The sequence below is a fragment of the Occallatibacter sp. genome (assembly GCF_035317045.1).
Classification (GTDB): Bacteria; Acidobacteriota; Terriglobia; order Terriglobales; family Acidobacteriaceae; genus Telmatobacter.
Genome location: NZ_DATHHT010000039.1, coordinates 1 through 57,671 on the forward strand (window position 1 = coordinate 1; position 57,671 = coordinate 57,671).

The 57,671-nt window shown below is 59.6% G+C and carries 45 protein-coding genes (1 of these 45 running past the window's edge); 19 read left to right on the plus strand and 26 right to left on the minus strand.

Features of this window, described 5'->3' with window-relative positions; translation table 11 throughout:
- Positions 1 to 353: 353 nt before the first annotated feature.
- Positions 354 to 1,304, minus strand: a complete 951-nt coding sequence (locus VK574_RS18410) for an AraC family transcriptional regulator (protein WP_472801334.1) — start codon at positions 1,302 to 1,304, stop codon at positions 354 to 356.
- A 180-nt stretch (positions 1,305 to 1,484) separates the two neighbouring features.
- Between VK574_RS18410 and VK574_RS18415 the strand changes: the two genes are divergently transcribed.
- The 5 genes from VK574_RS18415 (at position 1,485) to VK574_RS18435 (ending at position 8,791) form a co-directional block, all read left to right on the plus strand.
- Positions 1,485 to 2,480: an aldo/keto reductase gene (locus VK574_RS18415; protein ID WP_472801335.1), complete on the plus strand. Its 996-nt coding sequence runs from the start codon at positions 1,485 to 1,487 to the stop codon at positions 2,478 to 2,480.
- Between the two features lie 25 nt (positions 2,481 to 2,505).
- Positions 2,506 to 2,988, plus strand: a complete 483-nt coding sequence (locus tag VK574_RS18420) for a lipocalin-like domain-containing protein (protein WP_472801336.1) — start codon at positions 2,506 to 2,508, stop codon at positions 2,986 to 2,988.
- A 42-nt stretch (positions 2,989 to 3,030) separates the two neighbouring features.
- Complete coding sequence (locus tag VK574_RS18425) at positions 3,031 to 3,405, plus strand: DUF2255 family protein (protein WP_472801337.1); 375 nt, start codon at positions 3,031 to 3,033, stop codon at positions 3,403 to 3,405.
- A gap of 423 nt (positions 3,406 to 3,828) precedes the next feature.
- A complete protein-coding gene (locus tag VK574_RS18430) occupies positions 3,829 to 7,299 on the plus strand; it encodes an outer membrane beta-barrel protein (protein ID WP_472801338.1) in 3,471 nt (1,156 codons plus the stop codon).
- Positions 7,300 to 7,438: 139 nt separating this feature from the next.
- Entirely contained in the window at positions 7,439 to 8,791 is a 1,353-nt protein-coding gene (locus VK574_RS18435; protein ID WP_472801339.1) for a serine hydrolase domain-containing protein, read from the plus strand.
- Between the two features lie 19 nt (positions 8,792 to 8,810).
- Here VK574_RS18435 and VK574_RS18440 read toward each other — a convergent pair whose 3' ends face one another.
- Positions 8,811 to 10,166, minus strand: a complete 1,356-nt coding sequence (locus VK574_RS18440; protein ID WP_472801340.1) for an amidohydrolase — start codon at positions 10,164 to 10,166, stop codon at positions 8,811 to 8,813.
- 165 nt (positions 10,167 to 10,331) lie between these two features.
- On the opposite strand from VK574_RS18440, the gene VK574_RS18445 reads away from it, so the two are divergent.
- The 6 genes from VK574_RS18445 to VK574_RS18470 are packed head-to-tail and all read left to right on the plus strand — an operon-like array spanning position 10,332 to position 22,131.
- Complete coding sequence (locus VK574_RS18445) at positions 10,332 to 10,673, plus strand: PadR family transcriptional regulator (RefSeq protein WP_472801341.1); 342 nt, start codon at positions 10,332 to 10,334, stop codon at positions 10,671 to 10,673.
- 10 nt (positions 10,674 to 10,683) lie between these two features.
- The gene (locus VK574_RS18450) at positions 10,684 to 13,353 is read left to right on the plus strand and encodes an ADOP family duplicated permease (RefSeq protein ID WP_472801342.1); all 2,670 of its coding nucleotides are present in this window, start codon (positions 10,684 to 10,686) and stop codon (positions 13,351 to 13,353) included.
- Between the two features lie 8 nt (positions 13,354 to 13,361).
- The gene (locus VK574_RS18455; RefSeq protein WP_472801343.1) at positions 13,362 to 16,022 is read left to right on the plus strand and encodes an ADOP family duplicated permease; all 2,661 of its coding nucleotides are present in this window, start codon (positions 13,362 to 13,364) and stop codon (positions 16,020 to 16,022) included.
- An 11-nt stretch (positions 16,023 to 16,033) separates the two neighbouring features.
- Positions 16,034 to 18,694: an ADOP family duplicated permease gene (locus tag VK574_RS18460; protein ID WP_472801344.1), complete on the plus strand. Its 2,661-nt coding sequence runs from the start codon at positions 16,034 to 16,036 to the stop codon at positions 18,692 to 18,694.
- Positions 18,695 to 18,702: 8 nt separating this feature from the next.
- Complete coding sequence (locus tag VK574_RS18465; RefSeq protein WP_472801345.1) at positions 18,703 to 21,336, plus strand: ADOP family duplicated permease; 2,634 nt, start codon at positions 18,703 to 18,705, stop codon at positions 21,334 to 21,336.
- A 54-nt stretch (positions 21,337 to 21,390) separates the two neighbouring features.
- The gene (locus tag VK574_RS18470) at positions 21,391 to 22,131 is read left to right on the plus strand and encodes a methyltransferase family protein (protein WP_472801346.1); all 741 of its coding nucleotides are present in this window, start codon (positions 21,391 to 21,393) and stop codon (positions 22,129 to 22,131) included.
- Here VK574_RS18470 and VK574_RS18475 read toward each other — a convergent pair.
- The 7 genes from VK574_RS18475 to VK574_RS18505 all read right to left on the minus strand — a co-directional run bounded on the left by VK574_RS18475 (position 22,109) and on the right by VK574_RS18505 (position 27,819).
- Complete coding sequence (locus VK574_RS18475; protein ID WP_472801347.1) at positions 22,109 to 22,528, minus strand: DUF4260 domain-containing protein; 420 nt, start codon at positions 22,526 to 22,528, stop codon at positions 22,109 to 22,111. The two genes, VK574_RS18470 and VK574_RS18475, sit on opposite strands and share 23 nt — an antisense overlap.
- A 151-nt stretch (positions 22,529 to 22,679) precedes the next feature.
- On the minus strand, positions 22,680 to 22,976 hold the full coding sequence (locus VK574_RS18480; protein WP_472801348.1) for an HU family DNA-binding protein: 297 nt from the start codon (positions 22,974 to 22,976) through the stop codon (positions 22,680 to 22,682).
- A 378-nt stretch (positions 22,977 to 23,354) separates the two neighbouring features.
- Positions 23,355 to 24,062: a DUF2461 domain-containing protein gene (locus VK574_RS18485; protein WP_472801349.1), complete on the minus strand. Its 708-nt coding sequence runs from the start codon at positions 24,060 to 24,062 to the stop codon at positions 23,355 to 23,357.
- 161 nt (positions 24,063 to 24,223) lie between these two features.
- A complete protein-coding gene (locus VK574_RS18490; RefSeq protein WP_472801350.1) occupies positions 24,224 to 25,150 on the minus strand; it encodes a hypothetical protein in 927 nt (308 codons plus the stop codon).
- Positions 25,151 to 25,331: 181 nt separating this feature from the next.
- Positions 25,332 to 25,922, minus strand: coding sequence for a Holliday junction branch migration protein RuvA (ruvA, locus tag VK574_RS18495; protein ID WP_472801351.1), 591 nt, complete (start codon positions 25,920 to 25,922; stop codon positions 25,332 to 25,334).
- Between the two features lie 72 nt (positions 25,923 to 25,994).
- Positions 25,995 to 27,212, minus strand: coding sequence for a glycine C-acetyltransferase (locus VK574_RS18500; RefSeq protein WP_472801352.1), 1,218 nt, complete (start codon positions 27,210 to 27,212; stop codon positions 25,995 to 25,997).
- Positions 27,213 to 27,282: 70 nt separating this feature from the next.
- The gene (locus VK574_RS18505; RefSeq protein WP_472801353.1) at positions 27,283 to 27,819 is read right to left on the minus strand and encodes a TlpA family protein disulfide reductase; all 537 of its coding nucleotides are present in this window, start codon (positions 27,817 to 27,819) and stop codon (positions 27,283 to 27,285) included.
- 208 nt (positions 27,820 to 28,027) lie between these two features.
- Between VK574_RS18505 and VK574_RS18510 the strand changes: the two genes are divergently transcribed.
- A complete protein-coding gene (locus VK574_RS18510; RefSeq protein ID WP_472801354.1) occupies positions 28,028 to 29,116 on the plus strand; it encodes a hypothetical protein in 1,089 nt (362 codons plus the stop codon).
- A gap of 142 nt (positions 29,117 to 29,258) precedes the next feature.
- Here VK574_RS18510 and VK574_RS18515 read toward each other — a convergent pair whose 3' ends face one another.
- The 5 genes from VK574_RS18515 to VK574_RS18535 form a co-directional block, all read right to left on the minus strand.
- Positions 29,259 to 30,221 carry an Ig-like domain-containing protein gene (locus VK574_RS18515; protein ID WP_472801355.1) on the minus strand — a complete coding sequence of 321 codons (963 nt, stop codon included), beginning with the start codon at positions 30,219 to 30,221 and terminating at the stop codon, positions 29,259 to 29,261.
- A gap of 206 nt (positions 30,222 to 30,427) precedes the next feature.
- Positions 30,428 to 33,070, minus strand: coding sequence for an ADOP family duplicated permease (locus tag VK574_RS18520; protein ID WP_472801356.1), 2,643 nt, complete (start codon positions 33,068 to 33,070; stop codon positions 30,428 to 30,430).
- A 13-nt stretch (positions 33,071 to 33,083) separates the two neighbouring features.
- Positions 33,084 to 35,753 carry an ADOP family duplicated permease gene (locus tag VK574_RS18525; protein ID WP_472801357.1) on the minus strand — a complete coding sequence of 890 codons (2,670 nt, stop codon included), beginning with the start codon at positions 35,751 to 35,753 and terminating at the stop codon, positions 33,084 to 33,086.
- Positions 35,754 to 35,767: 14 nt separating this feature from the next.
- Positions 35,768 to 38,401 (minus strand): ADOP family duplicated permease, encoded by a 2,634-nt coding sequence (locus tag VK574_RS18530; RefSeq protein WP_472801358.1) that lies wholly within the window; start codon positions 38,399 to 38,401, stop codon positions 35,768 to 35,770.
- A 23-nt stretch (positions 38,402 to 38,424) separates the two neighbouring features.
- Positions 38,425 to 38,751: a PadR family transcriptional regulator gene (locus tag VK574_RS18535; RefSeq protein ID WP_472801359.1), complete on the minus strand. Its 327-nt coding sequence runs from the start codon at positions 38,749 to 38,751 to the stop codon at positions 38,425 to 38,427.
- A gap of 144 nt (positions 38,752 to 38,895) precedes the next feature.
- Here VK574_RS18535 and VK574_RS18540 point away from each other — a divergent pair, with 144 nt between their 5' ends.
- From VK574_RS18540 to VK574_RS18555, 4 genes are all read left to right on the plus strand, one after another.
- Positions 38,896 to 41,427 carry an alpha-glucuronidase family glycosyl hydrolase gene (locus VK574_RS18540; RefSeq protein ID WP_472801360.1) on the plus strand — a complete coding sequence of 844 codons (2,532 nt, stop codon included), beginning with the start codon at positions 38,896 to 38,898 and terminating at the stop codon, positions 41,425 to 41,427.
- 6 nt (positions 41,428 to 41,433) lie between these two features.
- The gene (locus VK574_RS18545; protein ID WP_472801361.1) at positions 41,434 to 41,787 is read left to right on the plus strand and encodes an EthD family reductase; all 354 of its coding nucleotides are present in this window, start codon (positions 41,434 to 41,436) and stop codon (positions 41,785 to 41,787) included.
- Between the two features lie 125 nt (positions 41,788 to 41,912).
- The gene (locus VK574_RS18550) at positions 41,913 to 43,202 is read left to right on the plus strand and encodes an MGH1-like glycoside hydrolase domain-containing protein (RefSeq protein ID WP_472801362.1); all 1,290 of its coding nucleotides are present in this window, start codon (positions 41,913 to 41,915) and stop codon (positions 43,200 to 43,202) included.
- A 111-nt stretch (positions 43,203 to 43,313) separates the two neighbouring features.
- On the plus strand, positions 43,314 to 44,636 hold the full coding sequence (locus VK574_RS18555) for a M24 family metallopeptidase (protein ID WP_472801363.1): 1,323 nt from the start codon (positions 43,314 to 43,316) through the stop codon (positions 44,634 to 44,636).
- Between the two features lie 11 nt (positions 44,637 to 44,647).
- Here the strand turns inward: VK574_RS18555 and VK574_RS18560 are convergent, their stop codons facing one another.
- The 3 genes from VK574_RS18560 to VK574_RS18570 form a co-directional block, all read right to left on the minus strand.
- Positions 44,648 to 45,190 carry a GNAT family N-acetyltransferase gene (locus VK574_RS18560; RefSeq protein WP_472801364.1) on the minus strand — a complete coding sequence of 181 codons (543 nt, stop codon included), beginning with the start codon at positions 45,188 to 45,190 and terminating at the stop codon, positions 44,648 to 44,650.
- Between the two features lie 44 nt (positions 45,191 to 45,234).
- The gene (locus VK574_RS18565) at positions 45,235 to 45,600 is read right to left on the minus strand and encodes a rhodanese-like domain-containing protein (protein WP_472801365.1); all 366 of its coding nucleotides are present in this window, start codon (positions 45,598 to 45,600) and stop codon (positions 45,235 to 45,237) included.
- 117 nt (positions 45,601 to 45,717) lie between these two features.
- On the minus strand, positions 45,718 to 47,934 hold the full coding sequence (locus VK574_RS18570) for a molybdopterin-containing oxidoreductase family protein (RefSeq protein WP_472801366.1): 2,217 nt from the start codon (positions 47,932 to 47,934) through the stop codon (positions 45,718 to 45,720).
- A gap of 49 nt (positions 47,935 to 47,983) precedes the next feature.
- Between VK574_RS18570 and VK574_RS18575 the strand changes: the two genes are divergently transcribed.
- Together VK574_RS18575 and VK574_RS18580 are read left to right on the plus strand one after the other, a co-directional pair.
- On the plus strand, positions 47,984 to 48,463 hold the full coding sequence (locus VK574_RS18575; RefSeq protein WP_472801367.1) for a YybH family protein: 480 nt from the start codon (positions 47,984 to 47,986) through the stop codon (positions 48,461 to 48,463).
- Between the two features lie 173 nt (positions 48,464 to 48,636).
- On the plus strand, positions 48,637 to 49,128 hold the full coding sequence (locus tag VK574_RS18580; RefSeq protein ID WP_472801368.1) for a DUF5818 domain-containing protein: 492 nt from the start codon (positions 48,637 to 48,639) through the stop codon (positions 49,126 to 49,128).
- 294 nt (positions 49,129 to 49,422) lie between these two features.
- Here VK574_RS18580 and VK574_RS18585 read toward each other — a convergent pair whose 3' ends face one another.
- Positions 49,423 to 49,776 (minus strand): response regulator, encoded by a 354-nt coding sequence (locus VK574_RS18585; protein WP_472801369.1) that lies wholly within the window; start codon positions 49,774 to 49,776, stop codon positions 49,423 to 49,425.
- A gap of 113 nt (positions 49,777 to 49,889) precedes the next feature.
- A complete protein-coding gene (locus VK574_RS18590) occupies positions 49,890 to 50,246 on the minus strand; it encodes a hypothetical protein (protein WP_472801370.1) in 357 nt (118 codons plus the stop codon).
- On the opposite strand from VK574_RS18590, the gene VK574_RS18595 reads away from it, so the two are divergent.
- Complete coding sequence (locus VK574_RS18595) at positions 50,245 to 50,583, plus strand: histidine triad nucleotide-binding protein (protein WP_472801371.1); 339 nt, start codon at positions 50,245 to 50,247, stop codon at positions 50,581 to 50,583. The genes VK574_RS18590 and VK574_RS18595 overlap by 2 nt on opposite strands.
- 115 nt (positions 50,584 to 50,698) lie before the next feature.
- Here VK574_RS18595 and VK574_RS18600 read toward each other — a convergent pair whose 3' ends face one another.
- From VK574_RS18600 to VK574_RS18630, 7 genes are all read right to left on the minus strand, one after another.
- On the minus strand, positions 50,699 to 51,613 hold the full coding sequence (locus VK574_RS18600; protein WP_472801372.1) for a response regulator: 915 nt from the start codon (positions 51,611 to 51,613) through the stop codon (positions 50,699 to 50,701).
- Between the two features lie 1,123 nt (positions 51,614 to 52,736).
- A complete protein-coding gene (gene mutM, locus VK574_RS18605; protein WP_472801373.1) occupies positions 52,737 to 53,600 on the minus strand; it encodes a bifunctional DNA-formamidopyrimidine glycosylase/DNA-(apurinic or apyrimidinic site) lyase in 864 nt (287 codons plus the stop codon).
- 70 nt (positions 53,601 to 53,670) lie between these two features.
- On the minus strand, positions 53,671 to 54,078 hold the full coding sequence (locus VK574_RS18610) for a nuclear transport factor 2 family protein (RefSeq protein ID WP_472801374.1): 408 nt from the start codon (positions 54,076 to 54,078) through the stop codon (positions 53,671 to 53,673).
- A gap of 351 nt (positions 54,079 to 54,429) precedes the next feature.
- Positions 54,430 to 54,717 carry a putative quinol monooxygenase gene (locus VK574_RS18615; RefSeq protein ID WP_472801375.1) on the minus strand — a complete coding sequence of 96 codons (288 nt, stop codon included), beginning with the start codon at positions 54,715 to 54,717 and terminating at the stop codon, positions 54,430 to 54,432.
- A gap of 50 nt (positions 54,718 to 54,767) precedes the next feature.
- Entirely contained in the window at positions 54,768 to 56,084 is a 1,317-nt protein-coding gene (locus VK574_RS18620) for an adenylosuccinate synthase (RefSeq protein WP_472801376.1), read from the minus strand.
- 179 nt (positions 56,085 to 56,263) lie between these two features.
- A complete protein-coding gene (locus VK574_RS18625; protein WP_472801377.1) occupies positions 56,264 to 57,385 on the minus strand; it encodes a hypothetical protein in 1,122 nt (373 codons plus the stop codon).
- Positions 57,386 to 57,555: 170 nt separating this feature from the next.
- On the minus strand, positions 57,556 to 57,671 hold the final stretch of the coding sequence (locus VK574_RS18630) for a hypothetical protein (protein WP_472801378.1). Its footprint extends 199 nt past the window's final position; the window shows 116 of its 315 coding nt (coding positions 200–315); the start codon falls outside the window, past its right edge; it ends in the stop codon at positions 57,556 to 57,558.

Sequence of the window (57,671 nt, forward strand, 5' to 3'; positions counted from 1 at the left end):
GTGAAAGCGTGCCAGCTAAAAATATTTGGATAACTCCTGTTCCATTTGGTAGTGGCAACTACGTTGATTAAAAGCGCTAGCCCTGTCACGGCAACTAAAATAATAGTTGCAATCGTAATGTGTGTCAAGGTTGTTATTGCCAGAATTTGCCGTTTGTTTTGTTGAGATTAGGCCTGAATGGTGGGATGGGGGACTTGACATGAAAAATCACAAGACTAGAAGCAGGCTCTTCGCTCACCACCCCCAAACTGAAAGGCGTTTGGGGCCTCGTTCACTCAGCATGACAGCAGCTCATGACGGGGAAGGTTCGCCCAGAATGACACTGCCGCTTATGAGCAGCGGGCGATCAAGAGTCAGGCTGCGTCGATTGCAGCTAGCCTGGAGTCTCGCAGGGACTTGACATCGCGCATGGGGGGCTGGCCGAAGAAGCGGCTGTACTCCCGGTTGAACTGGCTGACACTTTCATAGCCAACTTCGTAGGCCGCGCTGGAGGCGTCAATCCGGTCCATGAGCATGCGCTGCCGGGCAGTCTGCAACCGCAGCTGCTTCTGATATTGCAGCGGGCTCATGGCGGTTAACGCACGGAACTGGTGGTGAAGGGTGGAAACACCCATGCGAGCAACTTCCGCAAGTTCCTCCATGCGCAGCGGCTTGGCGAAGTTGGACCGAAGCCAGGCGATGGCTCTTGCCGTTCTGTGGCTCAGATCGCCCGTTGTTGCGATGGCACGGAGGCGTTCGCCTTGTGGGGTGCGGAGAATGCGGTAGACGATTTCGCGCTGGATCAAGTGGCTTAGAAATGGAATGTCCTCGGGTGTTTCAAGAAGATCGATGAGCCGGGTGCAAGCATCGAGGAGGCCGACCGTGGTTTCGCCCACGGCAATTCCGCGCGAACGAACGGTTGTCCTGGGTTCAGGAAGATCCTCTCGACTGATGACTTCGCGCACCGTCTGCATGTCGAGCCTAAGAAACATGGAAAGCAAGGGGACCTGCCGGGAGGCTTCGACGATCTGGCCAACCGCGGGAACATCGATGGACGAAAGCAAAAAAGATGACTCGTCGCAGTGGTACTCGATTCCTCCGAGGTTGACGCACTTTTTGCCTTGCACGAAAACGGAGACGCTGGGCTCGTAAGTGGCATGAATGCAGGGAGTCGGCTCGTCGCGCCGATAGAGAGCCAGACCGGGAACGGCGGTTGGATTCTCTCCCACCAATTTTGCGCGCGTGGCAATCCTGCGAGCCAAGCCTTTTCGCATTTCGATCGCCGACCGGTAGTGGTCTCCATTGTTCTCAGCCAGTCTCATCATCGTGCGCTGCAAGCCCTCCATTTCCAGCCTAACGCCGAAGGATGTCAATCATGCACAAAATTGAAGCTGAAGACAGGATCAGGCAAAGAATGAGCAGGATCGGGAAAGCGCCGGATCGCCACTTTAGCTAATTTTGAAGAGAGCTAACGGCAAGGAAATTTGAAGCAGAGGACGGAAACAATGCAAATGAGAAAGCTTGGCAAAGGCAATCTGGAAGTTTCGGCAATCGGGTTCGGCTGCATGGGAATGAGCTCGGGATACGGGCCGCCCAAAGACAAGCAGGAGATGATCGCGCTGCTGCATGCCGCAGTGGAACGAGGAGTGACTTTCTTCGACACGGCCGAAGTGTATGGTCCGCTGAAGAATGAGGAACTTGTGGGCGAAGCACTCGCGCCCTTTCGCGGGAAGGTTGTGATTGCGACGAAGTTCGGGTGGGAAGCCAACACAAGCGACGGAGGCAAGTGGAACGCGCTGAATAGCCTGCCGGAACACATCAAGCAGGCGGCGGAGGAATCGCTGAAACGGCTCAAAGTGGACGTGATCGATCTCTACTATCAGCATCGCGTCGATCTGAACGTCCCGATCGAAGATGTCGCCGGCGCGGTGAAGGATCTGATTGCGGAAGGCAAGGTGAAGCACTTTGGCATGTCAGAGGCGAGCGCGAAGACGATCCGCCGCGCCCATGCAGTGCAACCCGTTACCGCGCTGCAAAGCGAGTACTCGCTTTTCTGGCGGGAGCCGGAGGAGACGGTGATGCCCACCCTTGAAGAATTGGGGATCGGATTCGTTCCATTCAGCCCGCTTGGCAAGGGATTCTTGACGGGCAAGATCGATGCAGAGACCAAGTTTGACAGCACGGATTTCCGCAACACGGTGCCGAGGTTGAGCGCGGAGAATCGCAAGGCGAACCAGGCGCTGGTGGACCTGTTGAGCTCGTTTGCCGCACAAAGAAAGGCGACTCCGGCGCAGATCGCGCTGGCATGGCTGCTGGCGAAGAAGCCATGGATCGTTCCGATTCCGGGAACGACGAAACTAGCTCGGCTTGAAGAGAATCTGGGCGCGGCGAATGTCGAACTGAGTGCTGACGATGTGCGCACGCTTGAGGAGGCCTCGGCAAAGATCAAGATTGAAGGCGCTCGCTATTCGCCGTTCCATCAGCAACTGGTAGGGCGATGAGCGGAGCGGGCAGGAGGGACGCGGGATGAAGATTCTGCGCTACGGAGCATTTTGTGCAGTGATGGCCATTGCGGGTCTGGGCCTTGCTCAATCTGCGAAGAAGACGGCAAGGGCGCAAAACGGAGACCGGGAGAAGCTGATCGGCGCGTGGCATTTGGGGCACATCGATGCGCCGGGTCCGGATGGGAAGGAAAGTACGATCCCTCAGCCGAAAGGCATGCTGATCTACACGCGTGATGGGCATATGTCGGTGCAACTGATGTATCCGAAGTCGGCAAACGTTCCATCGAGCGAATATGTGCGGGATGGGTACGAGGCATCCTTCGGGAGCTACGACATCGATGAAGCGACGCACATGCTGACTCATCACGTGCAGGGATCGGTTACGGGGGAAATGCTGTCGGGAAAGGACCTGCCTCGCGTTTACCACTTCACCGCGGATGGGAAGTTGATTATCCGGCCGGCGCGGCCCGATGAACACTGGTCTGTAGCTTGGGAGCACTACTAACCCCGACGAATGCGTGCAGCTGACGTAATGGGAGAAGAACCTATGAGTGGATGGATCAAAGCGGAATTGAACAAAATCGCAAAGGCTGATGATCTGCACATCGCGCCCTTCGGCGAAGACGGCAAGACTTACGGTACACCGACGTGGATCTGGTCGGTCGCGGCGGGTGACGCGCTCTACGTTCGTGGATACAACGGGCAACAATCGCGATGGTACAAGGCGGCCGTTCGGCAGAAGGCGGGACGGATTATTGCAGCGGGGATGACGAAGGAGGTAGCGTTTGAGGCGGTAGACGATGACGGCGTCAACGATCAAATCGACGAGGCTTATCGTGCGAAGTATCGTGGCAGCGCATATCTGAACCCGATGATCGCGAGGGGGGCGCGCTCGGCAACGGTGAGGATTGTGCCTGCCTAGTGTGGCGAGGTTAAGGTTTCGGCTGGCAAAAGGCAAAAGCAGATTCTTCGCTCACCACCCCCAAACCGAAATCCGCTTGGGGATCCCGTTCCCTGAGAGTGACACCGCCAATTGTGGTTTCGACCCGGCCCTACAGGGCAGAAGGGTCGATTGCGAGGACGCAATCCCAGGGTTTCACCCTCGGCTATTCTCGGACGTCCCTACGGGACTGGAAGTTAGGGCTGGCGCGGACATCGTTAACCCGGCGCAGATTCCCGATAGCCAGCCTGCATTCAATGCGGGGACCATTCTGGCATGAAATGGCCCGGACCCTCTACAAAAAGGTTTTAGCAACGATTTTAAAGATATAATTCTTGCGAGTTTCCGCAGGGGATATCCGGAACGGATAACCCTGCGGAACGTATGATTTTCCAGGGTAGATCAGTGAAGCCAAACACGTCGTACCGAGTCGCCCGCGGAAGCCGGGGCGCAACGCTGAAGTTCTTTTGCTCTTTCGCTCTTATCGCTCTTATCGGGCCGAGCATTGCAGCGCGTGAAGCGGCCGCGCAGACGGCAGGACCAACCGCGGCGCAGGCTGCATGGAGCGGGGTGCTGCGCAATGCAGGCGGGGCGCCGATTGCCGATGCGCGCGTGAAGCTGGCGTCGGACGAGAGCAAGGCTGAGGGTCGCACAGGGGCAGACGGACGATTCCTTCTGCCGCTGTTGCCCACGGGCAACTATCACCTGACAGTTGCCGCGAAGGGCAGCATCGTGGAGTGTCCGCAGCCGGTGGACCTGACTGCCAATACTCCCGAGGCGCTGATTACGCTGTCGAGCCGTGGCGAGCTTACAGTGGCCAGGCTCCAAAACAAGGAGCAGGCGGGCACGGGCGGCGAGGAGCTCTCGAGCCAGGCGGTAAGTGAGCTGCCGCTGAACAAGCGGGACTTCAGCACGCTGCTGCTGCTGGCGGCCGGGACGATGACGGACGCCAACGGGGCCACGAACTTTACGGCGCAATTCGCTATCAACGGACAGCGGGGCGTGGAAGCCACGTTTGCGATGGACGGCTCGGATGTGAGCGATCCGGAGATGGGCGGGGCGACGTTTTCAAACTTCAACGTGGATGCGGTAGAGAGCATCGATTCGAGTTCGGGGTGGTTGCCTGCGGAGATCGGGCGCGGCGCGGCGGGGTTTACCAACATCCACACACGCTCGGGTGCAAGCGGATTTCATGGATCGTTCTTCGAGTTTGTGCGCAACTCGGCGTTCGACGCACGCAACTACTTTGACAATCCGACGCCGGCATATCCGGGGCGCATTCCGCCGTTCCGTCGCAACGAGTTCGGCTTTACGAATGGCGGACCGGTTTACATTCCGCATGTGTATGACGGACGCAAGCGGACCTTCTATTTCACGCAGTACCAGGGATTTCGGCAGGTGCTGGGGACGACGCAGGTGATGCCGGTTCCTTCGGCGGCGCAACGGCCGACGGCGGGCAGCAATATCGTGAACGACACGGTTACGTTTCCCGATGGAAGCACGGATACGCTGTCGGTTCCGGTGGACCCGGCGATTGCCGCGATTCTGGCGCGCTATCCGCTGCCAAACCTGGCGACCGGGCCGTACGGGGCCAATACGTACGCAACGGCGTCGAAGGTGGTGACGAATGCGAACCAGTTTTCGCTGCGGATCGATCACAGGTTTTCAGCAAAGGATCAATTCCTCGCGCGGTTCAACCTGGACGATCTGACGGGTCCGACGACGAATCCTGACCAGACGGCGATCGATCCGGCATTCGGAGTGCAGTACATCGATCACCAGCGCAACGTGGTGGGCATGTATACGCGGACGATTTCTCCGCGGCTGGCTCTGGAGTCGCTGATCAGCATTACGCGGACGACGCCGGGGTTTCCGACGCCGGACCATACGGACCCCGCAGTGAAGTTCAACGACGGGCTCTTCGAGGCGTTCAACGGAGCGGCGGGTTCGGTGATGCAGGCGTACGGCAACCTGTTTCAGGGGCGGCAGACCGTGGCGTACACGCGTGGAAGGCATGCCATGCGCGCGGGGTTTGAAGCGCGCATCAATCGGGATACGACGTACTTTGGAACCAGCGCGAATGGCGAATATGATTTTGGCGGCGGCAAAGCGTACGCGATCGATGCGATTGCCTCGGCGAGCGGGAATCACAACTTAGATCCGGGCGACCCGCTGCCGGATACGCTTTCGAGTTTTCTGACGGGCAGCCCGTTTGTTTATACGGTTGCGATTGCGCCGCCGTATTTTTCGAACGGCGAGCATATCGGTCCCGCGGCGATCAGCAGAAACAACTTCAGCGCGTGGGTGCAGGATACGTGGAAGGTGACGCCGCGGTTCACGCTGGATTACGGCGTCAGGTGGGATCTGTACACGCCGATCACGGAGCGGGCGCGGCGCACGGGCGGATTTGTCGCGATCGACGGCACGATGCAGTATGTGATCAATCCGCAGCCGGGGTACGCGACGGACTATCACGCGTTTGAGCCGCGCGTGCAGGGGTCGTGGCAGGTGACGAGCAAGATTTCGGCACACGCGGGCGGCTCAATGATGACGATTCAGCCGAATATCTGGCAGGACAATTTTCTTACCGGGTCGACGCCGTTTGTGATTTATCCGCGCCTGCTGTCGGCTTCGAGTGCGCCGATCCATTACGGTTTTCAATTGACGCCGTCGCAGCTTCCGCGCACGTATACGCCTTCCGGCGTGGATATATTTGCATCTGGCAAAAGCACGACGGTGGCACCGAACACCATCATGGATGTGGACCGGTATGAGAAAGATGTCGCGGCGCTGACGCCCAACGGTGTGGTGAGCGCGCTGAACCTGAGCGGGATCGATCGCGCGTTTGATAATGCGACTTTGTTTACGTGGACGGCAGGGGTGGAGCGCAGGTTTGGCAACCTGACGGCCGATGCGAGCTACGTGGGAACGGATACGGAGAAACTGCCGCAGATCAGCTATCCCAATGGATACCCGGGAGCCGATCCGGCATTTGCGCCTTATACACAATTCGACAGCGCGGGCGATGTGATCGGGGGATTCGGGGTGATGAATGTGATCACCGCCACAGCGCACTCGACGTATCACGCGCTGCAGACGTCGCTCTCGGGGACAGTTGGCCACGGAGGGCCGGGTATCCAGGCGAGTTATACGTGGAGCAAAGCGATCGACGACGCGAGCCAGGTGGTAGGGGGCACGGGAGGCACGGGCTCCGTGTCCATTCCGTTCCCGCAAAACCCGTTTGATACGCACGCGGAGAAGGGGCCGTCGTCTTTCGATGTGACGCACGGCTTTGGGTTGAGCCTGGCGCAGGATTTGCATTTGGAGAGCGCGGGATTTCTGAGCGCGATCAGCCGGAAAGCTACGGATGGATGGGAATTGTTGAGTATTTCGAGCATCAGCTCGGGATCGCCGTTCACTGTGTATTCGGGAATTCAGCAGACGGGAGTGGGATCGAACGGCGTCGACCGGCCGGATCAGATTGCGAAGCCGAAACTTTCGACGGCGCGCAAGGACCGGCAGGACTACTTCGGAGAAGGTGCGAACAACGCAGCGGATTTCTTTTCGATTCCGATTCACGTGGCCGGGGGCACGGGACCGAACCAAGGTGTCTTCGGGACACTGGGGCGGAATACGTTTCGCGGTCCTGCGTTTTACAACTTCGACTTTGCGCTCATCAAGGACACGCCGTTAAGGACCAGTAGCAACGGAGCGGAACGAATGGCACTGCAATTTCGCGCGGAGTTCTTCAACCTCTTCAATATTGTGACGATGGGCACGCCGGCGAATGTGATTACCGGATCGGGGTTCGGCGAAATCAGCAAGACAGCGGGGAATTCGCGGCAGATTCAGTTCTCGCTGAAACTGATCTACTAGCGCGATTCAAGTGGCCAGATTTTACAGGGCCCCGCGACATTCTGCTATAAAGGACAGGCAATCCCACCCGCATCCATGATGCCGCACACAGTTATGTTCTGCGGCGACGCATCAAGATGCGCGTATCCCGGGAGGATCCATGAGACATATTCCTTCTGCCGCACTTCGCGCGGTTGCCCTTTCCGCATTGGTAGCCGTCAGCATGAGTGCGGGCGTGGCCCAGGCGCAACAGAGTGCAGAGCCCACTGCGCGCCCCGCTTTCGATATGACTGTGGTGAAGCCTGAAAGAGTTGGTTTCTCGCCGGAAGGGCTGGAGCGCCTGCACCAGTTCATGCAGCAGGCCGTCGATCAGAAACAGGTCGCGGGCATTGTGACGATCCTGGCGCGGCACGGCAAAGTCGTCGATTACAGTGTTTACGGATATCGCGATATGGCCGCCGCAGCGCCGATGACGAAGGACGTGATCTTTCGCGACTTTTCGATGACGAAGCCCGTAACCGGCGTGGCCATGATGATCCTGTACCAGCAGGGCAAGTGGCTGCCGAGCGACCCGATCGCGAAGTTCATTCCGGAGTTCGCACACCTCAAGGTCTACAAAGGAGTGGACTCCGCAGGGAATGTGATCCTCACGGATCCCGATCATCAGCCGACGATGCGGGAACTGATGAGCCACACGGCCGGATTCACGTATGGCTTCTTTGGCGATACGCCGGTGGACAAGATGTACCGCGATGCAAACCTGCTGGGCTCTGCAAACCTGCAAGCGTTCATCGAGAAGCTGGCGAAGATTCCGCTGCTCTATCAGCCGGGGCAGGGCTGGACCTACAGCATGTCGATGGATGTCGAGGGATACATTGTCGAGAAGCTCTCGGGCAAATCCTTGCCCGATTTTTTCCGCGAAAACATCTTTGCCCCGCTGGGCATGCGCGATGCAGGCTTCTTTGTTCCTGCAGACAAACGCGGACGATTTACAGTGCTCTATCGCACCGGTCCCAATGGAGAACTGGTTGCCGATTCGAGCGCGAGCCGGCGGACTGGGGACTACGATGTGCAGCCACCCATGCCCTCGGGCGGCGGCGGCATGGTTTCCACGGCTGAAGATTACTTCCGCTTTGCGAGCATGCTATTGAATGAAGGCGAACTGGATGGCAAACGGATCATTGCGCCGGCAACGGTGAAGATGATGACCACGAACCATGTGCCGGTGGAGTTGCTGAATGGCAGATTCGGCATCGGCGCTGCAATGATGCGGCCCGGCTTTGGATACGGGTACAATGGCGCGGTCGAGTTTAATCCCGCAGAAGCAAACCTGCCCGACGGCAAAGGGACATACCAGTGGGACGGCGCGGCCGGCACGTGGTTCTGGGTCGATCCCACGAATGACATTGTTTTTGTTGGCATGATCCAGCGGATGCTTGGGCCGGCGAGCCCGCCGCTTGAATACGGTAGCCGGCAGGTCGTGTATGGAGCACTGGCGGATCCGGCGAAATAGGCAACTGCGGCGCCGAAGATTATTCCTTCAGCAGGTCGAGCGCCATGGCGGTCATCGCGGTGACGCCGGTTTTGATGGTCGGCGCGTAAGCTGGCGCAAACAGCGAGGAGTGCTGGGCCGGCAGTGGCACACCGGTTTCAATCGCGCGTGCCAGTTTGACCGGATCGGCCGCGCCAAGCCGGAACATCATTGCTGGAATCTTTCCATCGAGCGAAAACAATCCGACATCCTCCGAGCCCATCACCGAATCTGCAGCATCGACATGATCTGCGCCGAGCGCACCTATCGCGACTTTGCGCATGCGCTCGGTCAACGCGGGATCATTGGATTCGACGGGCGCAATCTCGGTCCGGCTCACCGTCACCACCGGCATCCGGTCCTGAGGAACGCCATAGCCTGTAGCGATGCCCTCGGCGGTGCGGCGGACGTCGATAATGATCTGATCTCGAACCTTATCGGAATAGGTCCGCAGCGTAAGACCCATCGCGACTTCATCAGGAATGATGTTGCGCTTTGCACCGCCATGAATCATACCCACAGTAAGCACTGCAGGCTGCTGCGGATCGATCTGGCGGGCGACGATACTTTGTGCGAGCACAACAAACTCCGCTGCCATCAACACGGGGTCCTTGCTCAGTTGGGGTGCGGAACCGTGCGCTCCAACACCGCGCATGGTTACGTCGATGCTGGTTGAGCTGGCGAGCATCGGCCCGCTCTTGAAAGCGACGTTTCCGGCGGCATGGACTGAGTCGTCATGTTCAGCAAGCACAAAATCCGGCCGCCCAAAGCGCTCATACAACCCGTCAGCCAGCATTGCCCGCGCGCCATCGATGGTTTCTTCCGAGGGCTGCCCGATCAGCATCAGCGCTCCATGCCATTGGCTCTTGCGCTCCATCATTTCTCGCGCCACGCCTAGCATCACAGTCATGTGGATGTCGTGACCGCATGCATGCATGACGCCAACGTCCTGACCCTGCGCATTGGTCGATCGCACTATCGATGCGTAATCAAGCCCGGTCTGCTCTACAACCGGCAACGCATCCATATCCGTGCGGATCAGCAGACGAGGACCTGTGCCGTTCTGCAGCATGGCCACCACGCCATAGGCCTGTGAACCATCGGGGTACTTCCCTACGCGCTCGGTGACGGTGTAGCCCAGTTTGCGAAGTTCGCCCGCAAACAATGCCGATGTCTTTTCTTCATGGTGCGAGAGTTCGGGATTGCGATGGAAGTGTTTGTAGGTCTCTGTAAGCGCCGGCAGTCGCTGCTCGGCAGATGCTGCCAGGCTTGATGGGGCAGTCTGCCCCATCGCCGGCAGCGCCGCCATGGTGATTGCAACAAGTGTGACAACACGCCGATTGATCGCTCTAGTCATCGGTCTAATCATCGTTCCGGGCCTCCACGAGAATCTTCGGCCAGCCTAACATGCAGAATCGGCGAGATTCACGCCCGAGTTGGAAGGAAATGGCCGCACCCTCCTATTGCATTCCCATAGAAACGGGCGTACAGTGCTCCTATTGCTTGACCAGAGGAGCACGGGATGGGCGACAAGACCGATGTATGGCAGGGCACGCTGGCCCTGATGATTTTGAAGACGCTGCAGACGATGGGCCCACAGCATGGTTATGGGCTGGCGCGGCGCATCGAGCAGACCAGCGGCGATCTGCTGCAATTGAATTACGGAACGCTGTATCCGGCACTCCTGAAACTAGAGCAGGAGGGATATGTGCGGTCTGAGTGGGGAACCTCAGATAACAATCGCAAAGCAAAGTTTTACGAGCTCACCAAGGCCGGTCACAAACAGGTGCGGAAGGCTGCTGCGGAGTGGGAGCAGACGACTGAGATTCTCTCCCGGTTTCTAACCCCCGCTGAAGGAGCGTAGCGGAGAGCGCATGACAACTACGCGAGCGAGAATTCGTGCATTCTGGCATCGTCTAAGCGCCACGCTGCTCCGCGCCAAGGGCGCACGGGAGTTCGATGCGGAACTCGAAGCGCACGTTGCGATGGATACGGAAGCCGGCATCAAGGCGGGTCTCTATGCGGGGGAGGCGCGGCGTAGGGCGCTGTTGCACCTGGGCGGCGCAGAGCAGACACGCCAGGCTTATCGCGAGCGGCGCGGTTTTTTGTGGATCGAAAACTTCTGGCAGGATCTTCGCTACGGCGTGCGCACACTGCATCGAGCCCCAGGCTTCACGGTGACGGCTGTGCTTACGCTGGGGCTCGGCATTGGAGCGTGCACAGCGATCTTCAGTCTCGTGAATGCGGTGCTCATCCGGTCGCTGCCTTATGGAGATCCCCAGCGGCTTGTCTACCTGTTTACGCCGAATCCGAATTGGAAGGTACCGCCGGAGGTGATCTGCCCGGGCTATGGTGACTTCTACGAAATCAAACGCGAGAGCAAGTCGTTCGCAGATATGACGGCCTACGAGCAGGCGCTTTTCAAGCTCACCACCCAGGGATCGACGCAGCCCATCGGAGCAGCACGCGTAGACGAAAGCTTCTTTTCAACGCTTCAATCCACGCCGGAACTGGGTCGAACGATCAACGCAGACGACAATCAGCCGAGCCATTCCCACGTTGCGGTTATCAGCCATTCGCTCTGGAAATCGATGTTCGGGACGAATCCCGACGTGCTGAAGCGCACGCTCGAAATCAACGGCGCAAGCTATCAGGTTATCGGCGTGATGCCGCGCGGGTTTGAGTACCCGTTCAACTCGGATCTGCCATACGGAAACCCGCACATTCTTTCCACACGAATCTGGGTGCCACTTGCTTTGACGTCCAAAGAGAAGGCAGATCGTGGCATCGATGACAATGTGGTCGTCGCGCGGCTGCGCGCAGGCGTATCCCTCGAGCGGGCGCAATCTGAATTTGGCACGATGATGGCTCGTTTCGACCGCTTATATCCCACCCAATTCGGCGATTGGGGTGCGCTCGTGAAGAGCTTCACTGGCCTTTCCATCGGACCAGTGCGTCCGCTGATGAATCTGCTTCTGGGTGCCGTAGCCCTCGTGCTTCTGATCAGCTGCGGAAACGCAGCCAACCTGCTGCTGGCGCGTGCGGCCGAGCGGGCCCGCGAACTGGGCGTGCGCGCTGCTCTGGGGGCGGGCCGCAACCGAATGGTTCGCCAGCTGCTAACCGAATCGATGCTGATCGGCATCGGCGGTTGCGGGGTCGGGATGATACTTGCGCTTCTCTTTCTACGGTTGCTGCCGCATCTTGATCCCGGCAACATTCCGCGGCTCAATGAAGCGTCTCTCGACGGGCGTGTGCTGCTGGTTGCAATCCTAGCGTCGCTGCTGACAAGCATGATTGCCGGCCTGTCGCCTGCTGCGAGCGCTTCGCGCATGCAACTTACGGACTTTCTGAAATCGAACAACGCACCCGGAAGAGCAGCGGGACACAGCCGTTTGCAGAGCGCGTTGATCGTCGCGCAAACCGCTATGGTGGTTATGCTGCTGGCAGGCGCCGGCCTGCTGATGCGCAGCTACATCAATGTCATCTCGGTGGATACGGGCTTTTCGCAGTCGACCTTGACCATGAACCTCTCGCTCGGCAACGACGACGGCCAGCCACAGACGAGCCGCACTGCATACTTCAGGGGGCTGATCGCAAAGATCAGCAATCTTCCGGGAGTAATTGCGGCCGGCCCGGTCAGCGACCTGCCTTTGGCCAAAAGCGAAAGCCTTGGAACCTTTTGGGTGGATGGCTTTGCCAACCAGAAAGACCAGGTAGTGGAATCGCGATCGATCACACCCAAGTATTTTGACGCAATGCAGATCCCTCTCCTTGCAGGACGATACTTCACAGAAAGCGATGATACCGGTCCAGCACATCCCGTCATCATCAACGAGCAGTTTGCGCGGACTTATTTCGCCAATCGCGATCCGATCGGCGGGCAGATCAGCGGGGATGAAACGCGGGTACAGCGGAGCACGGTGATTGGCGTTGTTGCCGACGTACGGCACACAAGCCTCGAAGAAGATCCGCAGCCGCAGATCTACGCTCCGACATACGATCCGCGCGAACGTTCGCTGGCCGTTCGGTCGTCTCTTCAACCCTCGGCGATGGCCAATGAGATTCGCCTGGCATTGAAGACGAGCGATCCCGACGTTGCGTTCTCGGATATTCAAACGATGGGTGACCTGGTCTCGATCGCGAGTGCGAGGCGACGATTCCAGACGTCGCTGCTCACGGCATTCGCGGTGATCGCGTTGTTCCTGGCGCTGGTAGGCCTTTACGGACTGATGGCCTTCTCGGTGAATCGCCGCACGCGCGAAGTGGGCATCCGCATGGCGCTCGGAGCCGAGCGAGTGGACGTGTTGTTACTGATTCTAAGGAACGCTGCGTTCCTGGTTGGCGCAGGCCTGGTTACCGGACTGGCAGGCGCATGGGCCTCGACACGTCTGCTCAAATCGTTTCTCTTCGGCGTCAGCGATCACGATCCGCTGACGGTAATCTCTATTTCTCTGTTGCTGCTGGTGTGCGGCCTGATTGCCGCGTTGTTTCCGGCGCGCCGGGCCGCATCAATCGATCCGATGCAGGCACTACGTACCGAATAGGAGAACAAATGCGAAAGCTTCGAGCAATTTGGAAACGCATTGCCGGCCTGGTCTATTCCGAGCGTGGCGATCACGAGTTTTCTGATGAACTCGAGGCCCATATCGCGATGCACGTGGAAGATGGCGTTCGTTCCGGACTTAGCCCCGCCGAAGCACGTCGTCGTGCGCTCATTCAACTCGGCGGCGCAGAGCAGGTGCGTCAGTCGCGCCGCGACCGCCGCACGCTGCCGATGCTTGAGAGCCTTGCGCGCGATATTCGCTATGCTGTCCGCACGCTTGCCAAGCACCCGGCTGTGACTGCGATTGCGGTTCTTTCTATCGGTCTTGGAATTGGGGCCAACGCCACCATCTTCTCCATGGTGAGCCGATTCGTTCTTCGTCCAGCGCCGGTAGGCGATCCGTCGGCCCTGCTGGCTCTCCATATCGCGGAGCGAGGCGAGCAGTGCTGCAATTCCTTTCCGCTTCCGATCTACCATGATGTTCAGGACCAGGCGAAATCGTTCTCAGGTGTTGCCGCATACTATGAGCTGATTCCCGCGTCTCTAAGCGGGGGCAGTGAGCCCGAGCGCGTCTGGGGACAAGGGGTCTCATCGAATTTCTTCGATGTGCTTGAACTCCCAATGGTGCTGGGGCGGGGCTTTTCGAGCGGCGAGGATAAGCAGCCCGCAGTCGTAATCAGCGCGCGGCTATGGCAACGGCGCTTTGCGAGCGATCACCAGATCATCGGTAAGACCATTACGTTGTCGGGACGGTCCTTCACGGTTGTCGGCATTGCACCGGCATCGTTTCATAGCGTCGACCAGATTCTCGACACGCAATTCTGGGTTCCGCTTGGCATCGCGGCAGAGCTTGTGCCCAACCTGCCGCCGGCGGACTCGCGCGAGTTTCACTGGCTGGCGGTGGTTGCACGCCTGAAGCCGGGCATCTCTCGCACGCAAGCCGCGGCGGAGCTGGACACGCTGGCAAAGCGGTTCGCTCTTGCCTATCCCAAGACCGATAAGGGCAACGCCTTCGTCTTGGAGCAAGCGGGTTCATTGCCACCGCGGGAAAGAACCGCCGCTCTCACATTTCTTGCAGCGCTGTCGATTGTTGTTCTTCTGCTGCTCGCGATTGCAGGCGCAAATGTGGCGAATCTGTTTTTTGCGCAGGCCTCAGCACGTCAACGCGAAATGGCGGTGCGTATTGCACTGGGCGCAACGCGTGCGCGGCTGCGGGGGCAACTGCTGATCGAAAGTACGTTGATTGGGCTGGCGGGCGGGGTACTTGGCGCGCTCTTCTCGTTTGTTTCTACGCAATCGCTCTCTGCCCTTCGTCTTTCTGCACCTGTGCCTCTCGATCTGCACGTTGCTGTCGATTGGCGGACGTTGGTGTACACCTTCGCGATCAGCTTCTGCTGCGGGGTTCTGCTGGGTCTGGCTCCCGCCTGGGCGGCCGCTCGACCCGCGCTGGCCAATGCGCTGAAAGGCGAAGAGGCTCTCACGCGCCCGGGCCGGCGACTCAGCTTGCGGAACATTCTGGTCGTAACACAGGTTGCGATGTCTCTTGTGCTGCTGTTGGTTACTGGACTGTTTCTGCGCAGCCTGCAGAGTGCGGTAAACATTGACATCGGTTTCCATCCACAAGGACTGCTGCTACTCTCGGTCGATCCGCGTCTTAACGGCTATTCGACCCCACAGATCAGCCAATTTCTCGCCGCACTTCGACGCCGCGTTGCGGCTTTGCCGGGGGTCGATTCCGCGGTAACGACGGATGTTGCGCTTCTCTCCGGTGGGAACCGCAGTGATGGTTTTACGGTTGCGGGTCACGCCGGTAAGGATGCTAACTTCGCAAACGCCGAACTCTACATGACTACGCCCGGCTACTTCGATGCGCTGGGAACGCCGCGACTGGCTGGCCGCGACTTTGGCAGTGACACCGCCGATAGTCCGAGAGTCGCCATCGTGAACAAGGCATTCGTCGACAAGCTGTTTCCTGGCGAGAATCCGATTGGCCAGCACGTGAACGGCGGCCATTGGACCTACGAAATAGTCGGCGTAGTCGGCAATGCAAAGTCGCGTACGATCGGCGAAGACACGCGACCGCTTCTCTATCGCTCACTCGACCAGAGCATCACGGATGATCCTTCTCTCATGGGCTATACGCTTGTGGTTCACACGCGCGGAAATCCTGCCGCGCTTGCCGAACCGGTGCGCCGGCAGGTCTTTGCGCTCGATCCCAGTATCGCGATCTACAACGAAGAGACCATGGAAGAGCATGTGCGCACAGCCTACCTGTTGCCGCGTCTCGCCGCCACTCTCTTTGGCGTCTTCGGCTGCATAGGACTTGTGCTGGCTTCTGTTGGGCTCTACGGGGTGATGAGCTACGCCGTCAGCCGCCGGACGCGCGAGATCGGCATTCGCATGGCCCTGGGTGCGCGTCCCGGTGTTGTAGAGCGGCTGGTGGTTCGGCAGGGTATGGTGCTTACCGTGATTGCCATGGCGTTTGGCTGGCCTGCTGCCTGGATGCTGTCGAAACTGGCTACCGGCTTTCTCTACGGCGTTCAGCCGCACGACTCGCTGACATTTATTACTGTGCCGATCGTACTTGCTGCGATTGCGTTGATTGCCTGCTGGATTCCGGCGCGCCGGGCCGCTTCAATCGATCCCATGCAGGCACTGCGTACCGAATAGGAGGAATTGTCTTGAAACAGCTGCGAGCACTTCTGTTAAGACTGCGCGGCGTCTTTGTTCGCAGCAAGGCAGTGGAATTTGATGCGGAGCTCGAGAGCCACATTGCGATGGACGTTGACGCAGCTACACGCGAGGGGGTGAGCCGTGAGGAAGCGCGGCGCCAGGCGATGCTTCGTCTTCGCGGTGCGGAGCAGACCCGCCAGGCGTATCGCGATCGCGCAACGTTACCGCTGGTCGAGAGCATTATGCAGGATGCGCGGTTTGCCATGCGACAGATGCGGCGCGCACCGGGCTTCACCATTACAGCGGTGCTTACACTGGCGCTGGGGATCGGCGCCAATACCGTAATCTACACGCTGATTGACTCAATCCTTCTGCAACCGCTTCCCTATGCGCACCAGGACCGGCTCGTGCGCATTGTAGGAACGAACTCGCCGACGTTTCCCAAGGGCTGGATTCGCGAACTGGGTTCGCATGCGACGGCGCTGAAATCGGTTGCGGGATATGGACCGGATGCCGAATCGAACATCTCGGAATCGGATGTGCCGGATCGCGTGTTTGGTGCAAAGGTGACGGTGAATGCTCTCGACACGCTGGGGATTCATCCCGAACTGGGCAGTTTCTTTTCGGCTGGTGATGCGTTTGAGGGACAGGATCACGATGTGGTGCTCAGCTATGGGTACTGGCGGCAGCATTTTGGCGGCGACACATCGGCGATTGGACGCGAGATGCGGATCGACGGCATTTCGAGGCGGATTATCGGAGTAATGCCGGCGGGCGTTCACTTTCCTTACGCGGACACGCAGTTTGTGATTCCAGTGTCGTTTCGCGGCAGTGACGTGTTCGATCCGTGGAGCGTCTTTGATCTGCGGGGATTTGGACGGCTGGCTGACGGGGCTACTCCGGCGCAGGCGCAAGCCGAGTTGCGCAGACTGCATACAGTGCTGCTGCCGATATTTCCCTTCCGGATGCCGGACATCTGGGCTTCGGATATGACAGCCGTGCCGCTTCTTGAATCACAGACCGGGTCGATGCGGCCGCGACTCCTGCTACTGTTCGGTGCGGTGGGCCTGATTCTGCTGATCGCATGTGCGAATGTCGCAAACCTTACGCTTGCCCGGGCAATGGTACGGGAGCGCGAGCTTGCAGTGCGCAGCGCAATGGGAGCTTCGGGGAGACGGCTCATTCAGCAGCTTCTTTCAGAGAGCGTGGTGATTGGAGTGACGGCCGGCATCGTCGGGATGGGTGCGGGCTTCGCGAGCCTGCGCCTGTTTGTGCACCTGCTGCCAGCGGATACACCGCGCATTCAGGATGTCTCGCTGCATGCTGGGGACGTGATCTTCACGCTGTGCGCGTCGATCGTGGCGGGGCTGATCTTCGGACTGATTCCGTCGATCAAGATGGCGTCGATGAACCTGCTGGGTACGCTGCGAGTTGGTGGGAGAGCCTTGCTGGGGAGCGGCTCACGGTTTGGGATTTCCATGCTATTGGTTGTGGCGCAGATCGGGCTCACAGTGCTGGTGATCACGGCGGCCGGGCTGGTGCTGCACAGCCTCTACCGCCTGACGCAGGTCGATCCGGGATTTCGGACGGACCACACTGTGACGGCCGAGGTTTCTCTCGACGCTTCAGCCTGCCAGCAGAAAGGACGCTGCGCATCGTTCTTCACGGCCATGCTCGATCGCATGCAGAGCATTCCCGGTGTGGAAGGTGCTACCTTCGTCGACTCGCTTCCCATGACTGGACGCGAGGATAACTATGTGTACGACGCGGAGAATCATCCACGCGATGCTCGAGAAGGCGCGCGGCTCGCTACAGGGCGCATCATTTCGCCAGGCTATTTCAGCACACTAAACCTGCACCTGGTGCGCGGGCGGCTGCTCGATGCCGAGGACTCGGCGGGAACCACGCACGCGGTGGTGGTGAACGAGCACATCGCGCAACACCTGTGGCCCAACCAGGATCCGATCGGCAAACACCTGGAGGATGTTGTGGACGAACCAACGCCTGCGGTGTGGAGTCAGGAGAAGGCGTCGATCGTGGTAGGCGTAGTTCGCAATGCGCGGGAGGGAAGCCTGGAGGAGGGATTCCGCGACGAGGTTTATCTGCCCATGACCACGGAGCGGGCGCAGCCGGTGATGTTTGCCGTGTTGCGTACGCGCAGCAGCGCTGCCGAGGCGGCATCCGGCTTGCGCGGCGCGGTGGCAGGCATCGACTCGCTGGTGCCTGTCACGCGGGTTCGCACGCTGGACGACCTGGTTTCAACCTCGGTGGCGGCGCCACGGGCGCTGGCCGTGCTGCTGCTCGGATTTGGAGCACTCGCCATTATCATCGGCGCAGTGGGCGTATACAGCCTTATCTCGTACATCGTGAGCTGGCGGACTCGCGAGATCGGGCTGCGGCTGGCATTGGGCGCACAGCGTTGGCAGATTGTGCTGAGCGTGGTGCGGCAGAGTCTCATTCTCGCTGCTGCCGGTTGCGCCATCGGACTTGCAAGCGCCCTGGCGCTGAGCCGCACACTGCACAGCTTTCTATTTGAAGTAAGCGCGCTCGATCCCATGACGTTCTGCCTTGTTCCTTTATTGATGGCGATCGTCGCGCTCATCGCCGCGTGGATCCCCGCGCGCCGCGCCGCTGCCGTCGATCCCATGGAAGCGCTGCGAGCAGATTAGGAGGCCAGATGCGAAAACTGCGAGCGTTGTGGATCAGGCTTTGCACTCTATTCTTCCCGCGCCGGATTAGCGGCGAGTTTGACGCGGAACTGCAGAGCCACATTGAACAACATGTTGACGAAGCGGTTCAATCAGGTCTGAACGAGTCGGAAGCACGCCGACGAGCGCTGTTGAGCCTTGGAGGCGCCGAACAGGCCCGCCAAGCCTACCGCGATCGGGCGACGCTGCCGTGGCTGGAGAGCGTGCTGCGCGACGTCCGCTATGCACTGCGCGGTTTTCGTCGAAATCCATTGTTTGCAATCACGGCGATTCTGACGCTGGCGCTTGGGATCGGCACGACGGTTGCGGTCTTCAGTGTGGTTGATCGCATCTTGTTTCGGCCGCTGCCTTATGCGCACGATGATCGGTTGGTGTCAGTGGGGTTAACCGCTCCCATTATTCCGCAGGAGTTCGTGTTGGGCGGTTGGTACTACGAATGGCGCGATCATCAAACACCCTTTACCGCGCTGACCTCTGAAGCTGGAGTGAATGCGTGCGATTTGACGGAACACAATCCGGCACATCTAAGTTGCGCCAGCGTGGATGCCAATTTTCTACCCTGCCTCGGTGTCTCGCCCATCCTCGGCCGCAATTTCCTGCCTGAGGAAGACAGGCCGGATGGTCCGAAGGTCGCGTTGATTTCTTACGGCTTGTGGATCAGCCATTTCAATCGCGATCCCGGCGTTGTAAACCGGCTGATCGATATTGATGGCAGCCAGGCGCGGGTGATTGGCGTGCTGCCCAGCGACTTTGAGATGCCCGCATTAGAGCAAGCCGACCTGGTGGTGCCGCAAGCGGTCAATGAAAGTAAGGTGGAGCCAGACCGAGTGATGTTTGCTTTCGCGCGGCTCAAGCCAGGCATCACTGTGACGCAAGCAGCGGAGCAACTGCAGCCCGAGTTCAACTACGCTCTCAGCCAGGCACCGGCCCGTTTTCGCAGTGAGGTTCACTTGCGCGTGCGCTCGGTACGGGAGCGGCAAATGCAGGATGCTCGCCAGGCGGCGTGGATCTTGCTTGGAGCCGTGCTGGCCGTGTTGCTGATTGCCTGCGCCAATGTGGCAAGCCTGCTGTTGACGCGTGCCACTGCACGCGAGCGCGAATTGGCCGTGCGCTCGGCGCTGGGCGCGAGTCGACAACGCTTGATTCGGCAGGCACTGGTCGAGTCAGTAATCCTCTCGGCATCGGGAGCCGTGACAGGCTGCGCCCTGGCCAAAGGACTGTTGTATGTGTTTGTCGCTATCGCGCCATCGGGGCTGCCGTTTCTCCACCGCGCCCAGTTGGATGCGCGCATTCTAGGCTTCACTGTGGCGATTGCGGTGGTGTGCGGGATGGTGTTTGGAATCATTCCGGCTCTGCACGGGCCGCGCTCTATTGCTCTGGCAGCGCGAGCGCTGCCGGCGGGTGCACGGGCCGTGATGCGAAAGATACTGGTCGCTGGTCAGATTGCCGTCAGTGTGATCCTGCTCGCCGGAGCTGCGTTGCTGGTGCGCAGCTTCACCAGCTTGCAGATGCAGCCACTCGGTTTGCAGACATCAGGCGTGCTGACAACGAGGATTTCTTTGAACCGCTACACATTCACCACGCCGCAGGCGCGAATGCAGTTCTTTCTGCAGGTGGAAGCGGCTCTGCGCAGGCTGCCGGGCGCGGCAGCCGTGGGGCTAAGTGACACAGTACCGCCGGGCGGCTATCATCGCGATCACATCTACAACATCATGGAGGTTGCAGGGCGTCCTGCCATGACAGGCGGAACGGGCGGCATGGTGGCATGGCGCTGGGTAACCCCCGATTACTTCAAAGTCCTCGATATACCAATTGTGCGCGGACAGAATTTCACTGAAGGACAGCGCACATCAAGCGAACACTTCATGATCATCAGCAGTTCACTGGCCTCGCGATTGTTTCCCGGGCAAGATCCCCTGGGCCAGCGCGTTAAACCGGTTCCGGGCGGGCCGTGGTTCATAGTCCAGGGGGTGGCAGCGAACGTCAAAAACTCCGGACTTAGCGACGAGGATGAACCGGAGTATTACCAGCTTTGGCGTGCTGAAGCGGAGGACTGGCAGCAACCGCACTCGGCGGCGCTTGTGGTGAAAACGACCTTTGCGCCGACTGCGATGGCACCTTGGATCCGAACGCAGGTGAGTGCCATCGACGCAACCGTGCCTGTTGAGATTGAGACCTTGAACGAGCGGGTAAGCGGGCTCGCCGATCGCCCTCGGTTTGAGACTGCGCTGCTCAGTCTGTTTGCGGGTACAGGATTGTTGATGGCGATTATCGGGCTCTACGGCGTGGTCGCCTTTATGGCGGCGCAGCGCACGCAGGAGATCGGAATACGGATGGCGCTTGGCGCTACGCGCGGCGACGTCATGCGACTCATTCTTCGTGAAGCACTTCGCCTCATTGCTGTCGGCGGTGTCGTCGGCCTCGTCGCGGCGCTTGCACTCTCGCGCCTGCTGCGGAGTGTGCTCTTCAGCGTCAGCCCACACGATCCGATGAGCTTTATTGCCGTGTCTGTGTTGCTTGCGTTAGTGACTTTAGTCGCGGCAATCGTTCCTGCGCGTTCTGCCATGAAGACCGACCCCATGACTGCACTGCGCTGGGAGTAGAGCGGTCCATCTTCACAACGGGGCGGATGATACACTCCGGCGCGAGGGCTGCGAATGGGAGCAAGTGCGCTTGAGTTCCGATTGCGGATGGTGATCAACGCCGTCATCATCATTCTTGGATTCTGGGCGCCGTGGATCGAGGCGTGGCATATTGGCCGGCGCATCTCTCTGCTGGAATGGCTCGCCCTTGAAATCAGCCGCACGGGGCTTGTGTCATTTGCGGTCGCGACGCCCCTGCTGTTGATCGTTGCCGCATTGATCGCCGCCAAAGCTGTGCTGTTTCGCGTCTGGGGAACGGCATACCTGGGCGCAGGCACGGTGAACAGCGGCAACATGGTGGCCAGAAAAGTCATGGCCGACGGGCCGTACCGCTACTTGCGCAACCCGCTCTACATCGGACTTTGGTGCATGGTGATCGCCTTGGCGTTTCTTATGCCTGTTAGCGGCGCCTTCTTTGCAATGGTGCTCATCGGCATTTTTGCGATTCGGCTGACGCTCGGAGAAGAAGCTTTCCTTAAGGCAAAACTCGGCGAGCCTTATGCTGCCTATCTGCGCGCAGTGCCGCGGTTCTTTCCCCGGCTTCGCGGCGCGCCCGCACCCGCCGGCGCGAAGCCGCACTGGCTCCGCGCATCGCTGGCCGAGCTGACGCCCATCGGCATCTTTGTAGCCATTGTGGTTTATGCAAAGAACTACGACGCGGAACTTGCCGGCCGCATCATTCTCATCTTCTTCGGAGCATCGCTGGTGGTGCGCGCTGTGATGCCGCGTTCGGTCAGCCCCGAGCCGGCACAGTAGCTCCGCGCTTTCCCGTCTGGCCCAGGTGTGTCCAGCTGAAGCCGTCGGAGTACTTCAACCCATAGCCCATGAGGCGGTCGATGCCGATGTGATTCGCCCAGATAAGCGCGAATGGCAGCACCGCGGGTGCGTTCAGCAAGTAGGCGCTGAGCGCCAGGGCACCGGGAACCACGTAGGTATGTATCGCGTTGTAAGAGCGCGCGCCCCAACAGGACCCAGCGAGGTAGCCGAGCATCGACAGATCGGGCGTGAGCCAGAGCGCGGCAAACAGCCACCAGCTCGCGCCGGCGTGCGCATACAGAACTGCCGACAACGCGGCCACTGCCAAGCCTTCCAGCCGCAGCAGGGTCAGCACCGAGCCGGATACGGCGGCGCTCGATCGGGAGATTGTAGTCACGTGAGTCGCCATGCCTCTTTGATGTGGCACCGCGACCAAGGTATGCGCAAATATTCGCGAGCCTGCGACGCGCGACAGGAAAGCGCGAGAAAAAGAAGGGGAAGAGCGAGAGCTCTTCCCCAGCTTGTACAACACCCCTCAGGAAATGGAACTACTTCTTCGGCGGCGCGATGGTGTCCTTGGCGGACTTGGCCACGCGGAACTTCACGACGGTCTTCGCCTTGATCTTGATGGCTTCGCCAGTCTGGGGATTGCGGCCCATGCGCGCCTTGCGCTCGGCCTTGACGAGGCGTCCGATGCCGGGGATTACGAACACGCCGTTCTTCTTGGTCTCCTTGATGGCGGTCTCAGCCAGAAGATCAAGGAAAGCGGCCGCTTGTTTGTTGGTCAATTCGAGCTTCTCGGCCATGTGCCGGGTAAGTCCAGTCTTGGTCATTCCAGTTGCCATGTGATGTTTCTCCTTCGCTAGTTGTTGCCTGGTATCCCGCCGCCCGGCATCTTTCAGATGACTGCAAGAAGCCATGAAGCGCACCGCATGGGGTAGTGCGACCGTAGCGTTTCGAACCTTACGCTGGAAACGCCTGGAGGCAACATATGCACGAATCCCCTTTATTTATGCGGGTTCTCGAGAACCCTGTCGTTCGTAACAATGCGGCTTGGGACGACCTAAAGTCAATGGAAAAACGCCGGTTTTCCACAATTTTCTTGGGTTTTTATGCCTATTTAGCCTGAAAAGGCCTGTTTTTACCGGTTTTTGGGGGCAGGAAGCTTCTGGAACCCCCAAATACGGGCAGATTCAACTGCGGTCGTTGTTCGGGCAGATGGTTTAGTTCAACCCGAAAAGCACCTTCCGTTTGGGCGCAGCGGCGGCGGCAATGGGCATATTCAGTGCGTCCACCATGGGGGCGAGCAGCTTGAAATGCTTTACGAGTACCTTGGCGAAATCCTTGCGCAGCGCAGCTCCGGAAGGCAGCACGGTGCTGAGACCCCACTGCTTGCAGCGGATCAGATCCATCGCCGGGTGGTCTGGCGGGAAGCCCTTGGGCGGCCGCGTCAGCGCCTCACCTTCAAAATCGCTGAAGGTTTTGCGCACGGCAGGCTTGCGCAGGATTTTGCGAAAGTCTTCGTGGTGGTCGAGCAGCCAGTGACGGATCTGCGCCAGTTGTTCCTTCTCAGGCATGTATGCACCTGCGGCAATCACCACGCCCTTGGGGCTTACCTGGAAGTAGTAACCCGCGCCGGATGTCTTCTCGAGGCCCTGGTGGGACCACCACGCGGCGACGTGCGTTTTGTAGGGGCGCTTGTCGTGCGAGAAACGCGTATCGCGATAGATGCGGAAAAGGCTCTTCTCCGCAGGCCGCACATGATTGGGCGCAAAGTCGATCATGGCATCCGTGATCTTGCGGACGATCGCGAGCATCGGCGCCTTCAACTGCGCCTCAAACTGCGGCTTGCGCGGGGCGAACCAGTCACGGTCGTTGTGCTTCGCCAGATTGCGCAGAAATGTAATTGCTTCCGGTCGAAGATAGGGCACCGGTGTTGCGGGAGAAGATTTAGCTGCGCGTGGCATACGTTTGCAAGTGTAGGCGAGGGAGCAACGCGGTGCATGCACAGGTCGCGTATTTCCTGAGGAAATCGAGAATCTACCGGCGCAGCACCACTACTTACACTTTCAAAGGTAACGATGCAATCCGATCAAGGCGCGGAAGATGCGCCCGCGGCGGCTTGGCTGGCAATCTTCTCCCGGTGCTTGCGGATATAGTGTGCGGCGATGTCGGGGTAGAACTCGCGAATGGAAGAAAAGATGACGTCACGCATGACGGAGTAACCGAACTTGCTGGCCAGCACGCTGAATGTGGTGGCGCTTGGCGGATAGTAATTCCGTGACACGATCTGGGTGAGAACCTTGCCGCCCAGTCCAGCAATGTTGGGAGTCTGCCTGCCGCCGTAAGTGCGAGCAACTCCCTGCCGGCTGATGACATAAAGGACGCGGACCGGGATGCCACGTTCGTTGCCAAGCGCGTAGAAACGCGTGTCTTCGTGAAGAAGGCTGGGTAGCAGCCAGGCGGAGAGGTAGGTGCCGTCGGTCTTGTCAAGAAAGCCGCGCCACGTATAGGCGTAAAAACCGCCCACACCTTTGCCGAGAGACGGATGCATGTTCATGCCCTCAGCGGTGATCGACGTGAGGCCGAGAAAGATGAACGAGGAATAATCGGTGGCCTGGCGGGTGGCGACGATGAAGTTGTACTTCCAGCCCGGCGGATGCGGCTTCGATCCTCCTGAAACAGAGCGGAAGTTGGGCATAAAGCCAAGGATGCGCTGGGGCTGTTGACGCTCGAGCGGGATGGGGTTCCCATTGGAGTCGACTGGAACGTTGGGCGCGGGACCGGCGCGCTTGTCGCCCTGGTTGGCGCTCTGACCAGCCTGAACCAGCGCTGAAAGGAAAGCCGTGTCGGGCGTTGCGGCGAGATCGGGCACAGATGACGGCTCATTGAAACCGAGCGCAGGGGTTCCATCTGCAGCGAGGCTGACGGAAGGCTGCGGAGCGTCGGGAATCTGCTCTTGCTGTGCGTTCACAACTGTGGCAATACCGAGACTGATGAGAGCGACAAGCAGACGCAAATACACCTTCCTTGCCGTGCAAGATGCCTGACGCTCTGATATCGGGCTCTGGAGGCTCTTAAGAGTTAGACCGGCTTATAGAATCGAGGGTTACAGCACTCGGTGAATTATTGTTGCGTTTGGAGTGGTCCCAGTTTTGATCGATACTTGACGTTTTTCCTTAACTTTAACTTTTACTCGTTTAGCGGATTACCTTCAGCGCCGCGCGGAACAGACCGTCGAAGTCGGCGGCAAGCGCTTTGTCTTTTGTCACTGACTGTTCGATTGCCTTCTCGGCGGCGGGGCGTTGATAGCCGAGATTCGTCAGCGCTGACAGCACATCGTCGACTGCGGGGCCGGCAACGGCTGACGGAACTGGGGCAACGGCGAAGTCCTCGAGTTTGTCTTTCAACTCGACAACGAGGCGCTCGGCCAGCTTTTTGCCCACGCCGGGAATGCGCGTCAGCTGCGCGTGGTCCTGCGCGCGGATGGCCTGCACAGTGCGCTCGGGCGAGAGTCCGGAGAGGATTTTGATTGCCAGCTTGGGGCCGACTCCGCTCACCGTAATCAGCCGTTCAAAGAGCCGCTTCTCTTCGCGATCGAGAAAGCCGAAGAGGGCGATCTGGTCTTCGCTGACCTGCGTGTGGATGTGCAGCGAGGTCTCCGCACCCACGCTCGGCAGCGACGTAAAAGTCGGAACAGAGATGACGACGTCGTATCCCACGCCGGCGGCTTCAACAATGGCCTGGCCTGGTTGCTTGTGAATCAGCTTGCCGCGAAGATGCGCAATCATTTGAGGCTATTGTACGTTCCTGATGCTGCGACAGATCGCAAGTGCAAAAGCAGATCCTTCGGAAGGGACAGCCTATTGCGAAAGCAGTCCCATGCGCTTGGCTACGCGCTCCAGTGTTTCGAGGGCGCGGTCGAGTTGTTCCTTCGTGTGCTCACTAGTCAGGATCAGGCGGATGCGTGCCTTGCCCTCGGGCACGGTGGGGAAGGCGATGCCGGTGCCCATTACGCCTTCCTCAAAGAGCGCACGCGAGAAGTCCATGGCTGCGCGTCCTTCGCCGACGATCACCGGGGAAATCGGTGTCTCGGTTGCCGGGGTATTCACGCCGCCGATGTTGAATCCCGCGCGCTTGAGTTCGCCCTGGAAGTATCTCGTGTTCTTCCAGAGGCGATCGATACGCTCGGGTTCCTGCTCAAGAATGTCGAAGGCTGCGATGCACGTGGCCGCGACCGATGGCGGATGCGATGTCGAAAACAGGAAGGGCCGCGCACGGTGGTAGAGATAGTCAATCAAATCTTTTGACCCGCAGACATAGCCGCCCAGCGCGCCGATGGCTTTTGAGAGCGTACCGACCTGGACATCCACGCGCCCGTGCATGCCGAAGTGATCGATGCTGCCGCGGCCGTTGCGCCCCAGCACGCCGGAGGCATGCGCATCGTCGACCATCATGATGGCGCCGTACTTCTCGGCCAGCGCAGCCAGCTTGTCGACGGGGCCGATATCGCCGTCCATGGAGAAGACGCCGTCGGTGATGACCAGCTTGTGTCCGGGCTCGTTGGCGATTTCCTTCAGCAGCTCTTCACAATGCGCCACATCTTTATGGCGGAAGACCTTAATCTTTGCTCGCGACAGGCGCGCACCATCAATGATGCTGGCGTGGTTGAGCTCATCGGACAAAATGAAGTCTTCCTTGCCGAGGATCGCGCTCACTGTTCCGGCATTGGCTGCGAATCCGCTTTGGAAGACGACACAGGCTTCGGCGTTCTTGAAGCGCGCAATTTTCTCTTCGAGTTCCATGTGAATGCGCATTGTGCCCGCAATGGTACGGACGGCACCCGAGCCCACGCCCAGTTCCCTTGTGGCTTTCAGCGACGCTTCGATGAGCTTGGGGTGATTTGCGAGTCCCAGATAATTGTTGCTGGCCAGGTTGATGACTTCGCGGCCGTCGTAGTGGCACACCGGGGCCTGTTGATCATCGAGGATGCGCAGTTTGAAATGCGTTCCCTTCGCTCGCAGATCGTTCAATACGTCGGTCAAATACGCAAGTTGCGGACGCGTAGCCGTCTCAGTCATGGCACTCCACCTCAACCTGAAAAGGATAGCGGAAAGGGCGGGCTGGCGACTCAAGAGACCGGACGGGCTGTCAATAACGCTTTGTCAGGGCGGCGGGCGCAGAACCGGTCTTGCCGCCGAGCAGCCAATCCACCGGAGTGCGCACGTCGTCTTCGCGAGCTTCGCCCATGATGCGGGCGACGGGTTCGCCATTCTCGTCGAGGACCAGCGTGCCGGGGACAATTTCCCCAAGACCGAAACGGCCGAGGGTATCGGTGTCGGCGCCGACCCAGCTATCGAATTCAACATGCAGCCTGGCAAGTGCGGTGGGAATCTTGCCGCGGTCTTTGGGCACATCGATCGAGATGTAGACGAAGCTGACGGGCTTGCCGGCATACGACGCTGCGATATGTTTCAGGCGGGGCAGTTCTTCCTGGCAGGGGCCGCACCAGGTGGCCCAGAAGTTCACCACCACAATCTGGCCGCGCAAGTCTGAAAGCTTACGCATCTGGCCGTCGAGCGTTTTGAAGGCTGGATCGGGGACGTGTTTAGCGTAAAGCGGAGCGGACGCGATGGCGAAGGCCAGCAGTAGACACTTCAGCGAGGTTGCGGGGCGGGTTTGCGGCATCGCCTTCTGACAATACCGATCAGGAACTCTGGTGAACTCCATCGAAAGGATGAGTTACCTCTCGGCACGATGGCCGACGCGCATTGCATTGCAGCGCTGCTACCGTCATTGGGATTCTTCACACAGGTTTCTCCCGGTCCTGTGGTACTTCCCCGAGGGAGTTTCTGAGGTCAGTTTTGTTCTTCTGAATTGGAGAAAAAAGATGAGAATGCTCCTGCTTCGGAGCGCGGCCCTTCCTGCTGCGCTGTTCGTCTCCCTCCTCTGCATGCAGCCTGCCGCACACGCGCAGGGTTGCGTCGCCGCCCACTCTCCTCAGCCCATCATTGCGGGACTCAATCCGACCAATGAATCCACGATCGCTCACTCGGCGGGAACCAGCTTTCTGCATGGGCTTACGATCTCGACCGGTTACCGCGTCTACAACTCGTACCGACACTACATTGGCACGGTTTACCAGGAGCAGCGGCAAGCGCAGCACTCCGCAGTTGTAAACCACGTAAACCTGTTTGAACTGGATTTGAATTATCAGGTCACTCCCAGGCTGAGCGTGATCGCGAGTATTCCCGGAATGGAAGCATCTCGCCACGGGCAGAGCAGTCCACTGAATGCCTATCACTCAGGCGGAATCGGCGATGTCACCGTCGGCGTGCAGTCGTGGGTGTTCCGTCCGCCGACAGAGAGCCATGGCAACGTAGCGATCTCAGCGCAATTGAAGCTGCCCACGGGCATCAACGACGCCAAGGGAACCAAGACGTCATCAAACGGGTCGACGACCACTTTGCCCTTCGACGAATCTATCCAGCCGGGCGACGGGACCTGGGGATTCAGCCTTGGCACCGAGGCCTACCGCGAACTGTATTGGCACACCTCGACGTATTTCACAGGATCGTGGCTGTTTAGTCCCCAGGACACGACAGGCGTCGCGACGGGGCGCGGGGCTCCCGGAGAAGGCGTAGTCTCGGCAGCCGACCAGTACCTCTGGCGCGGCGGATTCTCGCGACCAATCACAGGCGTCAAGCCCCTGCGCGGCCTTGCTCTCAGCATTGGTGGCCGCATGGAAGGCGTGCCGGTACGTGATGCCTTCGGATCAAGCAATGGATTCCGGCGGCCCGGCTATGTCATCTCCATCGAACCCGGCATGATGTATGAGCACGGACGTTGGGGCCTGTACGCGAGCGGTCCGTGGGCAATGGAGCGTAATCGCAAGACCAGCGTCACGGATCTCGCAAACCAAACCCACGGCGATGCGGCCTTTTCGGATTACACGGTCATCGCGGGTATGTCGCGGACCTTCTAAAGTGATCAAAGAAAAGCGAATCATTGGCCGGTGAACAGCGGCCAAGCGCAACAGCAAAATCCCCGGTTCAGAGATGAATCGGGGATTTTTGTATTTGACCTTGCGGATCGGGGAAAGGTACGCGTTACTCCGTTCCCTGGCGCTACTGCGTGACGGTCAGGGCAATCGTCGTGTTGTGCGTGGTGGCGGTAACGCCGTTGCTCGATTGCGCGGCGATGGTCACGTTGTAGCTGCCCGCGGGCGTGGGAAGGTTATGGGGTGGCCCGTGGTTGTGGTAGTTGTAAAGCGGCGAGCACGCAACGGTACCCAGCACGGAAACGAACGCGACCAGGCCAAGCAACACAAGGCGGCTCAGCAAGCGGCGCCGACGCGCGCCAAAGGCAATTCCGCTCAGAACAAGGGCACCGGGCAGCAACACTGCCAGTGCGATCGGCTGCGCTCCGCGTTTCAGGTTCGGTTCGGCCTTGGCGAGCGATGTGGCCTGCGTGGCGATCACCAGGGAGCTGGTGATGGCGGCAGTACCTCCCACGGGGATCTCAAGATTCTCTGGCGTAAATGTACAGGCACTCTGGTCGGGCAAACCTGAGCAGGAGATGGTTACGAACATCGGTGCCGTCAGCGAAGCTGCATTGATAGGCGTAACAGAAACCATCGCCGATCCCGACTGCCCCTGCTTGAGCGAGACTGTGGCGGGCGCAACGGAGACGGAGAAATCCGCAGTGGAACCGGAGACTGCAACCACCGGCGCGACTTCAGAGCTTGATGCCAGATGCGCCGGGTCGCCCGTATAGACAGCGGAAAGGCTGTGATCGCCACCCGCGAGGTCGATGGTTGCCGTTGCTCGCCCTGCGGCGTCGAGCACAAAGCCGGCCAGCGGCTTGCCCCGATCCTGAATCGCTATCGATCCCGCGGCCGGTTGGCCATCCGCGCCAATAACCGTCATTGAAAGGGTGGCTTGCGTCCGCCCGTTCCCGTCGCGGGTATCGATACGGAGCGAGGTTTGCGTGGCTTGTTGCGGAGTTGCGGCGGTGGCAATCAACCCCGGCATCGCAACCGCAATACCCAGTGCAGCAACCCATTGGAGCCGCAGACTGCGGCGGAACATACGTATCACGTGCACCTGCTCCAGATTCGAAGAAAAAACGGTATTCGCCCGGTTTTCGCGCGTACTCCCATTGTATCCGGCTGGGGCCGTGCAGGCGACCAGCCAGTGCGTCGGATTACCGGGTACAGGAGTTGGACGGACAAGCGGGCAATAGGGAAGTTGCCCCGGGCCGGCCAACGTCGGTCCGCGAGGCAGAACGCCGACACTTATTCCTGACGAAGCAATTGCGCGGGGTTGATGGCCATGGCTCGCCGGGCCGGAATCCAGGTAGCGACAAGACCGATCAGCGTCATCGCGGCCACGGCGCCTATGAGTACCAGTGGGTCGCGCGGAGTGGCCTCATAGACCAGCCCAGCGAGCAGCCGACTGGCGAGCACGCCCAACACCAGGCCGGCGAGCGATCCGGAAAGCAGCACCAGGAGGGGGCGGCCCAGGGCGGCGCGCATGAGCTGTGCGCGGTGTGCACCGAGAGCAACGCGGATACCCAGTTCGCGCATGCGTTTCGAGACTGTGTAGGTTGCCATGCCAAAGATGCCGGTGACCGCCAGCATGGCTGCCAGGATTCCCATGACTCCGAGAGCAGCGGTGGCGATGCGCGGCGGGAAGAGGGCAAGAGAAAGCCTGTCTGGCCAGGTGCGCAAGCCGAACGGCAGGCTGGCATCGATGCCTGTCAGCATGCGATTCAGAGCCGATGCTGTTTCCGCAGGCGGCAGCTCAGATCGCACAATCAAAAGGGTGTTCGCCTCGTGAGCCTGCGCGAGCGGGAAGAACATTGCAGGGCTCTGATCTTCCGTTAGCATCTCGTACTTGCCGTTCTCGATGATTCCGACGATTTGATAAGCGCTCTTATCGCCGCCGAGAAAATGGCGGCCAATTGCCGATTGATTGTCGCCGAACATTTTTCGTGCAAAGAACTCATTGACGATCGCTACACTCGGCGTTTTGGGTCCATCATCCCAGGTAAAGTCGCGGCCCGCCAGCAGAGTGCTCCGAGCGGCTTTGAGATATCCCGGGGAGATGCCATAGCTGTGCGGCGTCATCACGCTGTTGGAAGAGCGAAGGTCCGTCGTTCCCTCGCGATAGACAGACCAGTTGCTGCCGCCGCCGCCCAGCGGCAAGGAATCGATGGTGCCCGCGGCTTGAACGCCGGGGAGTTGCAAAGCCTGCTCAATGATGCGGCGCTGCACCGGAAATGCTGAGTCATCCGAGTAGCCCGCCATGTGCATGTCAGTATCGGCAACCATCGTCCCCTGCGGAGCAAAGCCCAGGGGTGCGTGCAGCGAGCGGTCCATGCCGCGCAAAGCCACAAGCGACGCCGTCAGCAAAAGCGCGCACAACGCGATCTGGATTCCGAGCAGAAGATCACGCAAGGTTAGACGGCGCATGATCCTGGCCGAAGTCGTTCCACTCTTCATGGCGTCGGTGGCGTCGGTTCGCCAGACCTGGCGCGCGGGCAAAAGGCCGGGCAAGACTCCAGCGGCGAACGACAACAGCAGCGCGATGAGGTAAGTGCGACTGTCGGCAACTACGGTGACATGAATTGGATATTCGCTGATCGGCTGCCAATGGCTAAGGAATTTGAGCATCGCCGTAGCGATAAGGGTCCCCAGCGCGCCGCCCGCCAAAGATACCACTACCGCTTCGGTGAGCAGTTGACGGAGAATGCGCCAGCGCGTTGATCCAATCGAAAGCCGGATGGCCAGTTCCTTGGAGCGGTCTGCTGCGCGCGCAGCAAAGATGCCTGCAAGATTGACGCACGCGGCCAACAGAACCAGCAATGCAAGCGACATGATCGCAGCTAGAAATGGCTGCGCCGGTTCGCCGAGGGTATCTCCGAGAAGACCAGGCTTGACGAGCCGCACTGAAAGGCCATCGTCTTCGGTGGGATGTTCGCGCGTCATCTGGTGGGCAACGGCGTCGAGATTTTCTTCGGCCTGTCGCGGCGTCACTCCGGGTTTTAGCGAGCCGATCACGAAGAGGCCGTGACTTCCTCGCTTGGTGAGAAAGTTGTAGCCCTCGATCTGCTCTTCATTGATCATCGGAACCCAGAATTCCGGCCAGAAGAAGATCTCCGTCCCATTGAAGCTTTTCGGATCTACTCCAATGATGGTGAAGGGGTGCTTGTTGAGGTCGACGATGGTGCCCACGACGCGCGGGTCAGCGTTGAACCGTGTGCGCCACGTGACGTCGCTCAGCACAATATATGGAGCGGAGTTGGGACCACGCTCGTCGCTGGCGTGAAAGAAGCGGCCGAGCTGCGGCTGCACGCCCAGCATGTCAAAGTAGTTGCCTGAGACTTCGTACTCCCAGGATTTCTCCGCGGATCCGCCGGAACTCAGGCCCACGTAACCGAGCCGGTATGTCGCCATATCGGTGAAGGTCGAGTTGCGTGTCTTGAAGTCGATGTAGTCCGGATAGCACTGATTGTCATCGCCATGTCGCTGGCCCGCCAGTTCAAATAGCCGGTCGGCTCCAGCAACATTCAGAGGACGCAGGATCATTGCATTCAGCACTCCGAACACCACGACGTTCGCGCCGATGCCGAGGGCCAGAGTAAGAATCGCCGTCAGCGCAAAACCCGGGGAGCGGCGCAATTGGCGCCCGGCATAGCGAAGGTCACGGCCGAGACCGGCGAGACTGAGCGTTGCGTCGGAAGCGGCGACGCGTTCTCTGGTCATGGTGGGGTTGCCGAAGCGCAACAGGGCATCACGGCGCGCATCTTCAGGCGACATGCCCGTGGCTATATTCGCGTCCATACGCATGGCGATGTGCGCCTGCAGTTCGGCGTTGATGTCGTGATCGACTTTGGAACGACGGAACAAATTGGCGACGCGACGGAAGAGGGCCATCGTGTTCTCCTGTTTACTCGGCGCGCAGCGCCTGCATGGGATCGACGCGCGCGGCGCGCCGGGCTGGGATCCAACAAGCGAGCATTGCAACTGCCAGCAGCAAAGCGGCGACTGCGACAAGACTGCCCACGTCGGCGGATGCGACTCCGTAGAGAGTGGTATGCATAAGCCGGCCAAGCCCGTAAGCCCCTGCCAAGCCAATCGCAATGCCGAGCAAAGCCAGACGCATTCCGGCGCGCAGGATGAGCGCGACGACTTCGCTGCGGTGCGCGCCCAGCGCCATGCGCACGCCAACCTCGTGAGTGCGCTGCGCTACGGCAAAAGCCATGACCCCATAAATTCCGACCGCGGCCAGTAGAAGCGCGACGAAAGCGAACCCGCCGAACAGGACCATGCCGAAGCGGTCGTTTGTCTGCTGATCGTCCAGGACCTGCTGCATGAATTCAATGTGACCAATGACCATTTGCGAGGCGGCGGAGGCAACCGCATCGCGGAGGCCGGGGATGACGGCAGCGGGGTCAACGACGGTGCGAACTGAAAATGGCATGAAGGGCCAACCAAGCTGCCATTGCGAGACATACATCTCGGGCTCAGTTGCGTCGGTGAGATGTTCACTGTCAAGCACATCGTGGAAGACGCCGACAACCTGGTACTGAGAGGGAACCGGGGGTTTAGGAGGCGCGCCATCGTTCACAATCGTTGGGAGCTGCAGGATCAGCCCTTGAGTGAGAGGGTCGGCATTGGCGAGGAACCGGCGGACAAAGGTTTCGTTGACCATAACGGCCAGCGGCGAGGTGAGAGTGTCGCTCTCGCTCAGGAAACGACCTCGGACGAGACGAATTCCGAAGGTGTTGAAATAGCCCGGCGTCACCGCTTCAAAATCCGCAACGGGAGGGTGAGCTTTGTCGATGGGCTGGCCCGCGACAGCGAATGGAAAGGTGTCGTAGCCATGGAGCGGAATGCCGGTTGCAAGGGAGGCATCGGCTACGCCAGGAACGGCACGGATACTGTTGAGAAGCTGGTGTTGCTGTACGATGATCTGCTCGGGCGGCGGAATAGATGTCTTTGCGCCCCTCGATGGGACGCGCGGTCTCAGGTCCCCTGTCATCACACGATCGACGATGAAGCCAAGGTCGATGTGCCGCAGGTTCCAGAAGCTGTGCAGGGCCATGCCCGCGCCCGCCAGAAGAACGAGAGCAAGCGCGATCTCGACGGTGACGAGGATGGATTGGGTTGGGGTGCGGTCACGGCTGCCTACGGAGCGCGACCCCTGCTTCAGCGTCTCACTCAGATTGAGGCGCGAGGACTGCCAGCCGGGGGCGCATCCAAAGAGGACACCGGCCAGCAAAGTGACGATGAGTGCGAAGCAAAGTACGGGAAGGTTCATTCCAACCTCGGCTTCTGTGGCAAAATGCTCCAGAGGCAGGATGGACATGCTGAACTTCATAATTGCCCATCCCGTGGCGATGCCGATGGTGCCGCCTGCCAGGGCAAGCATGAGGCTCTCTGTGAGGAGCTGAATGAAGATCTGGGTACGGGTGGCTCCAAGCGCGGAACGAACGGCAAGTTCCTGTTTGCGTGAAGTACCGCGCGCCAGCAACAGATTGGCGACGTTGGCACAGGCGATGAGCAGAACGAGGCCGACAGACGCCAGGAGCAGCCATAAATTGCGCTGAAGCTTTTTATCGAGCCAGTCGTTCTTCAGCTGCTCAACGGTCAGAGTGGTGGCGGACGGGCCGCTTCGCCTCCTTTGGGCTGCGTTCTGACGATCGATGACTTCAAGTTCTGCCCGGGCCTGGGCGAGTGTGACTCCGGGCTTGAGGCGGCCAAAGATATTACCGAAGTCGTCGGAATGGACGCCCGGCGGATGAGCCACGGGGATGATGAAGTGCGCGCCATTTTTGTCAGTGGATAAGGGTTGAAGGACACCGACAATTGTGTACGGCTGATCGTCGACGAGGATTGACTTGCCCAGAACATCGGTGTCGGAGTGGTAGCGCTCGCGCCAAAGTCGATTGGTCAGGATGACCACGTGATCGTTGCCCGGCACTCCTTCATCGGGGCGGAAATCTCGGCCCATGGTCATATGGGACTGCGTGTGCTGGGTGTAGAAACCGGGGGTTATCGCGCTACCGGTGATTTCGTCCTCGGTGTGGTCGGCGTTTGTAAGATGGTGTCCTCGCCACGAAAGGAAATCGAGACGCTGGAAAGAGCGGCTTTGGGCGGCAAATTGAGCGAAATCGTCGCCAGAAGAAGGAATGCGCTCGCCTTTGAAGTGGGTCCACACAACCACCATCTGATCGGCGTTTGGATAAGGCAGCGGTGCGAGGAAGGTGGCCCAGATGATGCTAAAAATCGCCACATTGGGACCAATGCCGAGGGCCAGGGCGAGAATGGCGGTGAGCGCGAATCCCGGTGAGCGGCGCAACTGGCGCAGGGCGAATCGGACGTTGCGCCAAATGCCGCCGAGTGCCAGGGTGGCATCGGCTGCAGAGACGCCCTCTTTGGTCGAGGTTGGATTTCCGAAGCGGAGCAGCGCATCGCGGCGCGCTTCTTCCGGGTGCATGCCTGCGGCGAGATTGTCGTCGATACGCAAGGCAATGTGGGCCTGCAACTCAGCGTCGATCTCGCAATCGATCGCGGAACGACGGAAGAGATTCGCAAATCGGCGGAGAATGGCCATGGCGGTCTCCTTTTCTATTCGGCGCGCAGCGCCTGCATGGGATCGACGCGCGCGGCGCGCCGGGCCGGAATCCAACTGGAGCCGAGCGCAGCGGCAGCAATGGTGACGGTGATGACGGTGAAGACAACTGGATCGTCGGGACTGACGCCGCGCAGTAAATTCGCAACAAGATGCGCAAGCAAGAAGGCCAGCACGAGGCCGATGCTGATTCCGGCGCCGGTAAGCCATGACGCACGGCGAAGAATCAACCCCAGAACGTCTCCGCGTTGTGCGCCCAGCGCCAGCCGTACACCGATTTCGCGCGTGCGCTCGCCGACCAGATCGGCCATCACGCCGAAGATGCCAATGACTGCAAGCAACAAGGCAAACACGGCATCGATGCCAAGCATCCCGGCTGCATGCATTAATCCGGTGAGCTGCTCATGAATCGACTGCTGCCAGGTCTCGACGCCATCCAGGGGCAGCGCAGGATCAAGACCTGCCAGGGCTTTGTGTGCTGCCGGGGCCAGACTCGTTGGGTTCCCCTCGGTCGTCAGGAAGTAAGTCGCTCCTTCAAGCGGCATTTGAGCTGTGTTCATGTAGACCGCAGCTTCCTGCGTCGGCATCCACATCGAGTAGTTCGTCTCCCTGGCAATTCCCACGATCGTCAGCCATGGATCATGGCTATTCGTTCCTCCCAGCCGCACGCGATGACCTAACGGATTCTGGTCGGGGAAATAGCGCGCCACGAAACGTTCGCTGACGACGGCAACGGGAAGCGAATCAAACGAGTCCGACTGCGTGAATCCACGCCCTGCGACGATGGGAATGTGCAGGGTTTCAAAGTAGCCCTCGCTAACGGCGAGATGTAGCGCGCTTTGGAACTTGCCGGGAATCGCGGGCCGATCCTGGATCTCGAGATCCTGCAGCCATCCGTTGTCGCTGTAAGGTAAGGCCGCAGTCACTTCGGCATGGGTCACGCCTGGCAGTGCGCGAAGGCGTTCGAGGCTCTGGTCGTACCAGGTGGCCTGCTTTTGCTTGGTATCGTAGCTTTTCTCCGGCAGAGTCACGTTAAACACCAGCACATTCGCCGGATGATACTCGTCAGCAAGGTGAAGCAGCGAGAACATGCCCTTTGACATCAGGGCTGCGCCAACCACAAGCGCCACCGCCAGCGATATCTGCGCCACGGCGAATACGCTGCGCATGCGCCTGCGGCTTCCTCCCGTCGTTCCGCGCGAGCCTGCCTTCAATTGCTCGAGCACATTCACGCGTAACGCACCGATGGCTGGCGCAACGCCTGCAATGATTCCCGCCGCAGCTGCCAGTACGAGAGAGAACAAAAGAGCGCGGCCGTTGAGCGACGTGTTGGACCATCCTGGAATGTAACGCGCAACATTCGCCGGCATAGTGATAAGAAGGATACGCAGGTAGAGTGCTGCGATCCCTACGCCGAGTGCGGCCCCGGTGACCGCCAGCAAAAGATTCTCCGTCAGCAACTGACGAACAATGTGCCAGCGCCGTGCACCCAGCGCGCTGCGCATCGCGATCTCTGGCCGCCGGGCCACGCCACGGGCGAGTTGAAGGTTGGCAATGTTTGCGCACACCACCAGCAGCACAAACAAAGTGCCGCCCATAACGAGTCGGTAGTAAAGCGGCGTCATGTCGCCGTTGATGTCGTCAAGCAGAGACTCGACCTTCACCGACCAGCCCTTGTTGGTTGCGGGATAGGATGCGGCCATATGCGTAGCCAGCGTCCGCATCTCCGCTTGCGCCTGCTGCACACTTACACCATCGCGCAAACGTCCGGTGACGAGATAGTCATGCTTAGAGCGGTCAGCAAGTTGCTGCGAACTCGGGGCGAAGGGCAGGTAAACCTCGGCAACGGAAGGATACTGCATTGTTTTCGGCATAACGCCGATGATGGTGTACGCGCGCTGATCGAGTTCGATCTTGCGACCGAGCACCGTGGGGTCGGCGGCGAACTGCCGTTGCCAGAATCCGTAGTTCAACAGAACCACGGCATCGCGGCCGGGTTGGCATTCTGCGTCGGTAAAGACTCGCCCCAGTTGGGCCTGCGTGCGCAGAACGGTAAAGAAACTGGCAGAGGTGAGCGCCGCGGTTATATGCGCTGCATCGCCGGCGCCCGTCAGGCTCATGTCGGCGCGGGTACGGACTGCAAGGCTCTCAAAGCTGCGCGACTGTCGCAGCCAGTCCTCATAATTGGCAAGAGCAACGGGCTGATAGTCCCCGTGACTTGGCTGCTCGGCGATCGTCATCACGCGATGAAGGTCGGGCACCGCCAACGGCCGAAGAACCACCGCATCCATGCTGCTGAAGCATGCTGTGTTGATACCTACTCCCAGCCCCAGCGTGGTGATCGCCGTAATCGTAAATCCCGGAGACTTGCGCAACTGGCGCGCAGCATAACGAATGTCGCGCCACACCCCGGCCAAACCGAGTGCAGCATCGGCGCCTGCAACCCGCTCTTTGGTTGCGGTCACGTTGCCGAATTGCACCAGAGCATTGCGGCGCGCATCGGACGGCGACATGCCCGCGGCAAGATTGGCATCGATGCGGAGGTCGATGTGCGCCTGCAACTCGGCGTCGATCTCGGTATCCACCCGATTGCGGCGGAAGAGGTTGGCTATGCGGCGAAGGGCAGCCATACAGATCCTTTCTCGAGCAAACTTCAGGCGTAGCGCAGCACCGCGCGTACACCTTTGACCAGCTGATCGAAGCTCTCTTCAGCCTGCTGCAACTGCCGGCGGCCTGTGGCTGTGAGCTTGTAGTATTTGGCGCGTCGATTGGTGTCGGTCATCGCCCACTCCGCGGCGATCCAGCCGCTTTGCTCCATGCGATGCAGAGCCGGATAGAGCGAACCCTCTTCCACGCGCAGCATGTCGTTGGAAGCACTCTGAATGTGGAGCACGATGCCGTAGCCGTGCAATGCGCCGTTTTGATCCAGCGTCTTTAGGACAAGTAAGTCGAGTGTTCCCTGAAGATCGTTCTTGGCCATATTTAACCCCTAGCAATCTTGGTATAGAGAAGTCTAGGCATAGAGAGCTAGGCGTGTCAAGAAAAACAGGGATTAGAGATTAGGGAACATGGAATATGGGGTCGTGCGGGTTGGGGATGATAGAACGGTGGGATGCGGAGCTTGATGACCTCGGGGGCAACCGGACCTAGCCAAGGCAACTTCTTTCAAAAGGGACTTGCCATTGTTGTGCTGGCCGCTGCCACAATTCCTGCGGCGGCTTTGGCTCAGAATGCAGCGCAGGCGTGGCTTAAGTACCGCGCGGTCGGCAAGCCGCTCGGGGTGCCCACGCGCGTAGATACCCTTGGACAGAGCCTCGTCGAACAGACTGCTACTATCGAACTGCGCCGCGGGCTGCTTTCGTTCTCCGGAGGCGCTCCGCTCGAAAACGGGCCGAATATGATCCTTCTCGGAACAGTACAAGAGATGCGGACGCGCCAGCCCAAAGGCAGCGTGCCTTCCCTTGAGCCCGACGAGTTCCTCGTCACCGCAAGGCATGGCGATCTGATCCGCGAGATCGACATCATCGGCGGGAGCGACCGCGGTGTTCTTTATGGAGCATTCGCCCTCCTCCGCAACCTTGCACAGGGCACTGACTTGAGCAAAGCCGACATCCGCGAACGTCCCGCCATGCCTATCCGATGGGTTGACGAGTGGGATAATGCCGACGGCTCCATTGAGCGCGGGTATGCCGGACGTAGCATCTTCTTCGACAACGGGCACGTCCGCGATGACCTCTCACCCGTTGGCGAATACGCGCGGCTACTGGCTTCAGTCGGCATCAACGGCTGCAATCTGAACAATGTCAACGGCTCCTCTCCGTTTCTCACTTCGGAGATGCTTCAGGGAGTCGCAAGAATCGCCGAGGCCATGCGGCCTTACGGGGTGCGCGTTGGGCTTTCCGTCGATATTGCGAGCCCGCAGAAGATCGGCGGACTCAACACCTACGATCCCCTCGATGCTGCGGTGAAAACCTGGTGGGCCACCAAGGTCAACGAAATCTACGATCTCATCCCCGACTTTGCGGGCTTCACCGTGAAGGCGGACAGTGAGGGGCAGCCCGGTCCCGCGAGCTTTGGGCGCACGCCAGCGGATGCCGCCAATACCCTCGCCGCGGCGCTCGCGACGCACAACGGCGTGGTCCTCTATCGCGCATTCGTCTACAACCATCACCTCGATTGGCAGGATCCCAAGTCAGACCGCGCCCGCGCCGCCTACGATATCTTCCATCCTCTCGACGGCAAGTTCGCGCCCAACGTCATCATCCAGACCAAGGAGGGCCCGATCGATTTCCAAGCTCGCGAGCCCGTCTCGCCGCTTTTCGGTGGCCTCATGCAAACCAGCCAGGCCGTGGAACTCCAGATCACGCAGGAGTACACCGGGCAACAGCGGCATCTCGTGTACCTTGCGCCAATGTGGAAACAGGTTCTCGACTTCGACATGCGCGTTGGTGGCGCTTCCACTCCGGTGAAGCAGATCATCGCCGGGGAGTCGTTCCATCGACCGCTGGGCGGCATGGTTGGCGTAGCCGGTGTTGGTCAGGAGGCGTGGCTGGGCTCGCCGCTTGCCCTTGCCAATCTGTATGCATTCGGGCGGCTAGCATGGGACCCTGGCCTGACTCCGGAACAGATCGCCATCGAATGGACGCGGCAAGCCATCTCCAACGATCCTGCGGTTGTACGCACCGTCGCGAAACTGCTGATGCAAAGCTGGCCGGCTTATGAAAGCTACACGGGACCGCTTGGCCTGCAGACGCTGACCGACATCACCGGGAGCCATTACGGCCCCAACATCGAATCGAGCGAGCGCAACGGCTGGGGGCAGTGGCACAAGGCCGACCATGACGGCGTCGGTTTTGATCGAACTGTGGCGACGGGAACGGGGTTTGCAGGTCAATACTCCCCGGATGTGGCGAAGTTGTACGAAAACGAGTCCACTACACCCGACGATCTGCTGCTCTTCTTTCACCACGTGCCGTATACGTACAAGCTGCACGACGGAAAGACAGTTATCCAATATCTCTACGACTCGCACTACCAGGGGGCAGCAGAGGCGGCGCAGTTTGTGGGCGACTGGGAGTCGCTCAAGGGACGCATCGATCCTGCGCTCTATGCGAATGTGCTTTCGCGGCTGATCTATCAGGCCGGCCACGCGGTCGTGTGGCGCGATGCTGTCGTGCAGTACTTCTTCAAGCTGAGTGGTATTCCCGACGGTCGCGGTCGCGCTGGGCATTATCCCAATCGTCTCGAAGCCGAAGGCGCTCGGCTGAGCGGCTACAAGATTGTTGATGTCAGTCCTTGGGAAGATGCCAGCGGCGGGAAGGCTGTCTCGTGCGAGCAGGCCACTTGCTCTGCTGAATGGACCTATAACGGGACTTCTGGCCGGTTCGACATCGCCGTGCAATATTTCGATTTGCAGGGTGGCGTCGCGAAGTTCGCGCTCACCATCAATGGCCAGCAACCAGCTCCGAATGCACTCTGGTCTGCTGACGCTACGCTGCCAACGCCGCGCCCGCACGGCGACAACTCAACACGCCATATCATTTACGGCGTCGCACTGAAACCCGGCGATTCAATAAGAATTGACGGTGGGCCGGACGGCCATGACCCAGCCGCATTCGACTATATCGAAACTCTTCCGGCAACACCGGCGCCGTAGATTTCATTGACATCTTGTCCACCGGCGCTGTATTTCCAAGCCATGGTTCGCCTCAGCGTGATGTATCCCATTGCCGACGGGTCCACCTTTGACTGGAACTACTACCTCGGCCCGCACCTTGTTGTTGCACGCCAGCTGCTTCTTCCGCGCGGTCTGGTCCGCATCGAAGTCGATCGCGGTATCGGCGCATTTCCGCCGGGAACGCCGTCGCACTACCACGCTATCGGCCATCTCTACTTCGAGACCATGCTGGAGCTTGATGTTGCGCTCGCCGCGACAGCTCCGGAACTGATCGCCGACCAGCGCAAATACTACAGTGGAGAGAGTGTGGTGCAAGTCAGCGAAGTTGTGCCTGTGTGAGAACTGCGAAAAGATCGCATATCCTCAACCTTGCTGCCAATCATTACTTACTGCGACAAGAGCGCGAAAGCACGAACACTGACCAACCGTATCGACCGCGCTATCATTCCTCCGTGAACTTACGCATGATATCTGCTGTCATCGCAACTTTTCTGGTTTCCATTTCTCTCTCAGTCGCTCAATCCCCATCCGATCAGACTGACACGGCGTCACTGCTCCGCGACCTTACTGCCGACTTCGATCGCCTTGCACCGCAAACTATTCGCCCCTCCGACGGATACATCAAGCACCCCTACCTCATCCCCGCGGGATACTACAACCAGATGTGGGACTGGGACGGCTTCTTCATCGGCCTTCATTGGGCCAACCAGGATCCTGCGCACGCGAAGTATCTCCGCGACTGGGTTCTCGGTTTCGCAGGGTCTGCGGATGCCGACGGCTATGTTGCCGGATGCATTACGCCGAAGGGGCCGCGCCCGCTGTTCGGAAAATTTGCCATGAAACCATTTCTAGCGCAGGGCGCGTTGATCGCCGCCCAGGATCTCAACGACTACGAATGGATCCGCCCCGTCTGGCCGGCGATGAAGCGCGTTCTGGAGTACCGTCGCCGCACGCAGTATGACGAAAAGTGGAAGCTGTGGTTCTGGGACAACGCCATGCAGTCCGGCGCCGACAACAATGCCGCTCTTACGAACGACGAGAAGGATCGCAGCGCCATTCTCGCGGTGGATGCATCGGTCTATGCGATGCGCGAATATGCGGCGATGGCCATACTCGCCGAGCAACTCGGGGACCCGGTTGCTGCGAAGGCCTATCGCGCTGAAGTTCTCTCCACCCGGCACGCCATCCTGCGCCAGCTCTGGTCAGCACGCGACGCGATGTTTTGGAATCGGCGGCGCGACACCGGTGCGATTGTCCGCGTCGTTGCATGGACCAACTTTCTGCCGCTTGTGGACGGCGTGTTGCCGCGCGACGAAGGCCGCCGCATGATCTCTGCCTACCTGCTCAACGCAACCCAGATGCGCTCAGAACACGGATTCCGCAGCCTGTCGCACTTTGACGCTGCCTACAACAACGAGGCGATTATCAACCCGTATTCCAACTGGCGTGGCCCCATCTGGATCAACGCCAACTTCCTCGACTGGATCGCGCTGCGGCGGTACGGATTCAACGACGAAGCTCGCTGGCTGGCTGTCACGCTCGCTGCCCATCTTCACCGTGACATTGCAAAGTGGGGCTCGATGCATGAAGACTACGATGCAGAGACCGGCGACGGACTGGCGCCCACCGTTGCGCAGTCGCCCGGAGGAAAATTCGCAGGCTTCGTCGGCTGGAATCTGTTGGCTGAAGACATGCTGCAGTGCGAAGTGACACAGCAGCATTGCATGACGCTGGAGATGGCTGACACGAAATAGAATTGCGGCCTAACGGTTGCACAATTTGTCGGAATCGGCGATGAGGGTTTGTTGCCCGGTCGAACCGATTACCCTGAAAGCAACCATCGTCGCGCTTTTCCCCGGAGGACCATGCCACACCCACCCGCACTTACGCGCCGCAATTTTATCGGTGTCGCGACCGCAACTGTAGCAGCTACTGCCCTGCCATCGCGGGCGGCCCAGGCCAATGCCGGCAAAGAGGTTCCGGCCGCCATTGCCGCGTTACCGAATCTCTCCAGCCAAGCGAGGCCTTTCACCAACGCGGAGCGGGAGGGCCGTATTGAGCGCGCCCGCCGGCTCATGACCTCTGCGAAGATCGACGCGATCGTCCTCGCCAATTCGACCAGTTCTTCTGTCTATTTTGCCGACCTGCGGCTCTATGGCGGTGAACGGTTGTGGGCGCTTGTGATCCCGGCGCGCGGAAGGGCGTTCCTGGCTTGTCCGACGTTCGAGGAGGGGCGGGCGCACGAGTTGCTTTCCGCGGGGCCGCTCGCCGGCAACGTCGACGTGCTGACCTGGCAGGAAGATGAAAGCCCTTATGTGCTGTTGGGCAAGGGACTCGCAGAGCGCAACCTCAGCAGCGGTACTATTGGCCTGGACGAGCACATGGCCTTTGTCTTTTCCGAAGGCATCCGCGCAGCCAACCCGCACCTGAATCTCGTTTCAGCCACGCCCATCACTGCCGGCTGCCGCATGATCAAAGAGGCGCACGAGCTCGACTGCATGCGCCTTGCGTGCCGGGCCACGCTGCTTGTTTATCGCGCGGTTGCGCAGTCGCTCACGCCCGGCATGACTACTCCCGATGTACATTCGCTTGTCGCCGCTGCTTACCATCGTGTCGCCTTCGACGGCGAAGCCAGTCTCAACGTCGACGAGTTCACGGCAGTGCCGCACGGCTCAGCCAAGCCGCAGACGCTTCGCGAGGGCTCGATTCTCATGCTTGACGACGGCTGCGCGGTCGAAGGCTACACCTCTGACATCACGCGTACCTTCGTGCTCGGCAAACCGACCGACACGATGAAAGCCGTATTCGAACTTGTGCAGCGAGCGCAATCCGCGGCGCTCGCTGCTGCTCGCCCGGGAGTGCCGACGACCGATGTGGATGCCGCCGCGCGCAAAGTCATCGTCGACGGCGGATACGGCGCGGGGTTCAAGTACTTCACGCACCGGGTTGGGCACGGCATTGGCATGGACGGCCACGAGTGGCCGTACCTCGTGCGCAATGACATGTTCGGTTGGGATCTGAACCCGAAACTTCAGGAAGGGATGACTTTCAGTGATGAACCCGGCATCTATATCCCCGGCCAGTTCGGCATTCGCCTCGAAGATGACATGCACGTCACCGAGAACGGCGCCGAGCTACTGACGCCGCAGTGTCCCTCTCTGGAGGATCCCTTCAGCAACGTGACCTAAGGCAGGTGCCGTCAGTTCGCGCTCTTCACCATCTTCACCACGGGCAGCGCCTCGCCGTTTTTCAGCGGCACCGCGATGCGCTCAATCTCAACGTAGCCCTTCAGCCTGTAGAGCGGAACACCCGTCAGCGTCGACCCCATCTCGAACCGGCGGAACCCCGCCGCGCGCGCTTCATTCTCGACGGTCTCCAGAATCAGCGAACCCAGACCCTGCCGCGCAAAGTCAGGGTGCACGAAAATCGCCCGCACTTTCGCGGCATCGGTGCTCGGATCAAGAAGTTCTGGTTCGCGGCCTGGTCCAGCATCGGCGCCGAACAGCGTCTTCCGTTTCGACCACCCGCCGCACCCGGCGGCGATCCGCGCTTTCGTGTTTTGGTCCGGGATCTCAACGATGAAGTAAGTTCGGTCGCGGATCAGTTGTGTATCCAGCCCCAGCACTGTGCCCAACGCACCTTCAATCTGCGCCGGCGTATAGTCGTCAGCCTGTAGCCCGCGCACAGAGGCCTCAATCAGCGCATGCAGCGCTTGAACATCCTCCTCCGTCGCAAGACGCAAGTGAAACGCAGCTTCCATGGCTCTATTGTGAGAGATTCTCGCGATCAGCTGCCGGTGATAATTTTGCCGGCACGCTCATACGATCCCAGGTTGAAGACGTTCTTATACCCGAGAGCTTCCAGCTTTTTCTTAGCCATCGAACTGCGTACCCCGGTGGAGCAGTGCAGGAGCAGCGGCTTGTTCTTATCGCTGACTATCGAGGACGCGAGCATTTCAATCCGATCCAGCGGCATATTCTGCGCCCGCATCAAGTGCCCTGCCTCAAATTCATTCGGGTTTCGGACATCGACAATGATCGCTCCGTTCTTCAGGTATTCCGAGGCATCTTTCGAAGAGACCTGGCCGGCACGCTTCATGTACATGTAACCAAGGACCAGTACCAGAACAACTAAAAAGCCAATCCAAGACATAGAACCAGTTTACCGCCTTTTATCAGACATCCGGCAGCACTTACGCACTCGCCGTACTCGGGTACGATCGACCCACCAGTTTTAAAAAACGCGGTCAATCCAAACAGCCTGCGAAGGTCATGCCTTCGCCACTTCCACCAGCACGGAGTAGAACGTGGCTCCCGCGCCAACATCGGTCAGCCGCTCGCTCGTCAGCGCGTTCACATTCACGCCGCCGTCATTGAATTTGGCCCAGTCCAACCGCCCTGCCACTACACCCTCGGCAACTCTACCATCGACCAGCGCCGTCAGCAGAATCTCTCCTCGATCATTCCACACACGCACCTTGTCGCCATCCGTGATGCCCCGGGCCGTCGCATCCGTGGGATGCATTTCGAGCCGCTGGCTGGTCCGCGCTTCCATCTTGCGGTGTCCGTCAAGATTCGCGAACGTCGAATTCATATAGTTATCTGCCTTGCGGCCAAGAAACTCCAGCGGAAAGCGCTTCGCGCCTTCACCCCAGCGCGATTCGGATGGCGCAGTGAAGCCGGGGAGCGGATCCTGCCCCTGGGCAGCCAGCGCTGCCGAGTAAAACTCGATCTTGCCCGAGGGCGTCGGCAACCGCTCTGACGTATACGGCAGAAACGGCGCGCTCTCCGGCTCACGATGAAATGCCAGTGGAATGTGGCCCCGCTCCGCTAAGTCCTCGAAGCTGATGTGTTCCATGCCAGGATTTTTTGAACGACCATCGAGTCCGATCGCCAGCGCCTGCCGGACCAGTTGCTCTTCGGTGTCGCGGAAGCACGATTCGGTGAAGCCCATGGTTTGTGCCAGCTGGCTGAAGAGCCACACATTCGAGCGCGCCTCGCCCGGCGGCTCGATGGCCTGATTCGACAGCTGCACAAAGTAGTGCCCGTAAGCGCCCTGAATATCGGTGTGTTCGAGGAATGTCGTTGCCGGCAGCACGTAATCCGCGTAGTCGGTTGTGTCGTTGAAGAACAGATCGTGCACCACCGTAAACAGATCCGTCCGCGCCAGCCCGCGGCGCACCGCGTTGTGGTTCGGCGCAACCGCTCCTGGATTCGAGTTGTATACAAACAGCGCATGCACCGGCGGCCCTCCGCTCAGCACGTCGGCATCGTGCTCAACAGCGCTGCCTGTTACTCCTTGTTCCCTACTCCCTATTCCCTGGTTCAACGCCTGTCCCAGCACCGACATATTCACCACACGCGCCTCGCGTCCCAGAGGCGAATCGAGCGCCAGGTCCCTCCGCTCCAGTTCCCGCTTGTTCCACGCAAATGCGCCGGAGGTCGACAGAGCACCGCCGCCCCCGCGATACTTCCACGCTCCGGTCAGTGCCGGCAGCATGGCAATCGCGCGCACCGCGGTGCCACCGTTTTGGCTGCGCTGCACGCCATAGTTCAGGCGCAGCGCCGCCGGCCGCGTGGTGGCGTACTCGCGCGCCAGCTGCTCCACTTCGGCAGCGGTCATTCCTGTCCACGCTGCGGCGCGCTCGGGCGTGTACTCGCGCGCCCGTTCGGACAGCTGCGCAATTCCATGCGTCATCTGGTCAATGTAGGCGCGATCTTCGAAGCCTTCGCGGAGGATCACGTGCATCATCCCCAGCGCCAGCGCCGCATCCGTACCGGGCCGGATCGCAATATGCCAGTCTGCCAGCGCTGCCGTGCGCGTCTTATAGGGGTCAATGACAATGAGCCGCGCGCCGTTACGCCGAGCCTGCTCCACCATGGGCCAAAGATGAATATTGTTGCCGTGGATGTTCGCGCCCCACGCGACGATCAACTTTGCCAGACTGAAATCTTCCGTAGGCGTTCCGAGCTTCTTGCCGTACACCAGGTTCCAGGCAACGCCCCCGGCCTCAGAACAGATCGTCCGGTCGAGCTGGCTCCCGCCGAGCCGGTGAAAGAACCGCCGGTCCATCGACCCGAATCCGAGCAGCCCGATGGTGCCCGCATAGCTGTAGGGCAGAATGGACTCCGGCCCATAGGCATCGCTGACCTGCTGCAACCTGGCCGCAATGGCACTCAGCGCCTCATCCCAGGTGACCTGCTCAAAGGCATCGTGCTCCTCGCCTCGCTTCAGGGGTCCCTTGGCAACGCCGGTCTTCCTGCGGAGCGGATAAAGAATGCGCTGCGGCGCGTAGACCCGGTCTAAGTATTTCGCCACCTTGCCGCACAGGAACCCCTGTGTGACCGGCTGCGATGGATCGCCCTGCAGCTTTACGGCTCGTCCTGCGTCATCCACGGTTACGAGCACGGCGCAGCTATCCGGGCAGTCGTGCGAGCAAACCGTGTGCACTACGCGAAATGGAGAAGTGGCAACCGCTGCCGTCATTGAGCCATTGTAAGCTGATTGCGAGTCCCCCAGCCTCGGAGGTCAGCCCATGAAACGCGCCCTGCCGTTCCTCTTCCTTCTTCTCCTCGCCACCGCACCGGCACTTCCTGCGCAATCTGCAAGACAGGCCGCGGCCGCTGCTGCTGACGAAACTGAGATTCGCACTGTCATCAATGCCCAGTCCGAGGCTTGGAACCGTGCCGACATCCCCACCTTCATGCAGGCCTACGAGGACTCGCCCGACACTACCTTTATCGGCCTCACGCTGCGGAAGGGATTCAAGCCCATTCGCGAGCGCTACATGCTCAACTACACCACCCCCGAACAGATGGGAAAACTCAGCTTCAACGACCTCGAAGTTCGCCTGCTGCCCAACTCCTGCGGGAAGACAGAGTATGCCGTCGTCACCGGCAAATTCCATCTCGAACGTACGGCGCACGGCGAAGCCAAGAAAGACGACGGCATCTTTTCCCTCGTCTGGCGCAAAGGCCCACATGGTTGGAAGATCATCGTGGACCACACCAGCTAAGTCGATCCCGATAACAAAGGCGCAATAATTCTTGCGTAATGTGAAACTGCTGCTACTCTCAATCAGCTTCCCTTGAGAGCGATATCGCGCCTGTTCGGCCCATGCGGGCCTTGCGGATATGGGCCATCCTTCGGGAACTTCCCTGATTCCCCTCTTTGCGAATTGAGGCCAGCATGCAGATCACTCGACCGGACTCCAGCTCTTCAACCACGTCAAAGCGGTTCGCAGCTCCCGGCCGGCGCCTGGGCATCACCGCTTTTGCCGGCCTTACCGTTCTCCTCTGCTCGGGCTCAACAGCGCCCACCCAATGCCAGGGCCACATCGGTCCATCCACGGGCGAGGTCGTAGGCGCCGCTGTCGGTATCGGCGCTGTCATCGCCGTGGCAATCATCGTTCCGGTCGAGATCAGCCGCAGCCATCACATCGTGACTGGATGCGTGACGAGCAGCGCCAACGGGCTCGAGTTGCGCACCAGTGACGGAAAGACCTACGCGCTTGAAGGCGACGCCGCCAGCATCATGGCGGGCGACAAGGTGAAGATTCACGGATCGAAGATCAAGAAGACCAAAGACAGCACTGGCCCGGGAGTCTTCAGAGTAGAACAGCTCAATCGAGATTACGGCCCATGCCCGGTTGCGCCCGCGACCGCGCCAGTTGCACATTAGGCCACCTAAGTGGCAAAAGCCGATGCACCGCAGGGTCAGAGGGAATCTAGCCAAGCCGAAGCTTCCAAGGCACAGAAAGCCCGCCTGACGGCGGGCTTTCTGTTTTGAAGTGCAGACAACACCTGCTCGATGCCGATGCACTCTAGCCTGAAGCTACGTTGCAGCTGTTCTCGAGTCAATCCACTGTTGGGGTAATTGATTGGATACTTTAGTGCCCATTCGACAGTTACGTTATGACCGAATTTTGAACACCTCAACGAATCCAATCCAGGCCGTGGGCTCGTAGAAGTCGATCTACCTATGTCCCCGCCCGTCAGGATGCCGGGAGAGCGCAGTGAGCACATGTTCCGGATGCAGAGGTCGCTGCAAAAGCTCGAACCCGAGACCGCGAATCAATTTGATCAACGCAGTTGATACGGTGTGGGCTGTAAACAGGATGATCCTGCATTCCGGATGCAGCATGCGAATGCCTTTCGCTGCCTCGATTCCGTCCATCCGGCTCATGCGAATGTCGCTCAGCACCACATCGGGCCGAAACCGCCCTGCGAGTTCGACGGCCTCTTCTCCGCTATATAGTGCTACGGGCTTGAACCCGTGGTTTCTTGACGCGGGCCGCAGAGACGATGAAAAGCCAGGCATCATACTCATAAGTGCAATTTCACCAACGTAATCAAGCAGATACGCCCGTCACAAACAACCTCGCTCTCCACCATGGCATCTCTCTCTAGGTGCGGTCGTGTCTAGAAAAGCGTCGCCGGAAGTCACTCATTTTGTTGAGGTGTTCGGTGAGTTCCGATATATCCTGCATTGTTATTAAATCTGATCGGCATTCCGGCAAAATCCCGATCCTGGGGGAGGTCGTCCAGGTCGACGGACGAAGCGGCTTTTTCGTTGTGATGAATGTCGATCGAAATCATCGCGTTGCGCAGCTCATGGAACGAAGCGGAAAGCATCGGCTTGTCGATATTCCTTTCACTTCGGTTCGCCCTTTCAAGCGAAATCTGTCCCAGGTGATTCGACGTTTTCTTGACGCCCGGGAAGAAGCGGTGAAGCGCGAGCGCCGCGATCCGGATCGAACTTGATCCGACCCGCGGCTGCGATAGACTTCCCTTAGTCATGAGCTGCCTCTTTTGCGGGATCATCGAAGGAAGCATTCCCACCAAGGCCGTCTACCAGGACGATCAGTGCTACGCTTTTGCCGACATCAATCCTCAGGCGCCTGTGCACGTGCTGATCGTTCCACGCGAGCACATCACCTCGATGGCTGATATGACCAAAGAGCAGAGATCGCTGGTCGGCCACCTGCATTGGGTGGCCGCGGAGATTGCGCGCAGCAAGGGGTTGACCAAGGGCTACCGCACCGTTATCAACACCGGAGACGATGGCGGCCAAACCGTCGACCATCTCCATGTTCACCTGCTCGGCGGACGACCGATGTCCTGGCCGCCGGGGTAACTGCAGGACGTAGGGAAGAGAAAGAGTCTCGGACCGCGTGATCCTTGATTACAAAATAGAAGAGGGCTCCAGCATCAAAGCGGGCGCCCTCTTCGTTGTTTCCTATTCCGTGTTTTTAGACTGGCTGCGACACGTACTCGTCTTCCTCTTCCAATCCATATCGGCGCAGCAGGTTGGGCAGGCTCTGCGAGAATGCCGAGCGCGGCATCACCGTATCGCATCCGGCTTCGATGGCCTTCATCTTCAGATCGCCCTGCAGATGATTGAGGAATCCAATAATTGATGTCGCCTTTTTGAATTTTGTTTTGAACTTCGGAATCAGCGTCATCGGTTTTGCATTCAAGTTGTTGAGATCGAAGACCACCAGGGTTGGCTTCTCTCCCTCGGGAGCGTCGATGATGCGCGAGATGGTTTCCTTCTCGCCCTTCACGAACTCCACCTTGACGCCAAGCTTCTTGGCTGTCTCCTGAATCTTCGCCTGGAAGAACAGGTCCTCGATAAAACAGAAGATGCGTGTGGGGGCATCGGCCTTCACCGGGACTGCCGGCGAACCAACGTTCACGTCGTTGTAGTAACCGTGGTGCCCGTTGCCTGCAGTAGGAATCGTCGAAGGCGGCCCGTCTGCTACGTTGCCATTCACGGTGCGATAGCTGTGGTCCATCGGACCTACAAATGTTCGCGGGCCCCTCTGCCTCTCCTTGCGCCGGCCGTTATGCTGCGGGGTGATGCTGTTGCCCGGCTGCGGCTGAGGCGTATTGGTTTTTTGCTGGAAGAATTTCTTCTTTTTTCGGTGTCGGCCTGAACCCTGCTTTGGCGGGCCGCCTTGTTGTTGCGGCTGCTGCGGAGCCTGCATCTGGGGCTGAGCGGGCGGCGGCTGATTCTGCTGAACCTGCCCCTGCGGCTGACCACCTTGCGGGTTCGCCTTGTTTTTGCGACGACGCCTGCGGCGCCGATGTCCTTGCGACTGTCCCTGGCCATTCGCCTGGGCCGACCCCAGCTCGGGCTGGGGTATCGTCGGTTCTGTTGTCATGCGTGCACTTCCTGGCACTTTGCTATGGGTTGCATTACTTTTCTTGCTTCAGCTCTTCCATTACTGGGGCTGCTGAAATTTCAGATATCGGCCGCACGTCTCGCTCAGACGCGAGGCACCTCGGCGGGTAGCTTTCCGCTTTTCGTTGAAGCCGCGCAATGTGTCGGGGAGCAGTGTTCTCGAACGCAATCTACCACGACATTTGCGTACCCACGACGCGCTAACGGTGGGTTAACCTTTCCTGCCCCGCGCATTGCAGCATTCCCGTTTGTTCGATCGACAATTGCTTGCCGCCAGGATCCCTGCCGGGAATGACCGCTATTCCTTCGATGCGACTCCAGGGCCAAACATCCATTCAAAACGTTCAAGCCTTCTGCCCGACCCACCTCAACAGCATTCTCCGGTTGTTCTGATCGGTGCGACTCGGCCTGCGTTTCCTGGGGTGATGCCTGTCCTATAGGATTCTTCGCCGCTTCGGCCTGTTCGGCTGATTCTGGTTGCGAAGTATCTTTTGTAAGCGGCGAGCCGGCTCTGCCCTGATCCGGGTGGTTCGCTTCAGCCGCTTGATAGGCAATCTCGATACTACAGACTCCCACGCCACTGCGCAAGTAGTCACCGCTCCACAATGGCAGTACAAGCGTAACCGCGAAGGAACCCGACTGCAGCTGGACCGAGACGTCGAATCGCCCAAACGCACAAAACGCCACTCAGTCGAGTGGCGTTTTGCGTCCCTGCGCTGGTCACTGGCCTCCCAGCAAATTACGGGCGGTGGTTATTTCCACCGCGCCTCTTACAGGCTCTCCCGGCCGGTCTACCGCTTCATTGGCGGCTGCTCTTGCCGAGCGTCTGCTGTTTTGCGGGCTGGCCGGAATCTCTCCAGCAGCCGGTACATCACTGGCACCTTCCAAGTAGCAATCGACGTGCCGTTCTGAATTTTGTTTGATTTCATCGAGTTGCGAGTATCGCATGGGCATGGCTGTTTGGATTCTGGTAAACCTGCGGCGCAGGACTTCAAAAAATAGTAGATTGCGCTTCGAAAAGGACTCGACGAACCCCCAAGCCGCTGGACACGACCGGCATAGAGAAACGCGCGCAAATGGGGCTCGATTTTGCCCAGCAAGGTTTAGCGCTGGCAATGCGCGCAGTAATGAGTGCTTCTTCCCGCCACCACGATCCGCTTGATCACATTGCCACACCGCAGGCAAGGCTCCCCTGTGCGTTGGTAGACACAGTGCTCCAACTGGAAAAATCCCCGCACTCCTTCGGCGTCGACATAGTCGGAAACCGACGAGCCGCCGAGCTGGATGGCGTGCTCCAAGACCGCACGGAGCGCCCGCCGCAGTTTCTCGAGTTCCTCACGTGTGAGCCGGCCCGCCCGGCGCCGCGGACGGATTCCTGCGCGAAACAGCCCCTCATCCGCATAGATGTTTCCGACTCCCGCCAACAGGGTTTGATTCAGCAGCGCTGCTTTGATTGCCAGCTTTCGTCCGCGAAATAGTTCTGCAAACTCCGCCGGTTCGATGGTTAGCGGCTCCGCACCCGGTCCCGCGAAGCCTTGCCCTGTGCGCAAGTCCCGGAACTCCAGCCGGCCGAACCGGCGCGGGTCGACGAAGCGCAGCTCGCGTCCGCTCGCGAGCGTCAGCCGGGCATGCGTGTGTTTCGCAACCGGCGCGTCCGGGGTTGTAACCAGCAGCCTTCCCGTCATGCCCAGGTGCACAATCCACTGTGCGGTTATCGTGGAATACTGCATATTTGAGTGCTTCTTCCCACTGCGTGCGACCTCATCGCCGCCAAGCTCGACCACGATGTGCTTGCCGGTCCGGTGGACGGCAACAATCTTCCGCTCACGCAACCCTTTGGCCTGTTGGGCCGCCGGCGTCTTGAAGGGTTCGCGATGCGTGCCAAACCAGGCGTCGACGATGCGGTCGCCACGCACACGCGCGTCGACGCCGCGTGCGATCGTCTCCACCTCAGGCAGTTCAGGCATCGGCTTATTTTAGAGGGAGAGGCCTGGGCGCATCTTCGGATGATTCCTCGGAATGCGTTGCGGATCCGCGCTAGTGAGGTTCTCCGGGTTCGCGAATCTTGCTGGCCTCGAAGCTTACGATGCGCCAGACGCCGCGCGGGTCCTTTACATACACCCGCGTGTATCGGTAGCTGCCGGAGACTTCGCCCTCCGGACCTGTGCCGCTGATTTCGGCACGCGAGGTCACCAGAGCGGTCGTTCCATATATACGAATCTTTCTGTCGGTAAGCTCGATGGACTTGAAGTGCATGGTGCCGGATCGAAGGTTGGCGAGCGCCTGTTCCTTGGATTGGAGGATGCCGGTCGGAGAGATGGCGATGTAGTCGTCGGCGAGCAGCGCATCCATCGCCGTGATATTTGCCTTCAGAACGGCATTGCGCCAGGCATCTTCGAGGTGTTCGATCTGGTGACGCGTCTCATGCTTCTCTGCGCGCGGCATGGCGGGCAACCGAACCGCCGCAAACAGCAATATCAAGAGGGCAAAGCATATCGCAAGACAACTTTCCCTGTTCGTTGGCGAGCTCGCCCTCCGCATTCCCATAAGCGTAACGGATGGTAGCCCCGAATTGCTGTGATGGTCAATGCACGCCATGTGAATGTTCCCTTAACGGAAATCCTTAGGTCATTCGACGATGTGACCAAAGGAATGTTCACTCACGATAGTTTGACTGACCGAAGATCGGCTTCTGATCTTTGCGCGGATTGTCTCAGAGTCTGAAGACCTTAGCTCACTCGAGGATCCACCCGGGGAATATCAGAAAGAGCGCGCAATTCTTGCAGGACGACCCTCTTACGCCAGCGCGGCCAGATCTTCGCGGCTGCGCTCCAGCATCTTCTGGTAGAGACCGGCCACCGCGTACTTTTTGAAGTGCGTCGACTGGCGGTGGGCCTCTTCGGCCTTCTGGTCCTTGTACTGCTCGTAGATCAACACGGCGCACGGCTCGCCCTGCACCCAGTGCGGAATAAAGCTGACGCATCCCTGCTCAAGACGCGAAGCCTCGGTGAGCGCCTGCAGAATCTCGGCAATCTCCGCCCGATCTTCCTGGGCAAACCTCATCCGGACAGTAAAGCTGATCATGGGGAGCACTTCCTCAAACCAAGGTGAATACTGCGGTCCGTCAGTCCAGTCTATGCGTGAATCTCGTCGAGTGCAGCGGCAAACTCCGGAAGCACCATCGTCTGTTCGCGGTCGGGGCCCGTGGAAACCATGCCGATCTTCGCACCGCTCTCGCGCTCCTGAAAGCGAAGATACTCCTGCGCGGCTTTCGGCAGCTTATCAAATTCAGTGATGCCTTCTGTGGATGAGCGCCATCCCTTGAGCGTTGTATACACCGGTTTGATGCGTTCCAGTCCCTGCACGTCCGCCGGAATCTCGTCGCTGACTTTGCCGTCGAGATGGTAGCCAACGCAGATCGGGATATCCTCGAGCTCGTCGAGCACATCCATCTTCGTTACGACCAGCCACTCCGCTCCGTTCACCTGGTTCGAATAGCGCAGCAGCGGAATGTCGAGCCATCCACAGCGCCGCGGCCTTCCCGTCACCGCACCGTACTCGTTGCCGCGTGCGCGTAGCTGGTCGCCAATCGGATCGTGAATCTCTGTCGGGAACGGACCTTCGCCAACGCGCGTCACATACGCCTTGGTCACCGAGATCACCGTACCGATCGCCGTCGGCCCCACACCGGTACCGGTTGCTGCGCCGCCCGCCGTCGCCGACGAGGACGTCACAAAGGGATAAGTGCCGTGATCGATGTCGAGCATCGTGCCCTGCGCGCCTTCAAACATTACGGAACCGCCTTCGGCAATGATCTTGTGGAGCATGCGGCCGGTGTCGGTAACAAACGGGCGCACCTCTTCGGCAGCGGCAGCGTACTCCTCGTACATTTTTTCGGGATCAAGCGGATCGGTGCCGAACAAGGCGTGGGCGATGGCGTTCTTTTCGCCGCAGGCGGCCTCGATGTGCTGGCGCAGCAGCGAGGTGTTGAGCAGGTCCACGATGCGCAGGCCGCTGCGCGCCATCTTGTCTTCATAGGCGGGGCCGATGCCGCGGCTGGTGGTGCCGATACGCTTGCGTCCCGGCGCGCTTTCAGCCGCCAGCTCGATCATGCGGTGATAGGGCAAAATGACCTGCGCGCGATTCGAAACAAACAGCTGATCGTCGATTTCAACGCCCAGTCCGCGCAGCTTGGCGACTTCTTTCAGGAAGGCGATAGGGTCAAGAACGACGCCATTGCCAATTACGCCCTTGCAACCCGGCCGCAGCACGCCGCAGGGGATAAGCTGCAATACGAACTTCTGGGTGCCGTGGATCACGGTATGCCCTGCGTTGTGCCCACCGGCGTAGCGCGCCACGGCGCTGAAGCGCTCGCTCAGCACATCCACAATCTTGCCCTTGCCCTCGTCGCCCCACTGGGCGCCCAATACAACTGCCGTCTTCGCTCGCATCCCTGCCCGCTTCCCTGAAAAATCACACAATTTCGCCTGCAGTCACCACGCGGTTGTGCAGGAAAAATCGCGACACAATCACCGCTGCGCCACGAACGATTCTAAACCCTGCGTGGGAAAGAATCGGTGAGGAGAAGGACGACGGACAGTTCTGAGTTCATGGTTCGTAGTTCAGAGTTCTATTGCGCACGGGCCGGAGGCGTCGGGGTCGGCGGGGCCACCAGCTTGTATCCCGCCGAAACGTCGAAGTGCGATGGGTCGACCGCCGCCGACGAAAAGTTCGAAGTGGTGATCTGCGTTTCCATCAGGATGGCGCTGGTCGGTTGAGCCTGGGCTGCGTTTCGATCTGCATTTTGGTCCGGAGGCGGATCCTGCTTCTTTTTGCCGAAGCCGAAACCACCGAGCCGGCTGGACAACGCAGAACTCAGTCCGGCTTTTGCCACGTCCCCTTTGCTTGGGCCGGCTGGCTCGGCAGGCGTCGGTGCTTCCGATGCTGCGGGTAGCGGCTGGCCGTTGGTCGTCGTTCCCATGCGCATCACCTGCATGATCGGGACACCATCCAACTTCTGCATCTCCTTGGCCATGTCACCGAGCGCCTGTCCGGCGCCGGGGTTTTGCGCCAGCATCTTGCTGAAGTCGAAGCCGAGTCCGATAGTGCTGGAATCGGCCATCTTCAACGCCATGCGCATGTAGAAATCGCGCACCTGGTCGTAGCCGGGAATCGCGGGCACCAGCCACATGTCGTTGGTGATCGCCATGTTACCTGACTGCTGGCTCTGAGTGTTGGTGGCCGTCATGGTCATGGTGAGGATGGCTTCGCTGCTATCGAGGCCGCTGACTTGCTTGGTCGCACCCGTCTTGCGCACCTTCACGTCGAAGCTCATCTTCACGTTTTGCGCGTTGGGATCCGGAGCCGGTTGCGCCGCGGGTTGCGCGGGCTGCTGCTTTTCCATCTGCGCGCGCGCGTTTGCCATGGCCTGCTTCATCTGGTCAAACGTCATCACCGTGTAGGTCTTTTTCTGCACATCGACATGGGTGATCGTTTCCTTGTCAAGATCAATGATCTCGATGGACTCGGGTGAAACGTTGGCAAGCCGGTTGTCTTTCAAGTAGATCGTGGAGACAATCGGGTCGCCCATATGGCGCGCCTGCGAACTGATGAAGCCGACGGACTTCATCATCTTCATCAGCGAGCCGCCCGTCAGCTGGGTGGTCTGCTGATAGGTGTAGTCGGCGGCATGGAGCGTGGCGGACAGGGTGAGAGCGAGCAAGAGCGCAACGCGCTTCGAAAGGGGGAACATTGTGAATCCTCCAGGTAGGTTCGGCGGCAGAGAGGGACACTCGGCGACGAGCCGCTCGAATGGCTCGGAGTCTACCCGCACAGATAGTGCGCGTCAACGAAAGAACGTTTCCAGGGATTTGGGTTCAATTTCTTGTACATCGGGCAGGAGAGTCAACGAAATCCGGTTGCCTAAGGCGCGAATTCCATCATTTTGATTACGCTTTGGCGGTCGTACTGGGTGAAGTAGAGGGTCTTGCCGTCGGCGGTGGCGCTGAGGCTGGGCTGCAGGCGCACGGGGCGCTCGT

Coding starts and splice junctions, on each gene's coding strand:
- VK574_RS18410 (WP_472801334.1), bottom strand. CDS start 1,304: ATGATGAGACTGGCTGAGAACAATGGAGACCACTACCGGTCGGCGATC.
- VK574_RS18415 (WP_472801335.1), top strand. CDS start 1,485: ATGCAAATGAGAAAGCTTGGCAAAGGCAATCTGGAAGTTTCGGCAATC.
- VK574_RS18420 (WP_472801336.1), top strand. CDS start 2,506: ATGAAGATTCTGCGCTACGGAGCATTTTGTGCAGTGATGGCCATTGCG.
- VK574_RS18425 (WP_472801337.1), top strand. CDS start 3,031: ATGAGTGGATGGATCAAAGCGGAATTGAACAAAATCGCAAAGGCTGAT.
- VK574_RS18435 (WP_472801339.1), top strand. CDS start 7,439: ATGAGACATATTCCTTCTGCCGCACTTCGCGCGGTTGCCCTTTCCGCA.
- VK574_RS18440 (WP_472801340.1), bottom strand. CDS start 10,166: ATGACTAGAGCGATCAATCGGCGTGTTGTCACACTTGTTGCAATCACC.
- VK574_RS18445 (WP_472801341.1), top strand. CDS start 10,332: ATGGGCGACAAGACCGATGTATGGCAGGGCACGCTGGCCCTGATGATT.
- VK574_RS18450 (WP_472801342.1), top strand. CDS start 10,684: ATGACAACTACGCGAGCGAGAATTCGTGCATTCTGGCATCGTCTAAGC.
- VK574_RS18455 (WP_472801343.1), top strand. CDS start 13,362: ATGCGAAAGCTTCGAGCAATTTGGAAACGCATTGCCGGCCTGGTCTAT.
- VK574_RS18465 (WP_472801345.1), top strand. CDS start 18,703: ATGCGAAAACTGCGAGCGTTGTGGATCAGGCTTTGCACTCTATTCTTC.
- VK574_RS18470 (WP_472801346.1), top strand. CDS start 21,391: ATGGGAGCAAGTGCGCTTGAGTTCCGATTGCGGATGGTGATCAACGCC.
- VK574_RS18480 (WP_472801348.1), bottom strand. CDS start 22,976: ATGGCAACTGGAATGACCAAGACTGGACTTACCCGGCACATGGCCGAG.
- ruvA (WP_472801351.1), bottom strand. CDS start 25,922: ATGATTGCGCATCTTCGCGGCAAGCTGATTCACAAGCAACCAGGCCAG.
- VK574_RS18500 (WP_472801352.1), bottom strand. CDS start 27,212: ATGACTGAGACGGCTACGCGTCCGCAACTTGCGTATTTGACCGACGTA.
- VK574_RS18505 (WP_472801353.1), bottom strand. CDS start 27,819: ATGCCGCAAACCCGCCCCGCAACCTCGCTGAAGTGTCTACTGCTGGCC.
- VK574_RS18510 (WP_472801354.1), top strand. CDS start 28,028: ATGCTCCTGCTTCGGAGCGCGGCCCTTCCTGCTGCGCTGTTCGTCTCC.
- VK574_RS18515 (WP_472801355.1), bottom strand. CDS start 30,221: ATGTTCCGCCGCAGTCTGCGGCTCCAATGGGTTGCTGCACTGGGTATT.
- VK574_RS18520 (WP_472801356.1), bottom strand. CDS start 33,070: ATGGCCCTCTTCCGTCGCGTCGCCAATTTGTTCCGTCGTTCCAAAGTC.
- VK574_RS18525 (WP_472801357.1), bottom strand. CDS start 35,753: ATGGCCATTCTCCGCCGATTTGCGAATCTCTTCCGTCGTTCCGCGATC.
- VK574_RS18530 (WP_472801358.1), bottom strand. CDS start 38,401: ATGGCTGCCCTTCGCCGCATAGCCAACCTCTTCCGCCGCAATCGGGTG.
- VK574_RS18535 (WP_472801359.1), bottom strand. CDS start 38,751: ATGGCCAAGAACGATCTTCAGGGAACACTCGACTTACTTGTCCTAAAG.
- VK574_RS18540 (WP_472801360.1), top strand. CDS start 38,896: ATGACCTCGGGGGCAACCGGACCTAGCCAAGGCAACTTCTTTCAAAAG.
- VK574_RS18550 (WP_472801362.1), top strand. CDS start 41,913: ATGATATCTGCTGTCATCGCAACTTTTCTGGTTTCCATTTCTCTCTCA.
- VK574_RS18555 (WP_472801363.1), top strand. CDS start 43,314: ATGCCACACCCACCCGCACTTACGCGCCGCAATTTTATCGGTGTCGCG.
- VK574_RS18565 (WP_472801365.1), bottom strand. CDS start 45,600: ATGTCTTGGATTGGCTTTTTAGTTGTTCTGGTACTGGTCCTTGGTTAC.
- VK574_RS18570 (WP_472801366.1), bottom strand. CDS start 47,934: ATGACGGCAGCGGTTGCCACTTCTCCATTTCGCGTAGTGCACACGGTT.
- VK574_RS18575 (WP_472801367.1), top strand. CDS start 47,984: ATGAAACGCGCCCTGCCGTTCCTCTTCCTTCTTCTCCTCGCCACCGCA.
- VK574_RS18580 (WP_472801368.1), top strand. CDS start 48,637: ATGCAGATCACTCGACCGGACTCCAGCTCTTCAACCACGTCAAAGCGG.
- VK574_RS18585 (WP_472801369.1), bottom strand. CDS start 49,776: ATGAGTATGATGCCTGGCTTTTCATCGTCTCTGCGGCCCGCGTCAAGA.
- VK574_RS18595 (WP_472801371.1), top strand. CDS start 50,245: ATGAGCTGCCTCTTTTGCGGGATCATCGAAGGAAGCATTCCCACCAAG.
- VK574_RS18590 (WP_472801370.1), bottom strand. CDS start 50,246: ATGACTAAGGGAAGTCTATCGCAGCCGCGGGTCGGATCAAGTTCGATC.
- VK574_RS18600 (WP_472801372.1), bottom strand. CDS start 51,613: ATGACAACAGAACCGACGATACCCCAGCCCGAGCTGGGGTCGGCCCAG.
- mutM (WP_472801373.1), bottom strand. CDS start 53,600: ATGCCTGAACTGCCTGAGGTGGAGACGATCGCACGCGGCGTCGACGCG.
- VK574_RS18610 (WP_472801374.1), bottom strand. CDS start 54,078: ATGCCGCGCGCAGAGAAGCATGAGACGCGTCACCAGATCGAACACCTC.
- VK574_RS18615 (WP_472801375.1), bottom strand. CDS start 54,717: ATGATCAGCTTTACTGTCCGGATGAGGTTTGCCCAGGAAGATCGGGCG.
- VK574_RS18620 (WP_472801376.1), bottom strand. CDS start 56,084: ATGCGAGCGAAGACGGCAGTTGTATTGGGCGCCCAGTGGGGCGACGAG.
- VK574_RS18625 (WP_472801377.1), bottom strand. CDS start 57,385: ATGTTCCCCCTTTCGAAGCGCGTTGCGCTCTTGCTCGCTCTCACCCTG.